Origin of the sequence: Nonomuraea ceibae (assembly GCF_019396325.1) — a bacterium.
GTDB classification, from domain to species: Bacteria; Actinomycetota; Actinomycetes; order Streptosporangiales; family Streptosporangiaceae; genus Nonomuraea; species Nonomuraea ceibae.
Genome location: NZ_JAHKRO010000062.1, coordinates 1 through 55,421, shown reverse-complemented (window position 1 = coordinate 55,421; position 55,421 = coordinate 1). Strand labels below are relative to the sequence as shown.

The following is a 55,421-nucleotide window of genomic DNA, read 5'->3' as shown; positions in this document are numbered from 1 at the left end:
GCCGGTGGGCCCCCCGGCGCCCCCCACGCCGGGGACGCCGGTGGCCTGGCGGCCGTCGACGGCGAGGACGGGGCTGCCGTCGGCGTCGTGCCGGGTGGCGCAGCCGAGCTGGACGCCCAGGTCGATCTGGGGGGTGAAGCCGTAGCCGGTGGCCAGCGTGTCGCAGGCGACGCTGCGGGCGGACAGCACGTTCCAGTCGCGGCCGAGCCGGGCCACGGTCACGGCTTCGAGCCGGTCCCGGCCGTGCGCGGCGATCACGGCGGTGCGGGGCCGGTACGGGACGCGGTGCCGGGCGAGCGTGAGCGCGTACGAGGCGGCCTCCCCGGCCTTGCCCAGGGCGAGCACGGGGTGGCGGGCCAGCCCGAGCCCGGCGCTCGCCTCGTGCACGCCGAGCACGCGCGCCCCGGCCCCGGCCAGCCCGGCGGCGACCGGCAGCAGGAACGGGCCGGTCCCGGCGACGACGACGCGCTGCCCGGCGACCACGCCGTTGCCCTTGAGCAGCGCCTGCGCGCCGCCCGCGGTGAGCACGCCGGGCAGGTCCCAGCCGGGGAACGGCAGCGGCCGGTCGTGCGCGCCGGTGGCGATGAGCAGGCGCCTGCCGCGCACGTCCACCGGCCGCTCGGCGCCGTCCGAGGTGGTGACGCAGTGGGCGGTCAGGTCGCCGTCCGGCTCGCGGGTGACGCTCCACACCTGGTGGCCGAGCAGCACGTCGGCGCGTTCGGCCAGCGCCCGCGCCCGGCGGGCGAACCCGTCGAAGCCGGGCGTGCCGGGGTTCGGCGGGGCGGCGGGGTGGCGGAAGTACTGGCCGCCCAGCCGCGCCCCGGAGTCGAGCAGGGCCACGCGCAGCCCGTGCTGGGCGGCCGACAGCGCGCCCGCGACCCCGGCGGCGCCTCCCCCGACCACCACCAGGTCGTACGGGTTGCCGGTCATGAGGTGGTCACCTCGTCGCCGGGCCGCGCCTCCAGCAGGCAGGCGCGCTCGGGCGGCCGGCCGTTGACGGTGACCAGGCAGTCGAAGCAGACGCCGATCCCGCAGAACAGCCCGCGCGGCCGCCCGCCGAACCGGGTGGTGCGCCAGGAGCGCACGCCCGCCGCGTGCAGGGCCGCGCCGATCGTCTGGCCCGGCGTCACCGGCACGGGCCGGCCGTCGATCGTGATCTGGAAGGTCAACGCGGCTCCTCCGGGAATCGGTCGGGGCGGAACGGGTGCGGGTCGAGGGCGGGCTCGCGGCCGGTGAGGAGCTGGGCGAGCAGGTGGCCGGTGGCGGGAGCCAGGCCGATGCCGGCGCCCTCGTGCCCGCACGCGTGATACAGGCCGGGCGCGCGCGGGTCGGCGCCGATCACGGGCAGGTGGTCGGGGCAGTAGGGCCGGAAGCCGCAGTAGGACCTGATGACCCGCACGCCGCGCAGCGCGGGGAAGAGGGCGACGGCCTGCTCGGCCAGGCGCGCGAGCACGGGCACCGAGGTGGTGCGGTCGAAGCCGACGCGTTCGCGGCTGGCGCCGATGAGCACGGTGCCCGCCTGGGTGCCCTCGACGACGGCGGACGTCTCCAGCGCCGCCGAGTCGCTGGCCACGTTGGTGACGTAGGCGGCGGTGTAGACCTTGTGCCGGATCAGCGGCTCGGCCAGCGGTTCCGTGACCAGGATGAACCCGCGCCTGGGCAGCACCGGCAGGCTCACCCCGGCCAGCGCGGCGAGCTCGCCGCCCCAGGTGCCGGCCGCGTTGACGACGGCGCCGCCGAGGATGTCGCCCCGGTCGGTGCGCACGCCGGTGACGCGGTCGCCGGAGCGGACGAAGCCGGTGACGGTGACGCCGAGACGCAGCCGGACGGCGCCGTGCCCGTAGCTGTCGGCGCCGTGCCGCAGCAGCCTGGCGGCGGCCAGCATGGGCTGCACCTGGGCGTCCTGCGGGTAGAACACGCCGCCCGCGAGCCCGTCGGCCAGGTGCGGCTCCAGGTCGCGCAGCGCGCCTGCGGCGACGCTCTCGTGCTCGACGCCCTGCTTGCGGGCCAGCTCGGTGAGCCGGTCCTGGACCTCGGCGGTCTCGGCGACGACGAGCCCGCCCTTGGGCTCGAACTCGAAGCCGCCGCGGGTCTCGGCCAGCTCGCGCCAGAGCCCGTTGGACAGCAGCGCGAGCTCGAGCTCCGGTCCTGGTTCCTTGTCGGAGACGAGCACGTTGCCCTCGCCCGCCCCGGTCGTGCCGCCCGCGACGGGGCCCCGGTCGACGACGGTCACGTCCAGCCCGGCGCGCGCGGCGTAGTAGGCGCAGGCGGCGCCCACGACGCCGGCCCCGACGACGATCACGTCGGACATCGGCTCACCTCCACCTCAGTAATATGTCACATGTCCAGCGGAGGGAAAAGCCGGTGTCGGGACCGCCACACCCGCCACCTACCATCGATGACGTGAAGCTACCCGGGCGCTACGCCGACTCCTTCGTGTCATCCTTCTGGTCGCCGACCACGGCGACGTTGCGCGGATGGGCGCTGGCCGCCGTCGTGGCCAACGCGGGCATCACGGTGAGCGGCGCGGTCGTGCGGGTGACGAACTCCGGGCTCGGCTGCCCGACCTGGCCGCGCTGCACGCCCGACAGCTTCGTCCCGGTCGCGCACCCCGAGGTGGCGCCGATCAACATGGCCATCGAGTTCGGCAACCGGCTGGTCACGTTCCTCGTGCTGGTCATCGGGGTGGCCTGCTGGGTGGCCGCCCACCGGCTCCAGCCGCGGCGCGCCTCGCTGGTCAAGCTGGCCTGGCTGCAGCCGATCGGCATCATCGCGCAGGCGCTGTGGGGCGGCGTGGTGGTCAGCACCCTGCTCAACCCGTTCACGGTCGGCATGCACTACCTGCTGTCGATCGGGCTGACCGCCGCCTGCTGGGCCCTGTACGCGCGCGCCGGCGAGGGCGACGCGCCCGCGCGGCGGCTGGTCCACCGCGACGTACGGCGGCTCGGCCACGCGCTGCTGGCCGCGGTGTTCACGCTGCTGGTCGCGGGCGTGCTGGTGACCGGTACGGGCCCGCACTCGGGCGACGAGCTGGCCAGCCGCTTCGACCTCGACATCGAGAGCGTGGCCCGGCTGCACGCCGACGTCGCCTACCTGGTCGTCGGGCTGACCTTCGCGCTGCTGTTCGCCCTGCACGTGACCCGCGCGCCCCGGCGGGCCCGGCGCGCGGCGCTCGCGCTGCTGGTGGTCGAGCTGCTGCAGGGCGTGATCGGCTACACGCAGTACTTCCTCGGCGTCCCGGCCGCGCTGGTCGCCCTGCACGTGGTCGGCTCCACGCTGGTGTGGATCTTCACGCTGCGCGTCGTCTCGGCGCTGCGCACCCACGACCCCGCCGGCGAGACGGCCGGCGAAGAGGCCGGTGAGGCGGGCAGCCCCTCCCCCACCGAAGTCCCCGCCAAGTCCTGACGGGGTATGCCAGGGTATGGGGTGAGATGTCGGCCACTCCCCCACCAAGGTGAGGTGCCCTTTTGCGGGGATTCGTCCGCCCCACTCGTCAGACGATGCGGCGCGCGTACCAGGGACTCGTGCTCGCCAGCGTGCTCGCGCTGGCGCCCATGACGTGGGCCTGGTTCGGCAGCGACGGCCACCGCGAGGTGGCCGGCACGGCGGGCTGGCAGGCGCGGGTGCCCGCCTCGCAGGCCGCGCTCGTCCTCGGCGCCGGGCTGTACGGCGGGCGGCCCTCCCCCATGCTGGCCCGCAGGCTCGACATCGCCGCCGAGCTCTACCACGCGGGCAAGGTCAGGGCGCTGCTGCTGTCGGGCGACAACAGCCGGGCCGCCTACGACGAGCCGACCGCGATGCGCGACTACCTGCTGGCCAGGGGCGTGCCGGAGCGGGTGATGGTGCTCGACTACGCCGGGTTCGACACCTGGGACTCGTGCGTGCGGGCCCGCCGGGTGTTCGGCGCCGAACGGCTGACCGTGGTGACGCAGGTCTTCCACCTGCCCCGGGCCGTCACGCTCTGCCGGACGGCCGGGCTGGAGACGTTCGGCGTCGGCGACGACTCCACCGCGCACTGGCCGGGCCCCACCTACGCCTACGCCACGCGCGAGCTGGTGGCCACCGGCAAGGCGTTCGCCGACGCGCTGCTGCTGCGCTCCGACCCGGTCTTCCCCGGCCCCGTGGAGACCTCGCTGCGGCGCATCGTCGACGCGCCCGCCTGACCGGGCTCAGCCAGGCATGTAGCCGTGGCTGCCGGCCGGCGTGGGCGGCATCGGGAAGTCGGCCCTGGCCGTGCTCATGCACTCCAGCAGCGCCCGCTGCTCCTCGTGGAAGGTCTGGTCGTCGACCATCCGCCGGGCCGCCCGCTCGTGCAGCAGCCCCAGCTCCGTCGCGGCGAGCTGGTAGTCGCTCATCGCCCGCAGCCCGCGCTTGCCGCCGTACATCCTGGCCCACTGCCGGGCCCGGCGGCGCCTGGGCAGCGCCGACAGCATGATGATGTCGTCCTTGCTGACGAGCTTGGTCGGCTCGTACGGCGGCAGGTAGCGCTGGATGAGCTCGACGATGCGGCGCCGGTCGCGGAAGACGACCACGATGAGCGCCACCAGCACCATCATCAGCGTCACGTACGCGACCACGAGCCCCGGGAAGCCGCCGTAGGAGACCAGGCCGTTCCACAGGCCGTGCAGCACCATCGCGCCCGACCAGCCCGCCATGATGGAGAAGACCCGCTCCGACCCCTCGCGGGTGGCCGCGTGCGCCACCGCCACCCCGATCATCGAGGTGAACAGCGGATGGGCGAACGGCGACAGGATGCCGCGCAGCACCACGGTCACGGCCAGGCTCACGCCGCCCGCCTCGGAGTTGAGCGCCTGGAGGTAGTAGCTGACGTTCTCGCTCATGGCGAAGCCCAGGCCGACCATGCTCGCGTAGATGATGCCGTCGGTCAGCCCGTCGAGCTCGGCCCGGCGGAAGCGCAGCAGGCCGAGCAGCACCAGGCCCTTCATCGTCTCCTCGACCACCGGGGCGCCGAAGGTGGCGGCGATGTTGCGGGCGGTGTCCTCCGACAGCTTGACGGTGTCCATGATGTAGTGCAGGTTCAGCGAGTTGACCACGCCCGCCACGAGCACGGCGACGCCCGCGCCCCACGCGAAGGCGAAGACCAGGTTGCTGCGCGGCTCCGGCTCCATCCGGTCGAGCGCGAGCACGGCGGCCAGCAGCAGCGGCACCGGGGCCAGGGCCAGGCCGAGCGAGATGAAGAACTGGACCGGCTCCCCGTTGATCACGTCGATGGCGAACGAGGCCAGGGCGCAGATCCCGGTCAGCACCAGCCCGGTGATCAACGCGAACGACGGGCGGTCCTTCAGCACCCAGCGTGGATCACGGGACGGCATACGGTGACTGTAACGGATCAGGAATGCGCTGTCCTTCCAAGGCGGCACGGCAGGCCCGGATGGTGATGTGCCCGCTTTCCCGGCGGTCATGCGGCGCCGGGGTCAGGACAGCAGCGGGTCGATGGCGACCGCGAGGAACAGCAGCGCCAGGTAGGCGTTGGACCAGTGGAAGAAGCGCATCGGCCGCAGCGCCACGCCGGTCTTGCCGGAGTTGAGGCGGCTCAGCAGGCGGTGCACCTCCCACAGGCACGCCACGCCGAGGACGGCGGCGACGGCCGGGTAGAACAGGGTCGTGCCGGCCACCGGCCACAGCGCCAGCGAGCAGAGCACGGTGGCCCACGTGTAGGCGATCGACTCCAGGATGACCCGGCGCTCGGTGGCGACCACGGGCAGCATCGGCACCTTGGCCGCCGCGTAGTCCTCCTTGTAGCGCATGGCCAGGGTCCAGGTGTGCGGCGGCGTCCAGAAGAACACCACGCCGAACAGCACCAGCGGTGCCCAGTCGAGACGCTCGGTGATGCCCGCCCAGCCGATCATGACCGGCATGCAGCCCGCGATGCCGCCCCACACGATGTTCTGGGCGGTGCGCCGCTTGAGGATCATCGAGTAGACGAGCACGTAGAACAGGATCGCGCCGGTCGACAGCGCCGCGGCCAGCCAGTTGGTCGTCAGCCACAGCCCGGCCGTGGACAGCGCGCCCAGCACGATGCCGAAGATCAGCGCGCCGCGCGGCGACACCTGGTGCCTGGCCAGCGGGCGGCGCCGGGTGCGGCGCATCTTCTGGTCGATGTCGCGGTCGACGTAGCAGTTGAGCGCGTTGGCGCTGCCTGCCGACAGCGTGCCGAACACCATGACGGACACGGCCGTCCACAGCGGCGGCAGGCCGCCCGCTGCCAGGAACATCACCGGCAGCGTCGTGATCAGCAGCAGCTCGATGATCCGCGGCTTGGTCAGCGCGATGTAGGCCTTGACGACCGACCCGATCGAGCGCGGGCCGGCCGGGAGCGGCTCCCCGGCCTCGGGGGCCGGCGCCGTCGTCTGCCTGTTCGTCAGCACCGTCAAGGCGCTTCCAGCACGTGCGGAGTCAACGCGTAACCTCTGATTGGAGCTGATTCGTGAGTGGCCGCCGCGGCGACCAGGGAACAACCAAACTGTAGTCGCCGGGTCGGCCGGTCCGGCCAATGGGGGGCTCGCACCGCGAACGGACACGCTCCGGGGTGGGATGGGAATCGATCTCCAGTCCCACTCGGTTAGGGTCCGGTGTGGGCGGGATACGCCAACCGGCACCACCAAGGACAACTAGATTCCGGAGACCGAGCACTTGAGCACCGAACTCGTGCCAGCCCTTGAATGGACCGACCTGGACAAGCAGGCGGTCGACGTCGTTCGAGCCCTGGCGATGGACGCTGTGGAGAAGGCGGGTTCGGGTCACCCCGGCACCGCGATGAGCCTGGCCCCCGCCGCCTACCTGCTGTTCCAGCGCACGATGCGGCACGACCCGACCGATCCCACGTGGCTCGGCCGTGACCGCTTCGTGCTGTCGGCCGGGCACACCAGCCTGACCCTCTACATCCAGCTCTACCTGTCCGGCTACGGCCTGACGCTCGACGACCTGCGGCGGCTGCGCCAGTGGGACAGCCTGACGCCCGGCCACCCGGAGCACGGGCACACCGCCGGCGTGGAGACCACGACCGGGCCGCTCGGCCAGGGCCTGGGCAACGCGGTCGGCATGGCGATGGCGGCACGCCGCGAGCGCGGCCTGTTCGACCCCGACGCCGAGCCGGGCCGCTCGCCGTTCGACCACCACATCTGGTGCATCGTCAGCGACGGCGACATCGAGGAGGGCATCAGCCACGAGGCGAGCTCCCTGGCCGGTCACCAGAAGCTGGGCAACCTCGTCGTCATCTACGACGACAACCAGATCTCCATCGAGGACGACACGCTCATCGCCAAGTCCGAGGACGTGGTCAAGCGTTACGAGGCCTACGGCTGGCACACGCTGAGCGTCGACTGGACCCAGTCGGGCGACTACGTGGAGGACGTGCAGGCGCTGCACGAGGCGCTGGAGGCGGCCAAGGCCGAGACCGACCGGCCGTCGTTCATCCGGCTGCGCACGATCATCGGCTGGCCCGCGCCCAACAAGCAGAACACCGGCAAGATCCACGGCTCGGCGCTGGGCGAGTCCGAGGTGGCCGCCACCAAGCAGGTCATGGGCATGGACCCGGCCAAGACGTTCGACGTGCCGGCCGCGGTGCTGGAGCACGCCCGCGAGGTGGCGCGGCGCGGCCGCGAGGCGCACGCCGAGTGGCAGCGCGGCTACGCCGCCTGGCGCGAGGCCAACCCGGAGCGGGCCGCCGAGCTCGACCGCATCTCCCGCCACGAGCTGCCCGCCGGCTGGGCCACGGCGCTGCCGGAGTTCGAGACCGGCGGCTCGATGGCCACCCGCAAGGCGTCGGGCGAGGTGCTGAGCGCGCTCGCGCCGGTGCTGCCGGAGCTGTGGGGCGGCTCGGCCGACCTGGCCGAGTCCAACAACACCACGATGAAGGGCGAGCCGTCCTTCATCCCGGAGGAATACCAGACCAAGGACTTCCCCGGTAACCGCTACGGCCGCACGCTGCACTTCGGCATCCGCGAGCACGCCATGGGCGCGATCCTCAACGGCATCGCGCTGCACGGCGGCACCCGCCCGTACGGCGGCACCTTCCTGGTGTTCTCCGACTACATGCGGCCCTCGGTGCGCCTGGCGGCGCTGATGAAGCTGCCGGTCACGTACGTGTGGACGCACGACTCCATCGGCCTGGGCGAGGACGGCCCGACCCACCAGCCGATCGAGCACCTGTGGTCGCTGCGCGCGATCCCCGGCCTCGACGTGGTGCGGCCCGCCGACGCCAACGAGACCGCCTACGCGTGGAAGACCGTGCTGGAGCACACCGACCGGCCCGCCGCGCTCGCGCTCACCCGGCAGAACCTGCCGGTGTACGAGGGCACCAGCGCCGACGGCGTGGCCCGGGGCGGCTACGTCCTGCGCGACGCCTCCGACGGCCAGCCGAAGGTCATCATCATCGCCACCGGCAGCGAGGTGCAGCAGGCCGTCGACGGCCGTGAGCTGCTGGAGGCCCAGGGCATCCCGACGCGCGTCGTGTCGATGCCGTGTGTCGAGTGGTTCAAGGGGCAGGACTCCGCATACAGGCAGACCGTCCTGCCCTCGTCGATCAGGGCCCGGGTCGCGGTCGAGGCGGGCATCGCCCTCGGCTGGCACGAGTTCGTCGGCGAGTGCGGCGAGGTCGTCAGCCTGGAGCACTTCGGTGCGTCCGCGCCGTACAAGACGCTGTACGAGCAGTTCGGGCTGACGGCGGAGCGCGTGGCTGCGGCGGCCAAGGCGAGCCTGGCCAAGCTGGGCCAGGACAAGGGCGAGACGACGGGAAACTGAGGACATGAGCGAGATCCTGAACAAGCTGTCCGGCCAGGGCGTGTCCATCTGGCTCGACGACATCAGCCGTGAGCGCCTGCGCAGCGGCAACCTGGAGGAGCTGATCCGGGACAAGAACGTGGTCGGCGTCACGTCCAACCCGACCATCTTCGCCGGCGCGCTCAGCAAGGGCGACGCCTACAACGCCCAGCTGCACGACCTGGCCGTGCGCGGCGTGGACGTGGGCGAGGCCGTGCGCGCGATCACCACCTACGACATCCGCTGGGCCGCCGACGTGCTGCGCCCGGTCTACGACGCCACGCAGGGCGTCGACGGGCGGGTGTCGCTGGAGGTCGACCCGCGCCTGGCCCGCGACACCGAGAAGACCGTCGCCGAGGCGCGCGCGCTGTGGTGGATGGTGGACCGGCCCAACCTGTTCATCAAGATCCCGGCCACGATGGAGGGCCTGCCCGCGATCACGCAGGCGATCGGCGAGGGCATCAGCGTCAACGTCACGCTGATCTTCTCGCTGCAGCGCTACCGCGCGGTCATGGACGCCTGGCTGGCGGGCCTGGAGGCGGCCCAGGCCAAGGGCCTCAACCTGGCCACGATCGAGTCGGTCGCCTCGTTCTTCGTCAGCCGCGTCGACACCGAGATCGACAACCGGCTCGACAAGCTCGGCAAGCCCGAGCTGAAGGGCAAGGCCGGCGTCGCCAACGCGCGCCTGGCCTACGCCGCCTTCGAGGAGGTCATGAACTCCGAGCGCTGGCAGCGCCTGCGCGCCGCCGGCGCCCGCCCGCAGCGCCCGCTGTGGGCCTCCACCGGGGTGAAGAACCCCGACTACTCCCCCACGATGTACGTCGACGAGCTGGTCGCGCCGGGCACCGTCAACACGATGCCGGAGAAGACGCTCGACGCGACCGCCGCGGGCGGCAACGTCACCGGCGACACCGTGCGCCCCTTCTACGAGCAGGCGTGGAACACCATGGCCGCGCTGAAGGAGGCGGGCGTCGACTACGACGACGTGGTGCGGGTGCTGGAGGAGGAGGGCGTGCAGAAGTTCGAGGCGTCCTGGAACGAGCTGCTCGAGAGTGTCAGCAAGAACCTGGTTCCGTGACGAAGGCGTCCCGCCGCGGGGAGGGCGGGCCCTCCCCGCGCGGCGCCTCACTGGAGGTTTGAGATGAGTGACCCGGCAGGGCCCCCGGAGGAGGCCGTCGCCGTGGCGGCGGCCGTGGCCGGCACGTCCACGACGCTGGAGGTGGCCGCCGCCAACCCGCTGCGGGACCCGCGTGACAAGCGGCTGCCGCGGGTGGCGGGGCCGTGCGTGATGGTGTTGTTCGGCGTGACCGGCGACCTGGCCAAACGCAAGCTGCTGCCGGCGATCTACGACCTGGGCAACCGGGGGCTGCTGCCGCCGGGCTTCTCCCTGGTCGGTTTCGCCCGGCGCGACTGGCAGGACCAGGATTTCGCCAAACTGACGCACGACGCCGTGAAGACCCATGCCCGCACGCCCTTCCGCGAGGAGGTCTGGAAGCAGATCCGCGAGGGGATCCACTTCGTGCCGGGCGAGTTCTCCGACGACGGCGCGTTCGACGCGCTGGCGATGGCGTTGAAGGAGATCGACGAGCTGCGGGGCACGGGCGGCAACTACGCCTTCTATCTGTCGGTGCCGCCGAAGTTCTTCCCCGTGGTCGTGGAGCAGCTCAAGCGCACCGGGCTGGCCGAGGCGCCCGACGGCTCGTGGCGGCGGGTGGTCATCGAGAAGCCGTTCGGCCACGACCTGCGCTCGGCGCACGAGCTGAACGAGATCACCACCTCCGCGTTCCCGGAGAGCTCGATCTTCCGGATCGACCACTACCTGGGCAAGGAGACGGTCCAGAACATCATGGCGCTGAGGTTCGCCAACAACCTCTACGAGCCGATCTGGAACCGCAGCTTCGTCGACCACGTGCAGATCACCATGGCCGAGGACATCGGCATCGGCGGCCGGGCCGGCTACTACGACGGCATCGGCGCCGCCCGCGACGTGATCCAGAACCACCTGCTCCAGCTTCTGGCCCTGGTGGCGATGGAGGACCCGACCTCGTTCGAGGCGTCCTCGCTGCGCCGCGAGAAGGAGAAGGTGCTCAAGGCCGTGCGGCTGCCCGCCGACCTGGCCGCCAACACCGCGCGCGGCCAGTACGCGGCGGGCTGGCAGGGCGGCGAGAAGGTCGTCGGCTACCTGGAGGAGGAGGGCATCTCCAAGAGGTCCACCACCGAGACGTACGCGGCGGTCAAGCTGGAGATCGCCAACCGGCGGTGGGCGGGCGTGCCGTTCTACCTGCGCACCGGCAAGCGGCTGGGCCGCCGGGTCACCGAGGTGGCCGTGGTGTTCCAGAAGGCGCCGCACCTGCCGTTCAGCGCCGACGACACCGAGATCCTCGGCCACAACGCGCTGGTCGTGCGGGTGCAGCCGGACGAGGGCATCACGGTCAGGTTCGGCTCCAAGGTGCCGGGCACGGCGATGGAGGTGCGCGACGTGTCCATGGACTTCGCCTACGGCGAGTCGTTCCTGGAGTCGTCGCCCGAGGCGTACGAGCGGCTGCTGCTCGACGTGATGATCGGCGACCCGCCACTCTTCCCGCACCAGCGGGAGGTCGAGCTGTCGTGGAAGATCCTCGACCCGATCGAGGAGTTCTGGGCCACCCAGGGCCAGCCGGAGCCGTACCCGTCGGGATCGTGGGGGCCGCCCGCGGCCGACGCGATGATGGCCCGTGACGGGCGCGTCTGGAGGAGACTCTAGTGACCACGTTCATGCTGGCCGACACGACGGCGGGCAAGATCTCGGCGCAGCTCACGCAGCTGCGCCACCAGATGGGCGCGCCCGCGATCGGCATGGTGCTGACGCTGGTCGTGGTGTGCGAGGAGCGCGACCAGTACGACTCGCTGCGGGCCGCCACCGAGGCCGCCCGCGAGCACCCGTCGCGCATCCTCGTGGTGATCAACCGGGAGACCGACGAGGCCAACCGGCTGGACGCCGAGCTGCGCATCGGCGAGTCGGCGCCGGGCGAGACCGTGGTGCTGCGCCTGTACGGCGAGCTGACCGAGCACGCCGACTCGGTCGTCAGCCCGCTGCTGCTGCCCGACACGCCCGTGGTGGCGTGGTGGCCGAGCCGCGCCCCTGACGTGCCGTCGGCCGACTCGATCGGCGTGCTGGCCCAGCGGCGGCTGACCGACGCCAAGAACGCCGACGACGGCGTCGCGTCCCTGGTGACGCGGGCCAAGGGCTACGCGCCGGGCGACACCGACCTGTCGTGGGCGCGGCTGACGCCGTGGCGCAGCCTGCTGGCCGCCGCGTTCGACCAGCCCGTGGGCCGGGTGCACGGCGGCGTCGTGGAGGCGTCGGCGGGCAACCCGAGCGCGCCGCTGCTGGCGTCGTGGCTGTCGGAGCGGCTGGGCGCCGAGATGGACGTGGCCGACTCGGGCGGGCCCGGCCTGACCGCCGTACGGCTCGCCACCGACGAGGGCGAGCTGTCGGTGGTGCGCACCGACGCCCGCCTGGCCACGCTGTCGCGTCCCGGCCAGCCCGACCGCAACGTGGCGCTGGCCCGCAGGCACCTGTCGGAGCTGCTGGCCGAGGAACTGCGCCGGCTCGACACCGACGAGATCTACGGGGCCGCCGTCAAGCGCCTGGCCCGCCTCCGCTAGACCGCACGACTCCCCGTGCCCGGGCGCCCCCGAGGTGCCCGGGCACGGCCGTATCCATGAAAGGGTGGCGCTCGTGAGCGTTCCCACTGTTGTTGTGCACCGCGACGCCGACGTGCTGGCCAAGGCCGTGGCGGCGCGGATCATCACCCGGCTCGTCGACGCCCAGTCCGCCAAGGGCTCGGCCTCGCTGGTGCTGACCGGCGGCACCGTCGGCATCGCCACGCTGGCGGCGATCCGTGACACGCCGGCGCGTGACGCCGTCGACTGGCGCCGCCTGGACATCTGGTGGGGCGACGAGCGCTTCCTGCCGGCCGGCGACCCGGAGCGCAACGAGACCGGCGCCCGGCAGGCGCTGCTCGACCACGTCGACCTCGACCCCGCGCGGGTGCACGTCATGCTGGGTCCCGACTCGGGGCTGTCGGCGGAGGAGTCGGCCGACGCCTACGCCACGGAGCTGGCCAAGGCCGCCCGGCCGGAGGACCACGGCGCGGCGCCCGCCTTCGACGTGCTGCTGCTCGGCATGGGGCCCGACGCGCACGTGGCGTCGCTGTTCCCGGGCATGCCGGCGCTCTACGACACCCGCGCGGCGGTCGCGGTGCACGGCGCGCCCAAGCCGCCGCCCACGCGCATCTCGCTGACGCTCCCGGTCATCCAGGGGGCGCGTGAGGTGTGGGTGGTCGCGGCCGGCGAGGAGAAGTCGGGCGCGGTCCGGCTGGCGCTGTCGGAGTCGGGGCCCGTCCAGGTCCCGGCGGCCGGGGCGCGCGGCCGGGGCGGCACGCTGTTCCTGCTGGACCGGGCGGCCGCGGGCAAGATCCCGCCGGGCCTGGGCCGCATCGCCTCGCCCTAACGGGCCACCAGGGCGTCGATCTCGCCGAGGAGCGCCTGCTTGCGCTCCTGCGGCAGGTAGCTGGCCCGCACGCCGTTGCGGGCCAGCTCGGCGAGGTCCGCCTCCGCCAGGCCGAAGACGCGGGCCGCGACGCGATACTCGTCGGCCAGCGTGGTGGCGAACATGGGCGGGTCGTCGCTGTTGAGCGTGACGAACAGGCCCTCCTCCAGCATGCGCGGCAGCGGGTGGTCCTCGATGCGGGCGACCTGGCCGGTGCACACGTTCGAGGTGGGGCAGACGTCCAGCGGGAGCTGCGTCTCGCGCAGGTGGTCCACCAGGCGCGGATCGGCGAGGCAGGCGATGCCGTGGCCGATCCGCTCGGCGCCGAGCCCCTCGATGACCTCCCACACGGTCTCCGGGCCGGTCATCTCGCCGCCGTGCGGCACGCTGTGCAACCCGGCCGCCCTGGCCGCGGCGAACGCGTCACGGTAGGCGTCGCGGTGGGGCGCACGGCTCTGCTCGATCCCGCCCAGCCCGAAACCTACCAAAGCAGCGGGAGGTTCCTGGAGCGCGTGGTCGAGGGTGACCTTGGCCGCCTCCTCCCCGAACTCGCCCGGGATGTCGAAGATGTAGGCCATCTCCACCCCGTGCTCGACGGGAGCCCGCCGGGCGGCGAGGTCCAGCGCCTCGGTGACCTCGCGGGCCGGCATGCCGACGACATGATGGGCGTACGGGGTGACCTGCAGCTCTGCGTAGCGCCCGCCCTGCGCCGCCAGGTCGCGGGCCAGGCCGAGCACGAGTGTGGCGATGTCCTCCGGCTCCCGCACCAGCGCGTTGACCGCGCCGTACACCTGGGCGAAGTGCGGGAAGTCGCGGAAGGTGTAGAAGGCGCGCAGCTCCTCCTCGCTGGTCGGCACCGGGCTGCCGGGGTGGCGGCGCGACAGCTCCAGCACCGTGTCGACGGAGGCCGAGCCGATCAGGTGGACGTGCAGTTCGACCTTGGGCAGTGCGTCGATGAACGCGTCAGGACTCATGCGGACGACCCTAGGCCGCGCCCCGGCCTCGCCTCCAGGCTTACGGGGCGAATATCACATGGATGTGTAAAGTTTTGGCGTTATGCTGTCCGGGGTGACCGATCCCGAAGCTTACGAGCGCGGATTCGCCCGGCTCAGCGCCCACACCGTCGGCCCGCTCCTCGACCGGGCGGGCGTCCCCACCGGCCCGGCCGAGCGGCGGGCCGGGGTGCGGGTGCTCGACGCGGGGTGCGGGAGCGGCGTCGTGACGGCCGGGGCGCTGGGGCGCGGGGCCCGCGTGACCGCCTTCGACGCCGACGCCGCGATGGCGGGGCTGGCCGCGCGCCGCCATCCGGAGGCGGAGGTGGTGGTGGCGGCGCTGCCGTCGCTGCCCTTCCGGGACGGGACATTCGACGCCGTAGCCGGAAATTTCATCATCAACCACGCGCCCGACACCGCCGCCGCGCTCCTGGAGCTGCGCCGCGTCGCCCGGCCCGGCGCGGGCGTGGCGCTGACCTGGTGGGAGCCGTCCGAGATGACCGCCACCGGCGTCATCGCCGCCGCCGTCGAAGCCGCCGGCCACCCCTTCGCGTTCCCGCCCCGGCCCCTCGCCGCCGCCGCCGACCCCGGCCGCTTCGCCACGCTCATGCGCCGGGCGGGCTTCACCGGCGTCGCCGTCGACACCCTCCGCTGGCGCCACCCGTTCGACCCGGACGCCTGGCTCGCCGACGTCGTCGCCGCCGGCGGCCCCCGCTTTGGCCCCATCGCCGCCCAGCCCGCCGCCGTCCAGGCCCGCATCCGCGCCGCCTACCACCACCTGGCCACCCCGTACGCCCCGGACGGCTTCCCCGTAACCGCCCACCTGGCCCACGCCACCACCCCCTGACCCGACCGCCACCCTCTGCGCCCCTCCCTGGGCCCACGCCCCCGGCCCCCACCCGCCACCCTTGTGCACTGCACCCTGCACCCTGCACCCTGCACCCTGCACCCTGCACCCTGCGCCCGGCACCCGGCACCCGGCACCCGGCACCCGGCACCCGGCACCCGAGGATCGCGCGGCCCGCCGGGACGGTCCTCTTCGGAGGATGGCGGCCTGCCCTGCCTCCATGCCCCCCTCCGAAGACCCGCCGAACGCACGCGAGCTACCTCGCCCCGCCCCCGCGGCCACCTCCCGCGGACCTCACGGCAGGCACGCAACCGCCCCCTCCGGAGGTTCGCGAGGCCTCCCCCGCCTCCCCCTGCGGCCACCCTTGGTGTTTCGCCAGGGACGGGGGCGGCGCCGTAGGACGGGGCCGTTGGGCAAGGGCGCTCGGGCGGCCGTGGGTGGCGGCCGTGAGGCCGCTGCGGGCGGGGGTCGTGGGGGCCGCTGCGGGCGGGAGGTGCGGTCAGGTGCGGTCGGGGAGGCGTTGGCGGGCGTGGCGTTCTTCGCGGCGGGTGACTTCGAGGCGCTGGGCCGTCTCGGCGAGGCGTTTGCGGGCCTTGGCGAGCTTCGCCTCCAGGCGGGCGACCTTGTCGGCCCGTTCGGCGTGGTCGCGTTCGGCCTCCTCCAGGGCCTGGCTCCACTCGCGGTGGGCCGCCTCGGCCTCCTCGCGCTCCTTGGCCTTCCTGGCCTCGGTCTCGGCGCGGCGGCGCGCCGCGTCGGCCTCGGCCGTCTCGTCCGCCTGGGTGCCGGGTTTGCGGCGGCGGCCAGGGGGGCGGCCGGCGGGGGCGGGCGCCGGGGCGAAGCCGCTGTAGCGCAGCGGCTTGGCGAGCCGGCCGCGCCGCACCTCGTCGGCGGCTCCGGCGTCCACGACGGCGGCGTCGAGCGTCTGGTCCACCTCGGTGGCGGCGGCGGGCGACAGCTCGTCGCGGACCAGCCCGGCGACCCGCCCGGTGACCTCGCCGCGGCGCCGGGTCAGTTCGGCGAGCGCGTCGGCGTCGTGCGCCTGCCAGGCGTCGCGCAGCTCCTGGCCGAGCTCCAGCAGCTCCTCCAGGGCGTCGGGGTGCTCGCGGGAGATCCGGTTGACGGCCCACGCCGACACCGTGGGCTTGCGCAGCTTGCCGATCTCCCGGGCCAGCGCGGCGTCGCCCGCGTCCTTGGCCGCGCGGGCCTCGGCGGTGCGGGCGGCGGTGAAGTCGGCGGGCGCGAGCCCGTACAGCCTGCCGGTGACCTCCTCGAGATCCACACAAGGGGGATACCCCGCCCGGGCTGGTTCGTAGCGCATAGTGGAGGCAGCCCACTCGAACGGAGGCCCCCGTGTTCGAGCGCTTCACCGAGAGCAGCCGCCAGGTCGTCGTCCTCGCCCGGGAGGAGGCGCGGGCGATGCGTCACGGCGCCATCGGCACCGGGCATCTCCTGCTGGGGCTCGTCCGGGAGGGCGAGGGTCCGGCGGCGCGGGTGCTGGCCGAGTGCGGCGTGTCGCTGGAGGGCGTACGGGCCTGTGTGGAGGCCGAGGAGCCGCGCCGGGACCCGGCCGGGCACGCGCCGTTCACGGCCCGGGCGAAGAGGGTGCTGGAGCTGTCGCTGCGTGAGGCGCTGGAGCGGCGGCACGACTTCATCGGCACCGGGCACGTCCTGCTCGGGCTGCTGCGCGACGGCGACGCGCCGGTGCTCCGCGCGCTGGCCGCCGCGGGCGCCGACCCGGACGAGGTACGGCAGCGCGTGCTGGAAGAGGTGGGGCGCCGGGAGCCGCCCGGCGACGCGTCGCCGGTGAGCGCCCCGGAGCTGGCCGGGCGGCTGGCCCGCATCGAGGAGAGCCTGGAGCGCATCGAACGCCATCTCGGCATCCGGCGGACCGGCTCAGACTGACGCCAGCGCCCCCACGGCCAGCCTGGCCTCCACCACGGCGGGGTCCTCGGTGCGGGAAAGCGTGGCGCCGAGTCCGAGCATCAGCCGGCGCATGCGCGCGTTGTCGGCCAGCATGCCGGCCCTGACCTCGGCGTAGCCCAGGTCGCGCGCGGCGCACACCAGCGCCCTGGCCAGGGCCGTGCCCAGGCCGCGCCCCTGCCAGCGGTCCTCGACGAGCAGCGCGAGCTCGGCGATGCCGGGGTCGGCGGTGAACATCAGGCTGGCCAGCGCGACCACCTGCCCGTCGTCGGCCGCCACCACGGAGTGGCCGCGGGCGCGGTCGCAGAGCCGGTCGAACACGCGCGGCGGCAGCTCGGGCATCGAGGTGAAGTAGCGGAACCTGCGCGTTTCGGGCGAGCACCTGTCGTGCAGGTCGCGTACGGCCTCGCGGTAGAGGGAGGTGAGCGGGCGGACGGCGATCTCGGCGCCGTCGGCGAGCCTGACGGGGCGCTCGGCCGGCTTGCCGTCGGGGCCGGCCGGCGGCTGGACGAGCCGGGCGAACGCGGCGGCCCTGGCGGCCTCGGTCAGCGTGAAGGGCAGCCCGGCGCGGCGCAGCCGGACCGACCGCCGGGCGGCGACGGGCACCACGAGCCGGGTCGGGTCGGGCAGGTCGTTCGCGGGTTCGCCGTAGATCCACCGGGCGTCGTCGGCGCGCAGCAGCTCGGCGAGCAGCTCGGGCAGCCGCCAGGGCGCGGCCCGCAGCCGGGAGGCCAGCAGCAGCGCCCGGGTGGGCTCGTCGGTCAGCTCGTGGGCGGTGGCGGCGACGACCCGGACGCGGCGCCCGCCCGCCGCCTCCAGGGCCTCGCGCACGTTCTCGGGGGTGGCCGGGATGTCGGCGACGAACTCGTCGACGGTGCCGTCGACGTCGGGTTGTACGCTCAGGCCGAGGATGTTGCCGCCCCGGGCGGCCAGGGCGGCGGCGAGCGAGGCGAGCCGTCCCGGGCGTTCGTCGACCGTGGTGCGGATGCGCAGGAGTCCCATACGAAGAAGGATGCGGGGTCGCTGTTACGTTGCCGCTAACGTCGTGTTTCCATCACGGAATTCGTGGCGAGATGCGACACCTTCTCCGGATATAGCAGGATATGGCCCCATGAGCGTGCATGTTCCCCTGTCGTCCGGGTTCGTCAATGGCGACGTGTCCTTCTGGTACCGCTCCTCGGGCGTTCCCGCCCCCGGTCCCAGGCTCGACGGCGACCGCGAGGCGGACGTCGTCATCGTCGGCGCCGGCTACACGGGGCTGTGGACGGCCTACTACCTCAAGCGGGCCCGCCCGTCGCTCGACGTGGTGGTGCTGGAGCAGGAGTTCGCCGGGTTCGGCGCCTCGGGCCGCAACGGCGGCTGGCTGACGGGCGACCTGGCGGGCTCGCACGCGCGCTACGCCCGCACCCACGGCCGCGACGCCGCCCGGCGGCTGCAGCGGGAGATGTTCTCCTCGGTCGACGAGGTCATCGCGGTGTGCGAGAAGGAGGGCATCGACGCCGACATCGTCAAGGGCGGCGTCGTCAACGTGGCCCGCTCCACCGCGCAGGCCGCCCGGCTGCGCGCCTCGGTGGCCGAGTCCCGCGCCTGGGGCATCACCGAGGAGGACCTGCGCCTGGTCGACCCGGACGCCCACCTCAGGGTGGCGGGGGCCGTGAGCGCCACCTGGAGCCCGCACTGCGCGCGCATCCAGCCCGCCAAGCTGGCCCAGGGCCTGGCCCGGGTGGTGCGCGACCTCGGCGTGACGATCTACGAGCGCACGCCCGTCACCCGCATCGCGCCGCACCGGGCGGAGACGCCGTACGGGACCGTGCGGGCCGGGCACGTGCTCCGCGCCACCGAGGGCTTCACGGCGCGGATGGAGGGGCTGCGGCGGCAGTGGCTGCCGATGAACAGCTCGATGATCGTCACCGAGCCGCTGCCGGCCTCGTTCTGGGAGTCGGTCGGCTGGGAGGGCGCGGAGCTGCTCGGCGACCTGGCCCACTACTACATGTACGCCCAGCGCACCGCCGACGACCGCATCGCGTTCGGCGGGCGCGGCCGGCCCTACCTGTACGGCTCGCGCGTCGACGCCCGCGGCCACACGCACGAGTGGACCGTCGAGGCGCTGTGGGACCTGCTGGTCGACTTCTTCCCGGCGGCCCGCTCGTCCTCCGTCGCCCACGCCTGGTCGGGCGTGCTGGCGGTGCCGCGCGACTGGTGCTCGACCGTCCACGTGGACCCGGCGACCGGGCTCGGCTGGGCGGGCGGCTACACCGGCCACGGCGTCACCACCACGAACCTGGCCGGCCGGACCCTGCGCGACCTGGTGCTGGGCGAGGAGACCGAGCTGACGGCGCTGCCGTGGGTGGGGCGCAAGGTGCGCGCGTGGGAACCCGAGCCGCTGCGCTGGCTGGGCGTGCACAGCATGTACCGCCTCTACCGGATGGCCGACCAGCGGGAGCGGTCGATGCCGCGCACCTCGGTCCTGGCCCGCTTCGCCGACCTGATCACCGGTCACTGACCATCCCTGCCAGATAGGAGATCTTCCATGAGCGTGCTGTTCCGGGGCGGGCGCGTGTTCACCGCGACGGGCGCCTTCGCCGAGGCGGTGCTGGTGCGCGACGGCGTCGTGGCGGCCGTGGGCGCCGAACGGGAGCTGGCCCGGCTGGCGCCCTCCCACGAGACGGTGGACCTCGGCGGCGGCCTGCTGGTGCCGGGCTTCACCGACGCCCACCTGCACCCGGTGCAGGCGGGCCTGGAACGCGCCAGGTGCGACCTGGCCGAGGTGTTCGGGCTGGACGCCTATCTCGCGGCAGTCCGTACGTATGCCGCCGCCAATCCCGGCAAGGAGTGGATCGACGGCGGCGGCTGGGACATGTCGGCGTTCCCGGGCGGGCTGCCCCGCAGGGAGCAGCTCGACTTCCTGGACCGGCCCGCCTACCTGATCCAGCGCGACCACCACGCCGCCTGGGTCAACAGCCGGGCGCTGGAGCTGGCCGGGATCACCCGCGACACGCCCGACCCGGCCGACGGGCGGATCGAACGCGACCCCGACGGCACCCCGACGGGCGTGCTGCACGAGGGCGCGATGGACCTGGTGGGCCTGCTCACGCCCCGCCCGACGGCCGCCGACCTGGACGCCGCGCTGGCCGAGGCGGAGGCGCACCTGTTCTCGCTGGGCATCACCGGCTGGCAGGACGCCATCGTGGGCTCGTACGCGGGCTCCGACGACCAGTTGCCCACCTACCTGTCGGCGGCCCGCTCAGGGCGGCTACGGGCCCGCGTGGTGGGCGCCCTGTGGTGGGACAGGACCCGCGGCCTGGACCAGATCGAGAGCCTGGTGGAGCGCCGGGCGTCGGCCGAGGGCCTGGACCGGTTCGCGGCCGGCTCGGTCAAGATCATGCAGGACGGCATCACGGAGAACTTCACCGCCGCCACCCTGGAGCCCTACTGCCGCTGCGGCGGCACGGGGCTGTCGTACGTGGACCCGGTCAAACTGAAGGAGTACGTGGCCGAGCTGGACCGGCTGGGCTTCCAGGTCCACTTCCACGCGATCGGCGAGCGGGCGGTGCGCGAGGCGCTCGACAGCTTCGAGGGCACCGATCCGGCCAACCGTCACCACATCGCGCACCTGCAGATCATCGAGCCGTCGGACGTGCCGCGCTTCGCCGCGCTGGGCGTCACGGCCAACCTGCAGCCGCTGTGGGCCACCCACCACGCGCAGATGGACGAGCTGACGCTGCCGTTCCTGGGCGAGCCGCGCTCGTCGTGGCAGTACCCGTTCGCGGACCTGCTGGCGCACGGCACCCGGTTCTGCGCGGGCAGCGACTGGCCGGTGTCGGACGCCGACCCGCTGCAGGGCATGCACGTGGCCGTCAACCGGACCGAGCCGGGCGGTTCGGTGCACGCGGGCTACCCGACGGCGCAGACGCCGTTCCTGCCCGCCCAGCGCATCGACCTGGCGACCGCGCTGACCGCGTACACGGCGGGCTCGGCGTGGATCAACCGCTCGCCCGCCGGGGTGATCGAGCCGGGCCGCCCGGCCGACCTGGTGGTGCTCGACCGCGACCCGTTCACGTTGCCGGAGAAGGACATCTGGACGACGCGGGTGCGGATGACGTTCGTCGACGGCGTCGCCGTCCACGAACGGGCCTGAACGACGAAAGGGCCCCGGCGGGAGAACCGCCGGGGCCCTTTCACGTCAGCCCGCTACCAAGGGGACTTGTTGTTGCGCAGGCGCTCCAGCGCTTCCTCGAGGATCGCCTTGCCGTCCTTGTCGCTCCGGCGCTCCTTCACGTAGGCCAGATGCGTCTTGTACGGCTCGTTCTTCGGCGGAGCAGGCGGGGCCTCCTCGTCCTGGCCGGCCGGGAGGCCGCAACGCGGGCAGTCCCACAGCTCGGGGACCGCCGCGTCACTGGCGAAGCTGGGGCGCGTCTCATGCATGTTGGCGCACCAGAACGAGACCCGCACTCTCGGAGCTGCCTCGCCGCGCTCGGCCTCCCCCATAGGGCCGGCGCCGACACGGCTGCCACGGATCGCGTTGCCACTACCCACGGATGAACTCCTCGCTCGATCGCCCCGTGTGACACGGGGGGAGAATCACTGTCACGCGTTGTCGCTTGTCTCAGGGCCTGACGAGCAGGCCCAGAGCGATGATGCAGACGAACCAGACGACGCCCGTGATGACGGTGAGCCGGTCGAGGTTGCGCTCCACCACCGAGGAACCACCGAAGTTCGACGAGAAACCGCCGCCGAACATGTCAGACAGGCCGCCACCCTTGCCCTTGTGGAGCAGGACGAGCAAGATCATGAGCAGGCTCGTCAGGATGAGGGCGATGGAGATTCCGAGTTCCACGGTATGCCTGTTCCTTCAATGGTCTGGTACGCGTGACGATTCAAACTTGCCTCTTGAGGGTACGGCCTCGTGTCAAGTCGCACCCCCAGAACGGCTGAGTTAGCCGGGCATATCGGTGAAACGGCAGATCTTCACGAACTCCGCGGCGTCGATGCTGGCCCCTCCCACGAGGGCGCCGTCGACATCCGGCTGAGCCATGATCCCTGCGATGTTTCCCGACTTGACCGAGCCACCGTAAAGGATACGGACCGCCGAGGCCACTTCGGGGTTGTAGAGCTCCGCGAGTCGCACCCGCAGCGCCCCGCAGACCTCCTGGGCGTCCTCGGGGGTGGCCACCTCGCCGGTGCCGATCGCCCACACCGGCTCGTAGGCCACCACCATCGATTGTGCCTGCTCGGCGGAGACCTTGCGCAGGGCTCCGTCGAGCTGGGCCAGCGTGTGCGCGATGTGACCGCCCGCCTGGCGCACCTCCAGGCCCTCGCCCACGCACAGGATCGGCGTCAGCGAGTGGCGCAGCGCGGCCAGCACCTTGGCGTTGACCAGGTCGTCGTCCTCGTGGTGGTACTGCCGCCGCTCGGAGTGGCCGACGGCGACGAACGTGCACCCCAGCTTGGCGAGCATCACGCCCGACACCTCACCGGTGTAGGCGCCCGCGTCGTGCGGGGACAGGTCCTGGCCGCCGTGCACGATGCGCAGCTTGTCGCCGTCGATGAGCGTCTGCACGCTGCGCAGGTCGGTGAACGGGGGCAGGACGGCCACCTCGACGCGGTCGAAGTCCTTGTCGCCGAGCGCGAAGGCCAGCTTCTGGACCAGCGCGATCGCCTCGAGGTGGTTGAGGTTCATCTTCCAGTTGCCGGCGATGAGCGGCTTTCTCAAGTCAGTCCTCCAGGGCGGCGAGTCCGGGGAGCGTCTTGCCCTCCAGATATTCAAGGCTGGCCCCGCCCCCGGTGGAGATGTGGGAGAAGCCGTCCTCGGGCAGGCCCAGCTTACGCACCGCGGCCGCCGAGTCGCCGCCGCCGACCACGGTGAAGGCGTCGGCTCCGATCAGCGCCTCGGCCACCGCCCGGGTGCCGCCGGAGAACGCGTCGAACTCGAACACGCCCATCGGGCCGTTCCAGAAGACGGTCTTGGCGTCGGCCAGCTTGGCGGCGAACAGCTCGCGGGTCTCGGGCCCGATGTCGAGGCCCTCGCGGTCGGCCGGGATGGCCGTGGCCGCGACCGCCTCGTGCGGGGCGTCGGCGGCGAAGTGCGTGGCCGCCAGCACGTCGACGGGCAGCACCAGGTCGACGCCGCGCCGGCCGGCCTCGTCGAGGAAGCCGCGCACCTGGTCGAGCTGGTCCTCCTGCAGCAGCGACCCGCCGACCTCGTGGCCCTGGGCCTTGAGGAAGGTGTAGGCCATGCCGCCGCCGATGAGCAGCCGGTCGACCTTGGTCAGCAGGTTGGCGATGACGCCGAGCTTGTCGCTGACCTTGGCGCCGCCGAGCACGACCACGTAGGGGCGCTCGGTGTCCTCGGTGAGCCGTCTCAGCACGTCCACCTCGGCCACGACCAGCCCGCCCGCGGCGTGCGGCAGCAGCGCCGGCACGTCGTAGACGCTGGCGTGCTTGCGGTGCACGGCGCCGAAGCCGTCACCGACGTAGAGGTCGGCGAGCGCGGCCAGCCTCTCGGCGAACGCGCGGCGGGCCGCGTCGTCCTTGGACTCCTCGCCCGGCTCGTAGCGCAGGTTCTCCAGCAGGGCCACCTGGCCCTCCTGGAGGCCCTGCACGGTGGCCTGGGCGCTGTCGCCGACCACGTCGGAGGCGAAGGCCACCTCCTGGCCGAGCAGCTCGCCCAGGCGGGCCGCGACGGGCCGCAGGGAGTATTTCGGGTTGGCCTCGCCCTTGGGCCGCCCCAGGTGGGCGCAGACGACGACCTTCGCGCCGCGTCCGGCCAGCTCCTGGATGGTGGGCAACGACGCGCGGATGCGCCCGTCGTCGGTGATCGTCTCGCCGTCGAGAGGCACGTTCAGGTCGGCGCGCACCAGCACGCGCCGTCCCTTCACATCGAGATCGTCGATCGTCCGCAACTGTGCTCCTTCTGCGGAGGCGCGCGGGCCGCCCGGGCGGACGGCCCCGCTTCGCTCCGGAATCGGTCAGATGTCCGCGCCCACCAGCTGGATGAGGTCGACGAGGCGGTTGGAGTAGCCCCACTCGTTGTCGTACCAGCCGACGACCTTGACCTGGTTGCCGATCACCTTGGTGAGGCCGGCGTCGAAGATGCAGGAGGCCGGGTCGGTGACGATGTCGGAGGAGACGATCTCGTCCTCGGTGTAGGTCAGGACGCCCTTGAGCGGGCCCTCGGCGGCGGCCTTGAGCGCGGCGTTGACCTCTTCGACGGTGACGTCGCGGCCGACCTCGACGGTCAGGTCGGTGGCCGAGCCCGTGGGGATCGGCACGCGCATCGCGAAGCCGTCGAGCTTGCCCTTGAGCTCCGGCAGCACCAGGCCGATCGCCTTGGCGGCGCCGGTGGAGGTGGGCACCACGTTGAGCGCGGCGGCGCGGGCGCGGCGCAGGTCCTTGTGCGGGCCGTCCTGCAGGTTCTGGTCCTGCGTGTAGGCGTGGATGGTGGTCATCAGACCCTTCTCGATGGTGAAGGTGTCGTGGATGACCTTGGCCATCGGGGCCAGGCAGTTGGTGGTGCAGGAGGCGTTGGAGATGATCGTGTGCTGGGCCGGGTCATAGGAGTCGTGGTTGACGCCCATGACGATGGTGACGTCCTCGTTCTTCGCCGGGGCGGAGATGATGACCTTCTTGGCGCCGTTCTCGGCGTGCACCCGGGCCTTGTTGGCGTCGGTGAACAGGCCGGTCGACTCGACCACCACGTCGACCCCGAGGTCGCCCCACGGCAGCTTGCCCGGGTCGCGCTCCTCGAACACCTTGATGGCCTTGCCGTCGACGGTGATCTCGTCGCTGGAGGCCTTCACCTCGTACGGCAGGCGGCCCAGGATGCTGTCGTACTTGAGCAGGTGGGCCAGCGTCGCGTTGTCGGTCAGGTCGTTGACCGCGACGATCTCGATGTCCTTGCCACTGGCGGCGACCGCGCGCCAGAAGTTGCGACCGATGCGGCCGAAGCCGTTGACGCCTACGCGGATGCTCACGGAACCGATCTCCTCGTACGTGATGACGGGCTGATACCTCAACTCTCGAACCCTATCGGAAGCAAATTGGTTTAGACCACTGCCACCCCCGCCTGGAGAATCGAGGTTCGGTAAGCACAATTTGTGAGGTTCGAGTAAAGTGCCCGACTCGTCGGAGTAAATTCAGGCATTCTCTGGGGGCTGAGATGTCACAACACCGATCCGGCCTGCTGTCCGGCCTGATCATCGGCTTCATCGCGATGCTGCTGTGCGCGGCCGGCGTCGCGGCGGCCTTCCTCTACGACGGCGACCTCGTTCCCGAGGCCGTGCGCGCCTTCGGCGACGGCGTCCCGCTGTCCGCCGGGATCGCCCTGGTCGCCGGTCTCCTGGTCGGCGCGGCGATCTGCCTGATCCGCCCGCGCGCCCTCGTGCTCCCGCTCGTGGCGGCCCTGTACGGGGGCGGGGCCGTCGTGGCCGGCGCGATCGCGAACACGGCGGCGGTCCCCGGGTATTTCGCCTACACGCCGGCCTCGGAGCCGTGGAAGCCGCCGCTTCGCACGCTCGAGGAGTTCCTGGCCGCCCTGCCCGACGCCGCCGCCCTCGTCTGGCCGCAGCTGTATCGGTCGTGGCAGATCCCCGCGGTGGTGGCCGCCGCGGCCCTGCCCGCCTTCCTGCTCGTCCTCGTACGCGTCCTGCGCCTGCGCAGGAAGGCCAGGGCGGCTGCCGCCGCCGAGAAGCCCGAGAAGCCCGAGGAGGGGGAGGAGCCCGAGTACCGGGCTCCCTTCGAGCCCCTGCAGGCGGCCAAGCCGGCCACCACCCCGCCCAGCCTCTTCACGCCGCCCGACCGCGACGCGACGTGACCCGGCGGTCCCATACGGGGGACGTCAGGAGGAGAGCATCTCAACCGTGAGATTTGCCTCGGTGTTGGGGATGCCGAGGTCGGAGGCGCGCTTGTCGGCCATGGCGAGCAGCCGCCGGATGCGGCCCGCGATCGCGTCCTTGGTCAGCGGCGGGTCGGCGATCTGGCCGAGCTCCTCCAGGGACGCCTGCTTGTGCTCCACCCGCAGCCGCCCGGCCACCACGAGGTGGTCCGGCGCCTCGTCGCCGAGGATCTCCAGGGCGCGCTGCACGCGGGCGCCGGCGGCGACGGCGGCGCGGGCCGAGCGGCGCAGGTTGGCGTCGTCGAAGTTGGCCAGCCGGTTGGCGGTGGCCCGGACCTCGCGGCGCATCCGCCGCTCCTCCCAGGCGAGCACGCTGTCGTGGGCGCCGAGACGGGTGAGCAGGGCGCTGATGGCGTCGCCGTCGCGGACCACGACCCGGTCGACGCCGCGCACCTCGCGCGCCTTGGCGTGGATCTTCAGCCGCCGGGCCGAGCCGACCAGGGCCAGCGCCGCCTCCGGGCCGGGGCAGGTGACCTCCAGCGACATCGACCGGCCCGGCTCGGTGAGCGAGCCGTGGGCCAGGAACGCGCCGCGCCAGGCCGCCTCGGCGTCGCAGGCCGCCCCCGCGACCACCTGCCGGGGCAGGCCGCGCACGGGCCGTCCGTGGTTGTCGATCAGCCCGGTCTGGCGGGCCAGCGCCTCGCCGTCGCGGTAGACGCGGACCACGTAACGTGATCCCTTGCGCAGCCCGGCCGGCGCGAGCACCAGCACCTCCGCCTTGTGGCCGAACACCTCTCCGATGTCCTTGATGAGCCGCCGCGCGGTCGCGTTGGTGTCGAGCTCGGCCTCGATCACGATGCGCCCGCCCACGAGGTGCAGGCCGCTGGCGAAGCGCAGCAGCGTGGACACCTCCGCCTTGCGGCAGCAGGGCTTGAGCACCGGCAGCCGGCTCAGCTCGTCCTTGACCACACCCGTCATTGCCATAAGCGTTTAGTCCTCCCCCATCAGACCGGTCCTAGCAGTCTCTCGCACCTTCTCGCCACGCCGACCAGGATCAACGCTTCTGGAGGAAAATCTCGTCCAGGACGGAGGCAAGACGTCGTGCATCGTGCCTCGGCGAGCCGTCGCGGGCGGCGACGTCGGCCAGGACCAGCCGGGCGCCGAACGCGGCGGCGGCCTTCTCCAGCGCGGCGGGGTCGTCGACCACGCCGGTGTCGGCGAGGACGACGTCGAGGGAGAGCTCGGGGGCGTGCCGCCGCAGGACCTCCAGGTGCTGCTGGGGGGAGAAGTCGTCGGTCTCGCCCGGCTGCGGCGCGAGGTTGAGCGTGACCAGCCTGCAAGCCTCGGTGCGGTGCAGCGCGCGGGCCAGCTCGGGCACCTTGAGGTGCGGCAGCACGCTGGTGAACCACGAGCCGGGCCCGAACACCACCCAGTCGGCCTCCAGCACCGCCTCGACGGCCTCGGGCCGCGCGGGCGGGTCCTCGGGCACCAGGGAGATGGCCCGCACGCGGCCGGGCGTGAGCGCGCACGCCACCTGGCCGCGCACGGTGGAGACGACGCCGTCGAGCTCCACCTCGGCGACGATGTCGAGCGGCACCGAGGCCATCGGCAGCACCCGGCCGTGCGCGCCGAGCAGCCGGCCCACCCAGTCGAGCCCGGCGACGGGGTCGCCGAGGAGCTCCCACAGCGCGACGATGAGCAGGTTGCCGACGGCGTGACCGTGCAGCTCGCCCTCGCTGCGGAAGCGGTGCTGAACGACCTCGCTCCAGGTGCTGCCCCACTCGTCGTCGCCGCACAGGGCGGCCAGCGCCATGCGCAGGTCGCCGGGCGGCAGCACGCCCAGCTCGCGGCGCAGCCGGCCGCTGGAGCCGCCGTCGTCGGCGACGGTGACGATGGCGGTCAGCGCGTCGGTCACCGCGCGCAGCGCCGACAGCGCGGCGTAGAGGCCGTGGCCGCCGCCCAGCGCCACGACCCGCGGGCCCGTCTCTAAGTCGATGCCGCTCAGCGGATCGGCGAAGCCCTCATCCGTCACTCCCGGCCCACATCCCGGTGGCTGACCTGGACCTCCATGCCCCGGTCGCGCAGCCGGGAGGCGACCTGCTCGGCCATGGCGACGCTGCGGTGCTTGCCGCCGGTGCAGCCCACGGCGAGCGTGGCGTAGCTCTTGCCCTCGCGCGAGTAACCGCCGGCGATGACGCGCAGCACCTCCTCGTAGGCGTCGAGGAACTCCTTGGCGCCGGGCTGGCCCAGCACGTAGTCGCGGACGGGCGCGTCGGTGCCGTTCATCGGCCGCAGTTCGGGCACCCAGTGCGGGTTGGGCAGGAACCGGCAGTCGACGACCAGGTCGGCGTCGACGGGCAGGCCGTACTTGTAGCCGAAGGAGACGACGTTGACCCGCAGGCCCGGCCGGTCCTCGCCGCCGAAGTAGGCCACGATCTTGTTGCGCAGCTCGTGCACGTTGTGGGCGCTGGTGTCGATGACGAGGTCGGCGTTGGCCCGCACCTCGCGCAGGATGCCGCGCTCGCGGGTGATGCCGTCGACCAGCCGGCCCTCGCCCTGCAGCGGGTGGGGGCGGCGCACGGCCTCGAAGCGGCGCACCAGCTCCTCGTCGCTGGCCTCCAGGAACACCACGCGCACCCGGACGCCGCGGCCGAGCAGCTCCTCGATGGCGGCGTTGAGGTCGGTGGTGAACGCCAGGCTGCGCACGTCGACGACGGCGGCCACCTTGTCGGCGGCCAGCTTGACCTTGCCCGCCTCCTCCGCCATGGCGAACAGCAGCCCCGGCGGCAGGTTGTCGATGACGAACCAGCCGAGGTCCTCCAGGGCCTTGGCGGCGGTGCTCCGCCCGGCCCCCGACATGCCGGTGACGATGACGAACGCCGGCTCGGTGGACTTCACTGACTCTCCCCCTTCAGGGTCGACACGATCACCTCGGCGGTGGCCGGGCCGATGCCCGGGACCTCGCGGATCTCGTCCGCGGTGGCCTCGCGCAGCTTCTTGACGGAGCCGAAGTGCCGGAGCAGGGCCTGGCGGCGAGCCGGGCCGAGACCGGGCACGCTGTCGAGCGCGCTCTCCTTCACCGTCTTGGACCTCTTGGCTCGATGGTAGGTGATGGCGAACCTGTGCGCCTCATCTCTGACCCGTTGCAGCAGGTAGAGGCCCTCGCTGGAACGCGGCATGATGACCGGCTGGTCGTCGCCCGGCAGCCACACCTCCTCCAGCCGCTTGGCCAGCCCGGCGACGGCCACGTCGTCGATGCCGAGCTCGTCGAGCGCCCGCTGGGCGGCGGCGGCCTGCGGCCCGGCGCCGTCGACGACGACGAGGTTGGGCGGATAGGCGAACTTGCGCGGCTTGCCCGTCTCGGGGTCGATGGGGCTGTGGGCGTCGTCGTCGGCCGCCAGCTCGCCCGTGGCCGAGCGCTCCTCCAGGTAGCGGCGGAAGCGGCGCAGGATCACCTCGTGGATGGAGGCGACGTCGCCTTCCTTGGTCTTGACGGCGAAGCGCCGGTATTCGGACTTGCGGGCCAGGCCGTCCTCGAACACCACCATGGACGCCACCACGTTCTCGCCCTGCAGGTGGGAGACGTCGTAGCACTCGATGCGCAGCGGCGCCTGGTCGAGGTCGAGCGCGTCGGCGATCTCCTGCAGGCCCTTGCTGCGCGTGGTGAGGTCGCCGGCGCGGCGGACCTTGTGCTGGGCGAGCGACTCCTTGGCGTTGCGCTCGACGGTCTCCATGAGCGAGCGCTTGTCGCCGCGCTGCGGGACGCGCACGTCGACGCGGGCGCGCCGCTGCTCCGACAGCAGCTCGACGACGGCCTCGGCGTCGGGCGGCAGCGCCGGGACGAGCACCTCGCGGGGCATCGACTCGGGGCTCGCCTCGGCGTACATCTGCAGCAGGAACTGCTCGACGAGCTCGCCCGGCGAGGTCTCCTCCACCTTGTCGACGACCCAGCCGCGCTGGCCCCTGATGCGCCCGCCGCGTACGTAGAAGACCTGGACGGCGGCCTCCAGCGGGTCCTCGGCGAGCGCCACGACGTCGGCGTCGGTGCCCTCGCCGAGCACGACCGCCTGCTTCTCCAGCGCCCGCTGGAGCGCCTGGATGTCGTCGCGCAGCCGGGCGGCGCGCTCGTACTCCTGCTCGGCGGCGGCCTCGCGCATGTCCTTCTCCAGGCGCTTGATGAAGCGCCCGGTGTTGCCCGCCATGAAGTCGCAGAAGTCCTCGGCGAGGTCGCGGTGCTCCTCGGGCGTGACGCGGCCCACGCACGGCGCCGAGCACTTGTCGATGTAGCCGAGCAGGCAGGGCCGGCCGATCTGCCCGGCCCGCTTGAACACCCCGGCGCTGCAGGTGCGCACCGGGAAGACGCGCAGCAGCAGGTCGACGGTCTCGCGGATGGCCCAGGCGTGGGAGTAGGGGCCGAAGTAGCGGGTGCCCTTGCGCTTGGCGCCGCGCATGACCTGCACGCGCGGGAAGTCCTCGCCCATGGTGACGGCGAGGTAGGGGTAGGACTTGTCGTCGCGGTACTTGACGTTGAAGCGCGGGTCGTACTCCTTGATCCAGGAGTATTCGAGCTGCAGCGCCTCGACCTCGGTGCCGACGACGGTCCAGTCGACGCCGGCGGCGGTGGTGAGCATGCTCTGGGTGCGCGGGTGCAGCGTGGAGAAGTCGGCGAAGTAGGAGTTGAGCCGCTGGCGCAGGCTCTTGGCCTTGCCGACGTAGATCACCCGGCCGTGGGGGTCGCGGAACCGGTAGACCCCGGGGGAATCGGGGATCGACCCTGACTTCGGCCGGAAACTCAAGGGGCTGCCCGCTGATCTCGCCACGTTTTCCAGCCTAGTGGCCGCCACCGACAAGCTCACCCGCCGTGCCCCCGGGCGGGTACGACGGGTAGGCACGGCGGGCAGGGGTGGGTCAGGCGAGGGAGATCTGGTCGCCTTCGACTTTGATCTGCCGGACGGGCAGCGCCTCGGTCGCGGGGCCCTGGGCCACGGAACCGTCCTCGATCTTGAACTTGCTGCCGTGGCACGGGCAGTCGATGGTGCCGTTCTCCACGCTCGCGACCGGGCAGCCCTTGTGGGTGCAGTCGGCGCTGAACGCCTTGAACTGGCCCTCCGCCGGCTGGGTGATGACGATCTTCTGCTCCTTGAAGATCGTCCCGCCGCCGACGGGGATGTCGGAGGTCTTGGCCAGCCCGCCCTGCGGCGCGCTCCCGGCGGACTCGGTGGGCGCGGCGGGCGCGCTGGTCGCGGTAGTGGCGGTGGTCGCGCCGGTCGTGCCGCTGTCGCCGCCGCACGCGGTCAGGGCCACGGCCAGGCCACTCGCGCCCACCCCGGCGATCACCGCTCTGCGGCTCTGAAGGTCTCGTCCCATGCCGGCCAGCCAACCGCATCCAGGTGAGAATTCGATGAAGAACCCCTTAGCCCAGCCTGATCTTGCCACCGGACACGGTGATCTTCTTCTCGGCGAGCGGCTCGGTGGCCGGGCCCTCCGCCACGGAACCGTCCTCGATCCTGAACTTGCTGCCGTGGCACGGGCAGTTGATCGTCCCGCCGACGACCTCGGCGACCGTGCAGCCCGCGTGGGTGCACGTCGCCGTGAACGCCTTGAACTCGCCCTCGACCGGCTGGGTGACGACGACCTTCTGCTTGTCGAAGATCACGCCCTCGCCGGCGGGGATATCGGCGGTCTCGGCCAGCGCCTTCGGCTCTTTCTTCCTCTTGGGCGCGGCCTGCGACTCCTCGGCGGGCGGCTCCTCGGCCGCGTCGACGGCGGCGTCGAAGGCCGCCTCCCCGGTGGGCTGCCCGTAGGCGGCGCAGGCGGTCAGGACCGCGGCCAGCCCGGCGCCTCCGGCTCCGAACACCACCGCCCGGCGCGTCGTATCGGTCATGATGCGTCCTTCCAGGTTTCGGGTCTCACTCGCAGGTACGGCCGGCGGCCGTGAGCCGGTTCAGCCTCCCGCGCCCCGATCCCGGGAACCACGCACAATTACCCGTTCACACCACCACGATGGCGTCGCCCTCGATCTTGACCGCGTAGGGCGTCAGCGGCCCCTGCGCCGGACCGCTCAGCACCGCGCCGGTGTCGGCGGCGAACTCGCTGCCGTGGCACGGGCACCGCATCACGTTGTCCTCGGGCGAGCCGACCGCGCATCCGCGGTGCGGGCAGCTCGCGCTGTACGCCTTGAAGACGCCCTCCGACGGCTGCGTCACCACGATCTTCCACTTGCCGATGACCTTGCCGCCGCCCACGGGCACGTCGGCGACCTTGGCGATGACGTGGCCCTTGACCCCGGGCGTCTGGCGTGTCTTGGCGTCACCGGTGCCGCACGCGCCGAGCGCCACCCCGCACGCCATCACCCCGGCAGCTCCCAGCGCCTCACGCCGGCCGACTCCAGGCATGGCGGAGCCCCCCTCCATGATCGATGACCCCCTGCAGGTCACGGTTCACCCTAGGGGCGGTGATGTCCGGTCCGGTAAGCGGGTGCGGGTGCGGGCTTTGTGACGGGTCACAGCGGCGGCCCGCCGACTTTGCCGCGCCGTCCAATTCACAGGATGCCGCCGACGGATCATCGTGTGCTGCGAACGCCCTCACGCACGCACGGGAGTCGCCATGCAGCGTCGCACGTTCCTCCGCACCGTCTCCGCCGGGCTGGGCGCCGTCGCCTTCTCGGGCGCCCTCTGGCACGAGGCGGCGAGCACGTCGGCGGTCGCCGCGGGCGCGAGCCCATACGGCCCGCTCGGCCCGCCGGACGCGAACGGCGTCGCGCTGCCCGCCGGGTTCACCAGCCGGGTGGTGGCCAGGACGGGCCACCCGATCGGCGGCACGCTGTGGCACCCGGCGCCCGACGGCGGCGCCTGCTTCGCCGCGGGGACGGGCTGGATCTACGTGTCCAACTCGGAGGTGCCGCTGGTCGGCGGCGCGACCGCGATCCGGTTCCGCCCGGACGGCTCGGTCGAGCGCGCCTACCGCATCCTCGACGGCACCAACGTCAACTGCGCGGGCGGCCGTACGCCGTGGAACACGTGGCTGTCCTGCGAGGAGATCTTCCGGGGCCGCGTGTACGAGACCGATCCGTACGGTGAGCGCGCGGCACGGTCGCGGCCCGCGATGGGCCGGTTCAAGCACGAGGCGGCGGCCTGCGACCCGGACCGGCGGGTCGTCTACCTGACCGAGGACGAGTCCGACGGCTGCTTCTACCGGTTCGTCCCGGACACGTGGGGCGACCTGTCCAGCGGGCGGCTGGAGGTGTTGTGCGGCGACGCGGCCGGCGGCCCGGTGGAGTGGCGTCCGGTGCCCGACCCGGCGCCCGGCGTGCTGGAGCGGCAGACGCGCCACCAGGTGAGCGCCGCCCGGCACTTCGACGGCGGCGAGGGCTGCCACTACGCGGCCGGGATCTGCTACTTCACGGCCAAGGGCGACCGCAGGGTGTGGGCGTACGACGCCGTGCGGCAGAGCCTGAGCTGGGTCTACGACGGCGGCGGCACGCTCGACGGCGTCGACAACATCACCGGCGCGCCCACCGGCGACCTGTACGTGGCCGAGGACGGCGGCAACATGGAGATCAACATCATCACGCCCGACGGCGTGGTGGCGCCGGTGCTGCGGCTCGACGGCCACGGCGGCTCGGAGATCACCGGTCCCGCGTTCTCCCCGGACGGCACCCGCCTCTACTTCTCCTCGCAGCGCGGCACCAGCGGCGAGCGCGCCGGCACCGGCGGCATCACCTACGAGGTGACGGGCCCGTTCCGTCACTGATCCCTCTTGCCCGGCCGCCGTCACCCCGCGGCGGACCCCCACCCCCCACCGAAGGATGCCCCCATGCTCCGACGAACGACGGTCGCGCTCGCCGCCGCCCTGCTGCTGGCCGGCCTGGCTCCTCCCGCCCACGCCCAGCAGGGCGAGTCCTACGTCGCGCTGGGCGACTCGGCCGCCGCCGGGCCGCTCGTGCCCGACCAGGTGCTGCCCGACCTGGGCTGCCTGCGTTCCGACCGGAACTACCCGCACCTGACCGCGCGGGCGCTCGGCGTGGCGTCCTTCCGCGACGTCACGTGCTCGGGGGCCAAGACGCGGCACATGTACCAGCCGCAGGAGACCGAGCTGGGCTCGGTGCCGCCCCAGCTCGACGCGCTGCGCCCGGACACCACGCTGGTCACCGTGCACATCGGCGCCAACGACGTCGGCCTGACCGGCTTCATCGAGGACTGCCTCAACCTGCTGCCGCCGCCCGTCGGCGACGCCTGCTACAACGACTACACCGACGAGAACGGCCAGGACACCTGGCGGGTCAAGACCGAGGCGCTGCGCCCGACGCTCGTCACGCTGGCCGGCGACATCCGGGCCCGCTCGCCGCAGGCGCGGATCTTCCTGGTCGGCTACGCCACCTACGCCCGGCCGGACGGCTGCTACCCGCGCGTACCGATCATCCGGCAGGACGCCAACTACATCCGGGCGACCCTGATGTACTTCAACCGGATGCTCGCCGAACAGGCCGCCGCCGCCGGGATCGGCTTCATCGACCTGCAGACGCCCAGCGCCGGCCACGACCCGTGCGCCTCCCCCGGGGTGCGCTGGATCGAGCCGTACATCCCGGCCTCGCCCGCCGCGCCGTTCCACCCGAACGCGCTGGGCATGCGCAACTTCGCCACCATCGTCACCGGCGCCGTCACCGCCGCGGCCCGCTGACCCGCCCGCCCCGCTCTCAGGCCGGGCACGCGCCCGGGACCGGCACCCTCCCAGACCGGGCGCGCTCCTCAGGCCCGGCGGCCGAGCTGCCGCCGGGCCGTCAGCGCGGCCCCGATCCGCTGGAGCTGGGCCGGGTCCATCGGGTCGAGCCCCGTCAGGCTCACCGCCCGGCGCAGCCGGTAGTCGACGGTGTTCGGGTGGACGTGCAGCAACTCGGCGGTCCGCCGCCGGTCCAGCCCCGTGTCCAGGTACGCGGTCAGCGTCCGCAGCAGGTCGGGATGGGCGCCCAGCGGGTCGAGCAGCCCGGCTAGCCCGGCCACGGCGGCGCTGGGCCGGGTCAGCTGATACTCCAGCAGCACGTCGGCCAGCCGGTGCGCCCCCGGCGGCAGCCCGGCCCCGCGCGCGACCTCCAGCACCTCCTCGGCCAGCTTGGCCGCCTCGGGCACGCCCGCCGGCTCCGCCCACTCCGCCGCCGCCCACACCGGCGCCCCGGCGGCCCGCGCGGCCTCCGCGACCATCTCGCCGACCTCGCACCAGGCCGGCTCCTCGGCGAGCGGCACGAGCACCAGCCCGCCGGTGGCGTCGAGCGCCGACAGCACCTGCTCGGCGGCGTGCCGCTGGACGGCCGTGCGCACCCGGTGCAGCTTGCGCCGCCCGGCGATGGCGCGGCTCACCCGGTCGCCCGCCTCGTCGGGGTGCGCGCCCAGCGCCGTGGCCACCACCAGGTAGCCGGGCGCCAGCCGCACCCCGGCCAGCGCCGCCCGGTCGCCCGCCAGCAGCGCCGAGACGGTGGCGTGCATGGCGTGCTGCTCCTGGCTGAGCATCGCCTCCCGCTCCCCCAGGTACGCGCCGCACACGGCGGACGTGACGGTGCCCGTGTAGGAGAGGATGAGGCGGTTGGCGGCCAGCACGTCGTCCAGGTCGCCGGGCCCGGCGAGCGCGAACAGGTGCTCCCACACCCGGGTCACCCCCAGGTGGTAGGCCGACAGCAGCGCGTCGAGCGGCACCCCCTCCTGCGCCCGCCGCGCCGCCGACGCCCGCAGCGGCGCCAGCTCGGCTCGGGTCGGCGGGCGCCGCTCCCGGAACATCCCGCAGATCATGCGCAGGTTGTGCACGGTGATGCCGGTGATGTCGCCGTCGAGCTCCTCGCGGGGCAGCCGCCGGTAGAGCGGGATCTCCTCGGCGAACGCGGCGACCAGCTCCCTGGCCAGCCGCACCGCCTGACGCTCCAGGAGCTCGTGCACCGGGCACCCGCCCAGCGTGAGCGCCCGGAGCGCATGATCCGCCACGGTCAGACCCTGTCAAATCCCCCGTCGGTAAACAAGGCACCCAACCGTGGCGCTATCGCATCCGCGTTCCCGCGTCGTCAGGACCCCAGGAGCTTGCGCAGGAAGCGGCCGGTGTGACTCTCGTCCACCTGGGCCACCTCCTCCGGCGTGCCGGCCGCGACCAGCGTGCCGCCGCGGGAGCCGCCCTCCGGGCCCATGTCGATGATCCAGTCGGCGGTCTTGATGACGTCGAGGTTGTGCTCGATGACGATGACCGTGTTGCCGCCGTCGACGAGCCTCCCCAGCACGCCCAGCAGCCGCCGGATGTCCTCGAAGTGCAGCCCGGTCGTCGGCTCGTCCAGGACGTAGACCGTCCGGCCCGTCTGCCTGCGCTGCAGCTCGGAGGCCAGCTTGACGCGCTGCGCCTCGCCGCCGGACAGCGTCGTGGCCGGCTGGCCGAGCCGCACGTAGCCGAGGCCCACGTCGTTGAGCGTCTGCAGGTGGCGCTTGATCGCCGGGATCGCGTCGAAGAAGGCGAGCGCCTCCTCGATCGGCATGTCGAGCACCTCGGAGATCGTCTTGCCCTTGTAGTGGACCTCCAGCGTCTCCCGGTTGTAGCGGGCGCCGTGGCAGACCTCGCACGGGACGTACACGTCGGGCAGGAAGTTCATCTCGATCTTGATGGTGCCGTCGCCCGCGCACGCCTCGCAGCGCCCGCCCTTGACGTTGAAGCTGAAGCGGCCCGGCTGGTAGCCGCGCACCTTGGCCTCGGTCGTGGCCGCGAACAGCTTGCGCACGTGGTCGAACACGCCGGTGTAGGTGGCCGGGTTGGAGCGCGGGGTGCGCCCGATCGGCGACTGGTCGACGTGCACGACCTTGTCGACCTGGTCCATGCCGTTGACTCGGGAGTGGCGGCCCGGCACCGTGCGGGCGCCGTTGAGCTCCTTGGCCAGCGCGTTGTAGAGGATGTCGTTGACCAGCGTCGACTTGCCGGACCCGGACACGCCGGTCACGGCGGTGAACAGCCCGAGCGGGAAGTCGATGTCGACGCCCTTGAGGTTGTGCTCGCGGGCGCCCTTGACGGTGATCTGCCGCTTCTTGTCGCGCTTGCGGCGCTTGGCGGGCACGTGGATGCTCCGGCGGCCCGACAGATACTGCCCGGTCAGCGACTCCTCGCTGTTGAGCAGGTCCTGGACGGTGCCGGAGACGACGACCTGGCCGCCGTGCTCGCCCGCGCCCGGGCCGATGTCGACCACCCAGTCGGCGGCGGCGATGGTGTCCTCGTCGTGCTCGACCACGATGAGCGTGTTGCCCATGTCGCGCAGCCGGATCAGGGTGTCGAGCAGCCGCATGTTGTCGCGCTGGTGCAGCCCGATGGACGGCTCGTCGAGCACGTACAGGACGCCGACGAGGCCGGAGCCGATCTGCGTGGCCAGCCGGATGCGCTGCGCCTCGCCGCCCGCCAGGGTGGCGGCGGCGCGGTCCATGCTCAGGTAGTCGAGGCCGACGTCGAGCAGGAAGCCCATCCGCGCGTTGATCTCCTTGACCACCCGCTCGGCGATGTGCATGTCGCGGTCGGACAGCTTGAGCGCGGCCAGGAACTTGGCGCACTCGCCGATCGACATGGACGCGACCTCGGCGATCGACTTGCCCGCGACCGTGACGGCCAGCGTGACCGGCTTGAGCCTGGCCCCCTTGCACGCCGGGCAGGGGATCTCGCGCATGTAGCCCTCGAAGCGCTCGCGCGTCGAGTCGCTCTCCGCCTCGGCGTGACGGCGCTGCACCCACGGGATGACGCCCTCGTAGGTGGTGTAGTAGGAGCGCTGGCGGCCGTAGCGGTTGGCGTAGCGGACGTGGACCTGCTCGTCGTGGCCGAACAGCAGCGACTTCTGCGCCTTCTTCGGGAGCTTGTCCCACGGCGTGTCGAGGGTGAAGCCCATGGTGTGGCCGAGCGCCTCGACGAGCCGGACGAAGTATTCGCTGGTGTGGCCGCCGGACCAGGGGTGCAGCGCGCCGTCGCGCAGCGTGCGCTCGGGGTCGGGCACGACGAGGTCGGGGTCGACCTCCATCTTGGTGCCGAGACCGGTGCACTCCGGACAGGCGCCGAAGGGCGAGTTGAAGGAGAACGAGCGCGGCTCCAGCTCCTCGAACGACAGGTCGTCGTAGGGGCAGTAGAGGTGCTCGGAGTAGAAGCGCTCGCGGCCCGGGTCGTCCTCGGGCAGGTCGACGAACTCCAGCGTGATCGTGCCGCCGGACAGCTGCAGCGCCGTCTCGACCGAGTCGTTGAGCCTGCGCCGCGACGACTCCTTGACCGAGAGCCGGTCGACGATGACCTCGATGTCGTGCTTCTCGTACTTCTTCAGCACCGGCGGCTCCTCCAGCCGCACGACGGTGCCGTCGACCCGGGCACGGGCGAAGCCCTTGGTCTGCAGCTCGCGGAACAGCTCGGCGTATTCGCCCTTGCGGCCCCTGATGACCGGGGCCAGCACCTGGAAGCGGGTGCCCTCCTCCAGGTCCATCACCCGGTCGACGATCTGCTCCGGCGTCTGCCTGGCGATCGGGCGCTCGCACACCGGGCAGTGCGGCTTGCCGATGCGCGCCCACAGCAGCCGCAGGTAGTCGTAGACCTCGGTGATCGTGCCGACCGTGGAGCGCGGGTTCTTGCTGGTGGCCTTCTGGTCGATCGACACCGCGGGCGACAGGCCCTCGATGAAGTCGACGTCGGGCTTGTCCATCTGCCCGAGGAACTGCCGGGCGTAGGCCGACAGGGACTCGACGTAACGCCGCTGCCCCTCGGCGAAGATCGTGTCGAAGGCCAGGCTCGACTTTCCGGAGCCGGACAGGCCGGTGAAGACGATCATCGCGTCTCGCGGCAGGTCGAGCGAGACGTCCTTGAGGTTGTGTTCACGTGCGCCACGCACGATCAGGCGGTCAGCCACGGCGATCCCGATGTCGAAAAGGCGGATAGGTCCACGGGGGATGGTAGACGGGGGCTCCGACAATTTCGGCAGGGCCGCATACCGCCCTGGCGAAAATCCGTCCCTCCCAGGTTACGGCCTGCGCCCACCCGGGCAGGAGGCCTTTCCCTGTCAACGCCATATCAACGCCGCGACCTGCGCCTTTATGCCCGTCCGCCGCCGGCACCCGGCCTCCAGATGATGAAATATCCCCTTATGACCGTCCTTCAGAGCTTGCGTGCCGAGCTGACCGAGGCGACGTCCGGGCTGCTCGCCACGGCCGCCTCCCTGTCCGACGCCGACGTCGCCTCCGCCTCCCGGCTGCCCGGCTGGTCGCGCGGCCACGTCCTCACGCACCTCGCCAGGAACGCCGACAGCCTCGTCAACCTCCTCACCTGGGCGCGGACCGGCGTCTCGACGCCGCAGTACCCGGACGCGCGGGCGCGCGAGGCGGGCATCGAGGCCGGCTGCCACCGGCCCGCCGCCGAGCAGCTCGCCGACCTGCGCGAGAGCGCCGGCCGCCTGGACGCCGCCGCCGACGCCGTCCCCGAGCCCGCCTGGGCCACCCCGGTCGGCGGCCTGCGCCCGCCGCACCACCCCGCCTGGTACGTCCTGGTACGCCGCCTTCGCGAGGTGGGGCTGCACCATGCCGACCTGGGCGCCGGCTACGGCCCGGCCGACTGGCCCGAGACGTTCGTCCGCCGCGAGCTGCACGACTGCCTGCGCACCTGGCCGCACGACCGCAGCACGGTGAGCGCGGTGCGGTTCGTCACCCCCGCGAACGGCCCGGTCGCCGCCGGGTGGGAGGGGCTCGGCGACGGGCCCGTGGTGGAGGGCGCGCCGGCCGACGTGCTGGCCTGGCTGACCGGCCGCTCGGCAGGTGAGGGAGTTAAAGTGGTGCCCGAGGGACGGCCGTGCCCGCCGCCACCGCCGTGGCTGACCACGACCGCGCCCGCTGACCTGCCCGCGACGCCCCCGAAGGACTACCCATGACCTACACCGGCGACGTCCAGGTAGGCGGCCCCGCCGACGTGCGGGAGCTGCCCGATCTGACGATCTGCAAGCTCGCCGTCGGCCCGTACGAGAACAACGCCTACCTGCTGCGCTGCACCGAGACGGGCGACGGCCTGCTCATCGACGCGGCGGCCGAGCCGGACCGGCTGCTGGCCCTGATCGCCGACCAGCCGATCAGCGCGATCGTCACCACCCACCAGCACGGCGACCACTGGCAGGCGCTGGAGCAGGTGCGCAAGGTGACGGGCGCCAAGGTGCTGGCCCATCCGCTGGACGCGCCCGGCCTGCCGGTCCCGGCCGACCGCCTGGTCGAGCACGGCGACCGCATCGCCGTCGGCGTCGTCACCCTGGAGGCGATCCACCTGCGCGGCCACACCCCGGGTTCGATCGCCCTGCTGTACGACGGCGGCGAGGGCAACAAGCACCTGTTCACCGGCGACTCGCTGTTCCCCGGCGGCGTGGGCAACACGTGGAAGGACCCCGAGCGCTTCGAGCAGCTCTACACCGACGTGGTGGAGCGCGTCTTCGACCGGCTGCCCGACGACACGTGGGTCTACCCGGGCCACGGCAAGGACACGACCCTGGGCGCCGAGCGCCCGTCCCTACCCGAGTGGAAGGCCCGGGGCTGGTAGCCGGCGGAAGGGGGTCAGCGGCGGGCCAGGACGCGCACGATGCGCTCGGCCGCCGGCCCCGGCTGGTCGGCCTGCCCGACCAGCTCGCCCCACGACCAGCGATAGAACCATCCGTCCTGGAGCGGCACGCAGTCGACGGTCTCGGCCAGCAGCGCGGTGCCGGGATCGCTGACCCGCAGCACGGGCGGGTCGGCTCTCAGCGTGGCGGTCAGCCCGCGCCGCTCCAGCTCGGCGGCGAGCTTGCCGAGGAAGTACGTGCGCGTGTGCTCGACCGGCATGGCTCCATCAAAGCCGAAGGCGCCGGAGAAGTCCCGCTTCTTCCGGCGCCGCTTGCTCGAATGGTCACTGCCCGATGCGGGAGGCCTCACGGCGCAGTTCGCGCTTGTAGAAGAGCATCCGCAGCGGGATGGCCGCGACGAGCGCGATCTGCATGGTGGCGCCGATCTTGATCGGCAGGTCACCGCCCTCGGGCCAGGCGACCCAGAAGGTGAGGAACGCGACGTTCACCATGATCCATCCGAGGACCACGGCGGCGAGCTGCCCCTTGGGCTTGGGGTACTCGATCCGGCTGACCATGAGCCAGGCCACGCCCAGCACGGCCAGCAGCGACCAGATCCCCGGCTCGAACAGCAGCACGATCGAGATCACGGTCATCGCGCCCATGGGGATCGGCAGTCCCATGAAGTCGCCGCTCTTGGTCTTGACGCAGGCGAACCGCGCCAGCCGTACGACACCGGCGACGAGCACGGCCGCGGCGGCGCCCACCACGGCGAAGAAGGGCACCTGGTGGGTGAACCCGCCCCAGATCACGACCATGAACGCGGGCGCGAACCCGAAGCTGATGACGTCGGCCAGGTTGTCGAGCTCGGCGCCCATCGCGGAGGCGCGGAAGCGCCGCGCGACGAGCCCGTCGAACAGGTCGCAGGTGGCGCCGATGAGCAGCAGCACCACGGCCGTGGCGAAGTAGCTGGGCGCCGGGGTGAAGCTCCCGTCGGTGCGCAGCGCCTCGATGGCCGAGGCGGCCAGCACGCACACGGCCAGGAAGCCGCACAGCGCGTTGCCCAGGGACAGGGAGTCGGCGGCGGACAGGCGGAACGCCTTGCCGACCGGGCCGCGAGGTTCTTCCTCTTCGGCCGGCCAGCCGCCGGCGTCAGCTGTGGTCAATTCTGGTCACCCCCGCAACCGTCTTCTCGCCCACGGACACCGCGGGTGAGATCCCTTCGGGAAGGTAGATGTCGACCCTGGATCCGAGCCTGATGAGCCCGATCCGCTCGCCCTGCGCGACCTTCGCCCCAGCGGTCAGGTACGGCACGATCCGGCGCGCGACCGCGCCCGCGATCTGCACCATCTCGATGTCGCCGAGCGTGGTCTCGAAATGCCACACCACGCGCTCGTTCTGGTCGCTGTCCTTGTTGAAAGCCGGCAGGAACCCACCTGGCACATGCTGCACGGAGGTGACATTTCCCGCAAGTGGCGCCCGATTGACGTGGACGTTCAGCGGGCTCATGAAGATCGCGACCCGGGTGCGGCCGTCCGGCCACGGGTCGACGCTCTGGACGACCCCATCGGCCGGTGACAGGATCCGCCCCTCGCCCGGCCTGCGGTCGGGGTCGCGGAAGAACCAGAGCATTCCACCGGTGAGGGCGCCCAGCGGCACGGCCGCGAGCGCCCAGCGACGGTCCCGTCGCGTCAGGAACGCGGTGGCGGCCGCCGCGGCCGCCGTCGGGAGGAGCCACGGGGAGACCCCGCGTGCGAGCCTGACACGGCCCGGCTTGGCAGAATCGACTGACACGTACAACCTTTGGATGGTGACTGGAACGGAAGCGCTTTGCCGTGATGCTACAGAACGCACAACTATGACACGACGCAACTACACCAGCAAAGCGCCTCGAAAGCCGTTTTTCTAGACCTGCTCCGAGTGGGTTTCCTCGCTCTTGCGGGTGTCCCTGCGGGCCTTGACCAGGCTCGCCACGGTGGTGATGACCATCGTGGCGCCGATGACCGACAGCGAAACCCAGATCGGGATCGCCGGGGCCCAGGAGAACCCGCTGTGGTGCAGAGCCTCCAAAATCAGCTTAACCCCGATGAAGCCCAGAATGAACGCCAAACCATAACTGAGGTAGACCAGGCGCTGCAGCAGCCCACCGAGCAGGAAGTAGAGCTGACGCAGTCCCATCAGGGCAAAGGCGTTGGCGGTGAAGACGATGAACGGGTCCGTGGTGAGCCCGAAGATCGCCGGAATCGAGTCGAGAGCGAACAGCAGGTCGGTGCTGCCGATGGCGATCATGACGATCAGCATCGGCGTGACCATGCGCTTGCCGTCGATCTTGACGGTGACCTTGGACCCGACGTAGCCGTCCGTGGTGGGGAAGGCCCGCCGCACCCAGCGGAGCAGGACGTTCTCGGGGACCTGCTCCTCTTCGCCCTTGACGTGCTGGCGGACGATGTTGATCGCGGTGTAGACGAGGAACGCGCCGAAGACGTAGAACAACCAGCCGAACCGCTCCAGCGCCGCGGCGCCGAGCGCGATGAAGATGCCCCGCATGACCAGGGCGAGCAGGATGCCGACGAGCAGCACCTTGTGCTGGTACGCCTTCGGCACGGCGAACCGGCTCATGATGATGAAGAAGACGAACAGGTTGTCGACGCTGAGGCTGTATTCGGTGATGTAGCCGGCGAAGAACTCGCCCGCCTTCTCCGGCCCCGTCGTCACCCAGAGGATCACCCCGAAGATCACGGCCAGCGTGATGTAGAAGGTGACCCAGAATCCCGCCTGGCGCATCGAGAACTCGCGGGCTTCACCGCGGTCGACGATCCACAGGTCGACGGCCAGGACGAGCAGGAGCCCGCCGATCACGACGATCCAGGCCCACAATGGTTCGCTCACGTTGTATTACCTCCGGCATACACGTCAGAACGCCGGAGGTCTCTCCCGCCCGCTGGGCATGGCGGACCGGCAGCCCCGGGGGCCCCATGGAGCGGGACTGCACCGTGATGACGAGGCTGCCGCGAAGGGATACTCCCCTCCCTTAACGCACGCAGTATACGAGAACGCGAAAGCCTCACCTAATCATCCGGATGATGTTGACGAACCGTAGGCGTCCAGCACCGCCCGCACGGCGTCGTCCTCGTCCGGCAGCTCGGCGCCACGCCGGGCCGCCGCCGCGGCCCGTCCGGCCGCCTTCTCAGGATCGGCGATCACTTCCTGTACGGCCGCGCGCAGGGCGGGCACGTCACCGTAGGGCACGAGCGCACCGGCGTCGCCGACGAGCTCGGGGATGCCGCCGACGGCCGTGGCGACCACCGGGCGGCCGGCCATGAGGGTCTCGCTGAGGCTGAGCGGCTGCCCCTCCCACCGGCTGGGCCACACGGCCACGGCGGCGGCGGCCAGCAGGTCGGGCACGTCGTCCCGGTTGCCCAGCAGCACCACGGGCAGCCCGTCGCGGTCGATCCGGCGCTGCAGCGTCTCGCGCAGCGGGCCCTCCCCGGCGATCGCGAACAGCGGCTCCGGCCCCGGCCACGGCCCGGCGGCGGCGTCGAGCAGGGTCTCCAGCCCCTTCTGCTGGGCGAGCCTGGCGATGGTGAGCACGACGGGCCGCTCCCCGGCCCCCAGCTCGGCGCGCACCTCGGCGGCGGGCCGCCCGGCGGGGCGTGGCACCGGCGCGGGCACCACCGCGGCCCGCACGTCACGCGCGCCCAGGGCCCACATCCGTTCCCCGAGGTCGGGCGAGACGACCAGCACGCGGTCGGCCAGCCGCGCCACGATCCGCTCCAGCACCCCGTACACCAGGCCGACCGTCCCGCCCGCGGTGAGCGCGTTGTGCAGCGTCACCACCAGCCGTGGCCGCGTCCGGCCCCGGGACGGGACGCGCCCGAGCCCGGCCAGGGTGAGCCCGAGCCCGGCCAGGGCCCCGGCGCGCAGGCCGTGGGCGTGCACGACGTCCGCGCCCCGGGTGAGCCGCCCGGCGGCGAGCACCGCCCGCGCGTCGGCGAGCGGCCTGGGCCGGTCGGTGACCTCCACCTCCGCGAGCCGCGCCCCCGCCTCCCGGAACGCGAACCCCTCCCCGACCTCGCGCGGCGCCACCACCAGCACCCGGTGCCCGCGCCGCACCAGGCCCCGGGCCAGCATCGCCACGTGCCGCCCGGTCCCGCCGGACGTGGTCCCCAGCACGAACGCCACCCGCACAGCCGCTCCTCCGCTCACTCGCCCGCCCACCTCATCCACCCGGACCATCCACCTCATCCACCCGCCGGCCCGCCTCGGCGGCGCAGCAGCGCGGCCACGGCGGCGGCGTCGGCGCGGTCCACGAGCGCCACGACGCCCACGCCCGCCGCCAGCGCCACCACGGCCGCCAGCAGCGTGCCCGCCAAGCTCCCCCACGTCCCGGCCCCGCTGAACAGCCCGGCGAGCCAGCCGCCCGCCACGAACCCGGCCCCGCCCCCGGCGAGCGCCGCCGCCCCGGCCCGGCCCAGCCCGGCGATCGCCGCGGCCCCCCGCGCCCGTACGACGGACGCCAGCAGCAGCACCCCACCGGCGGTCATGCCCGCGCTCATCCCCAGCGCCAGCCCCGCCACCTGCCACTCGCGCGGGAACGCCAGCGCGAACACGGTCTGGGCCGCGATCACCACGCCCCACCCGGCCACCGTCCCGGCCGCGACCGCCCGCCCGCGCCCGGCGGCGTACAGCACCCGGCTGAGGTGCGCGATCAGCCCGTAGCCGATCAGCCCCGGCGCGAACAGCGCGACGGCCCGCGCCAGCTCCACCGGCGACGACACGGTCGACTTGTCCCCCAGGAACACCACGGCCCCCGGCCCGGACGCCGCCGCGAGCACCCCGGCCGCCACCCCGGACACGAGCACGACGGCCCGGGTCGTGCGGGCGGCGAGCTCCGCGAACGCCGCCCGGTCCCCCTCCACGGCCGACAGCCGGGGGAAGGCGCTGGTGGCGATGGGCACGGCGAGCACCGCGTACGGCACCAGGTAGATCGCCCACGCGTAGTTGTAGACGGCCAGCGCCCCGCCGCCGATCACGTTGTTGGACAGCGCCAGCACCCCGGCCATGGCCGCCTGCTGGGCGAGCAGCGCCGCGATGCCCGCCAGCGCCAGCCGCCGCACCCGCACGGCCACCCCGCCGGGGAAGCGGAACGCGGGCCGCCACCGCAGCCCGAGCCCCGCCACCGGCCCGGCGACGGTGAGCACGAGCGCCAGCACACCGAGGCTGGTGCCGACGGACAGCGCGAGCTCCGCCGCGAGCGGCACCTCGGCGCTTCCGGCCCGGCCGTCGCTGAGCGGCACGAACAGCAGGTACGCCACGATGACCACGAGGCTCGACACGAGCGGCGCCACGGCGGGCCCGGTGAAGCGGTGGTGCGCCTGCAGCACGCCGTAGAGCACGACGACCACGCCGTAGAGCGGGATCTGCGGCGCGAAGACGACCAGCATCCGGGTGGCGACCGCGTGCATCTCGCAGTCGCCGCCGCCGAACAGCCCCATGATCGGCCCCGCCAGCAGCGCGGTCAGCACCGCCACGGGGACGAGCACGACCAGGGTCCACGTCAGCAGCGCCGAGCCGATCCGCCCGGCCCGCTCGCGGTCGCCCGTGGCGGCGGGTTCGGCGAGCACCGGCACGACCGCCCCGGCCAGGGCGCCGCCGACGACCACCTCGAAGACGATGTTGGGGATCTGGTTGGCGGTGAAGTAGGCGCTGGTCAGGCAGTTGGTGCCGACGGTCTGGGCCAGGGCGTACTGCTTGGCGAAGCCCGCGACGCGGGCCAGCACGGTGATCACCGCGATGAGCAGCGCGCCTCCGGCCACGCCGCGCGCCAGCCGTGGGGTCACGCCCTGCCCGCCTCTCCGGTCATTCCGGACATCATGGCAGGCCGTACGGACAGGCGCGTCACGCGGTCTCTCAGACGGCGTCGGCGGGGCGGCGGCCGAGCAGGTCGAGCCGGTTGAGCACCGGGTTGCCCGCGATGACCTTGGTGAAGCTGATCTTCTCGGAGGCGGCGGTGAGCGCGGCGACGGTGCCGAGCAGGGCGAGCCTGCCGGGGCGGCCGAGCCGGGTGACGGCGGCCAGGCCGAGCAGCGCGCCGAGCGCGTTGGCCCCGGCGTCGCCGAGCATGGCGCGCTCTCCGAGGTCGTCGGGCAGCAGCGCGGCGGCGGCGCCCAGCGGCACGGCGGCCAGCGCGGCGGTCGCCGGTGAGCCGCCCGCGACCGCGCTGACCAGGAGAGGGCCGCCGGTGAGCAGGCCGACCTTGATGGCGCGGCCGGGCCGCAGGTCGAACAGGTTGGCCAGGTTGGCGGCGCCCGCGATGGCGGCGCCGTTGACGAGCGTGTCGGCCGGGCCGCGGGAGACGAGCGCGGCGGCGCCGAGCCCGGTCGCGCCGATGCCGAGGATCTTGACGGCGCCGCTGGTGACCTCGCCGCGGGCCAGCGCGGTCAGGTGACCCTTGAAGCCCTTGGAGGAGGTGGTGCCGTAGAGGTCGTCGTAGGCGCCGAGCGCGCCGCTGCCCGCCCCGGCGAGCAGCGCGGCCGCCCGTACCCGCGGCGGCAGGCCGGGCGCGAGCGCGGCGGCCGCTCCCGCCCCGGCCACGAACGCGGGCCCTTCGAGCAGCGTGACGGCCTCGCCCCGGTGGTTCTTACGGGTCCAGCGGCTGCCCGGGTCGACTCCGCGCGCCCGGGTGAACGCGGTGTAGGCGGCGCGGGCGGCGGCGGCGCCGATCGCGGCGCCGGCGACGGCGTAGAGCAGGCTGCGGGCCATGTCAGCTCCCTGAGTCGGAGGACGACGGGGTCGGCTGGGGCGTGGTCGGCGCCGGGCTCGGCACCACCGGCTGGAACGCGGTGATCCCGGTGCCGATGCCGTACTGCCCGGCGGCCCCGGCCAGTTGCTCCCGCAGAGCGTAGACGATCACGACGCGGCCCGCCGGGATATCGGCGCTGTCGACGGTGGAGACGCGCTTGGCCACCTCGGTGCTGTCGCGCACGGCGGTGACCGCGCCGCCGGGCCCGGTGGCGGGGACGGTGCCCGCCACGACCAGGCCGCGGCCGCCCGCGTCGAGCCCGGAGGCCAGCGCCACGAACGCGGCGGCCTGCGTCTCGGCGTTCTCGCCCTCGTACGGGACGTCCGGGGCGAACATGACGACGAGCGTGGCCCGCTTGGCCGGGTCGCCGTCGAGGTTGACGAACCCGCCGGTCTCCAGCCCGCCGAGCACCGAGGCGGTGGCCGCGTTGGGGGTGCCCGCGACGGCCGGGTCGGTGGTGGTCACGGTGGCGGCCAGCAGGGTGGCGGCCTTGTCGTAGGCGGTGGCGGGCGTGGGGAAGGTCATCTCGGCCGGCTTGAGCTGCCCGGCCAGGCCGTCGAGGACGCCGCCGCTCTTGGGGTCGAAGAACTTCTCCGTCAGCGAGAGCCTGCCGGTGATGGTCGCGCCCGCGTCGGTCAGCACCTCCTGGGTGGCCTCGCGCTGCGCCGCGCCCGCTCCGGGCGCCTCCACGAGCAGCACCTCCTCGCCGGTGAGCTCACCGGCGACGAGCTTGGGCGTGAGCGTGGTAACGAACGCGTCGCCCGCCTGCTCCCGGCTGCGCAGGTCGTCGATCTGGCCGCGCTGCTCCTGCTTGTCGGCGGTGAGCTGGCGGGTGAGCTCCTCGGCCGATCTGATCGCGGGGTCCTGGAGCAGCGTGGTGCCCATGACGATGCCCACGGCCAGCGCCAGGAAGATGGCGACGATGGAGACGAGGTGATAACGGAAATCGATCACGAGAAGAGCCCGACCAACCAGAAGATGAACGCGTTCCAGAAGTCTTGCAGCCCGTTCAGCCAGGTCTGGCCGAGCGGGGAGAACGACAGGGCGACACCCATCGTGATCAGCGCGGTGATCGCCAGCAGCAGCAGCTGCGGGGTGGAGATGCGGCTGCGGTAGAGGCGGCTGACGCCCTTGGCGTCGACGAGCTTGCTGCCGACGCGCAACCGGGTGAGGAAGGTGCTGGCCATGCCGGAGCGCCCCTTGTCGAGGAACTCCTCCAGCGTGCCGTGGGTTCCGACAGCGACGATGAGCGAGGCGCCCTTGTCGTCGGCCATGAGCATGGCGATGTCCTCGCTGGTGCCCGTCGACGGGAAGATCACCGCGTCGCGGCCGAGCTGGCGGACCCGTTCCAGGCCGGGCGCGCGGCCGTCGCGGTAGGCGTGCACGACGAGCTCGGCGCCGCAGGTGAGGGCCTTGGCCGAGACGGAGTCGAAGTCGCCCACGATGATGTCGGGCAGGTAGCCGGCCTCCAGCAGCGCGTCGGCGCCGCCGTCGACGCCGATCAGCACCGGGCGGTATTCGCGCAGGTAGGGGCGCAGGGTGGCGATGTCTTCCTTGTAGTGGTAGCCGCGCACCACGATGAGGGCGTGCCTGCCCTCGATGGGGGTGCGGATCTCGGGCACGCCGACGCCCTCGATGAGCAGCTTGCCCTCGCCGCGCACGTACTCCATCGTGTTGACGGCGAACGCCTCGATCTGCACGGCCAGCCCGGCGCGGGCCTCGGCCATGGCCGCCTCGACGGCCTCCATGTGCTGCTCGTCGCCCTTGCCGACGACCTCGTCGTCGAGGTGGATGACGCCCTCGTGCAGCCGGACGACGTCGCCGTCCTTGACGCGCTCGAACAGCTCGTGGCTGGCGTTGTCGACGAACGGGATGCCGGCCTCAAGGATGATCTTCGGTCCGAGGTTGGGGTAGCGCCCGCTGATGCCCGCGGCCACGTTGACCACGGCCGCGGCTTCGCACGCCACCAGTGCCTCCGCGCTGACCCGGTCCACGTCGACATGGTCGATGATGGCGATCTCGCCTGGCTTGAGGCGCTTGGTGAGCCTCTTGGTCCGCCGGTCGATCCTCGCCACACCCGTGACACCGGGAAGGTCGTTGACCTTCCTTCCGCGGAGGCCCGGCATCTTGTTCCCCGGAACCTTCATCAGTGACCATCCTGCCAGAGGGAAACACGTGGGAGGTCACGCACTGCGGGGCGTGTCCGCTATGTCACCCAGGATCACCTGTCGGCGGCGGCCAGTCCCAGCAGCTCCTCCGCGTGTGCCCTGCCCAGCTCGGAATCCTCCAGTCCGGCGAGCATCCGCGACAGCTCGCGCACCCTGCCCTCGTGGTTGAGGGTGACCACGCCGCTGCGCACGACACTGCCGTCGCTGGCCTTCTCGACCACCAGATGCTGGTCGGCGAAGGCCGCGACCTGGGGCAGATGTGTGACCACAATCACCTGCGCGGTGCGCGCCAGCCGGGCCAGGCGGCGGCCGATCTCGACGGCGGCCTTGCCGCCCACGCCCGCGTCGACCTCGTCGAAGACGAACGTCGGCACCGGGTCGGCGCCGGCGAACACCACCTCGATGGCGAGCATGACCCGGCTCAGCTCACCGCCGGAGGCGCCCTTGTTGAGCGGCAGCGGCGGCGCGGCCGGGTGGGCGGCCATGCGCAGCTCGACCTCGTCGACGCCCTCGGGGCCGAACTCGGCGGCCCGGGAGAGCTGGACGACGACCCGGGCGTGCGGCATGGCCAGCGCGGTCAGCTCCTCGGTGACGGCCGCGCCGAACCGCTCGGCGGCGGCCTGGCGCACCTTGGTCAGCTCGGCGGCCAGGTCGGTGAGGCGCGCGGTGAGCTCCTCCAGCTCGCGGGTGAGCTCCCCGATGCGCTCGTCGTCGCCTTCCAGCTCGGCCAGCCGGGCGGCCGAGCGCTGCGCCCAGGCCAGCACGCCGGCGCTGTCCTCGCCGTACTTGCGGATCAGCCCGGTCAGCGCGGAGCGCCGCTCCTGGACGGCCGCCAGCCGGGCCGGGTCGGCCTCGATCGACTCGGCGTAGGCGGCCAGGTCGGTGGCCACGTCGGAGATCAGGTAGCCCGCCTCGGCCAGCCGGTCGGCCATCCCGGCGAGCTGGCTGTCGAAGTCGCGCACCGCGTCGACGGCCGCCCGCGCCTCGCCCAGCAGCGAGATCACGTCACGCGCGCCGCCCGCGGCCTCCATCGGGTCGCCGAGCAGCGCCGAGTGCGCGGTGGTCGCCGCGCCGCGCAGCGCGTCGGCGTGCGACAGCCGCTCCTCCTCGCCGCGCAGGTCGGCGTCCTCGCCGGCCTTCGGGTCGACCTTCTCGATCTCCTCCAGCCCGAACCGGAGCAGGTCGGCCTCCTGCGCCCGCTCCCGGGCGCGCGTGGTCAGCTCCTCCAGCAGCGCCGCCACCTGCTTGTGCCTCTTGTACGCCTGCGCGTACGCGCGCAGCGGCTTGACCAGGTCGTTGCCGGCATAGCGGTCGAGCGCGGCGCGCTGCCTGGCGGGCTGCAGCAGCCGCTGCTGGTCCATCTGACCGTGCACCGCCACCAGGTCGTCGGCCAGGTAGGTCAGGGTGCCGACGGGCACCGTGCGGCCGCCGAGCCAGGCGCGCGACCTGCCCTCGGCCGAGACGGTGCGGGAGATGATCAGCTCGCCGTCGTCGACCTGGCCGCCGATGTCCTCGACCTGCTGGGCGACCCGGCCGCCCGGGTCGATGACGAGCGTGCCCTCGACGCTGGCCTTGTCGGCGCCGGGGCGGATCCGGGAGGGGTCGGCCCGGCCGCCGAACAGCAGCCCGAGACCCGTGACGACCATCGTCTTGCCCGCGCCGGTCTCGCCGGTGACCACGTTGAAGCCCGGCGAAAGCTCCAGCACGGCCTCGTCGATGACGCCGAGCCCCTGGATGCGGACCTCCTCGACCCTTGGTCGCACTGCCCACTCCCGTCACTTACGTGCTTTCCGAACACTCGTGCGGATGCGATCCTACGCGTTCGCGTCCCCATTCACTCAGGGTCGCACCCTTCCGCGCCACCCCTGGACGGGTAGTTCGAACTTGGCGACCAGCCTGTCGGTGAACGGCGCCCCGGTGCTCTCCACACCGTGCAGCCGGGCCAGCCGTACCGGCTCGCTGCCGCGCCGCACCTCCACGCGGGTGCCGGCGGGAAGGTCGAAATGGCGGCGCCCGTCGCACCACAGGACCCCGACGGGTGTGTCGGGCAGGATCTCGACGGCGAGCGTCGAGCGCGGCGAGACCACCAGCGGGCGCGCGAACAGGGCGTGCGCGCTGATCGGCACCATGAGCAGCGCCTCCACCTCCGGCCACACCACCGGGCCGCCGGCGGAGAAGGCGTAGGCGGTGGAGCCGGTCGGCGTGGCGCAGATCACGCCGTCGCAGCCCCAGCGCGACAGCGGCCGCCCGTCGATCTCGGCGACCACCTCCAGCATCCGCTCCCGCTTCTCGACGGTGACCTCGTTGAGCGCCCACGTGTCGGCGATGACGCGACCGTTCTGCCGGGCCAGCACGTCGATCGTCATGCGCTCCTCGACGTCGTAGCGGCCCGCGACCACGCTGTCGACGGCGGCGGCCAGGTCGGCGACCTCGGCCTCCGCCAGGAAGCCGACGTGGCCCAGGTTGACGCCGAGCAGCGGGGTGCCGGCGGGCCTGGCCAGCTCGGCCGAGCGCAGCAGCGACCCGTCGCCGCCGAGCACGATCATCACCTCGGCGTCCTTGGCCGCGCCCGGCTCGGCGGGCACGACGTCGACGCCGCCGCAGCCGATGTCGGCGGCCTCGCCGTCGAGCACGCGGACGCTCAGCCCGGCCGCCACCAGCCGCCCGATGACCAGCCTGGCGCTCTCCACGGCGGCCTCCCGCCCGGTGTGCGCGGTGACCAGGACGGTCCGGCTCGCTGCCCGGCTCATTGGGGCCCCTCCGCCACGGCACGCCGGATCTCGGACTCCAGGTCGGCGACCGGCGGCGCCCCTTCGCCCTTGCCCAGCCACAGCAGGTATTCGACGTTGCCCGACGGACCCGGCAGCGGGCTCGCGGTCACGCCGCGCACCGCCAGCCCCAGCTCACCGGCCTTCGCGGCGGCCTGCCGCACCGCTCCCGCCCGCAGCTCCGGGTCACGCACCACGCCACCGGCCCCCACGAGCTCCTTGCCCACCTCGAACTGCGGCTTGACCAGCATGACGAAGTCGGCGCGCGGCGCGGCGACCTCGGCCAGCGCGGGCAGCACGAGCCGCAGCGAGATGAACGACAGGTCGCCGACGACCAGCGTGGGCGCCTCGCCGACCATGCCCGGGGTGAGGTCGCGCACGTTGAGCCGCTCCATCACCGTGACCCGCTCGTCGCTGCGCAGCGACCAGGCGAGCTGCCCGTAGCCGACGTCGACGGCGACCACGTGCGCGGCGCCGCGGCGCAGCAGCACGTCGGTGAACCCGCCCGTGGACGCGCCCGCGTCCAGGCAGCGCCGCCCCGTCACGTCCAGCTCGGAGAACGCCTCCAGCGCCCCGAGCAGCTTGTGCGCGCCGCGCGAGACGTAATCAGGCCCGCCGGGCGACTCGGCGACGACGATGGCCGAGGCGGTGTCGACCTGGGTGGCGGGCTTGCCGGCCCGCTGGCCTCCGACGGCGACACGGCCCGCCTCGATCAGCTGGGCCGCCTGCTCCCGCGAACGCGCCAGCCCGCGCCGCACCAGCTCGGTGTCGAGCCGGACCCTGCGGCTCACCGCGCCTCCACGGCGCCGAGGGCGGCCTCCAGCCCGGAGAACGCCTCCTCGAACACCGCCACGTGCTCGCCCACCGGCAGCCCGGCCAGGCGGCCCAGATCCGCGAGGACCGCGTCGACCCGCTCGTCGCCGGTTGCCTCTGGCAGCTCACTCATGACTCGACGGTAACGCCTCGGGCGAGCGCCCGGCACCTTGGCGGGCGTGTCACACGTTGGAGGGTCATACGGGGTGCTCCGATGTGGAACGCTACGGACCCTGAAGACAAGGAAAGGAAGGCGGATCATGGCAAGCGTCGAGGAGTGCCGGGAGGCGCTGGTCAAGCTCGTCGCCCAGTTCGACGAGATCGACGAGCAGGACCGGGCCAAGCACGTGGTCGAGCGCACGGTCAGCTGCCGGGTGTCCGACCTCGACGTCACCTTCCACGGCCGGCTCCACCACGGCGGCCTCGACCCGTTCACCGAGGAGCCGCCCGCGAACGGCAAACCGGCCGAGGTCAAGCTGACGATCGTGTCCGACGACCTCATCGCGCTGGTCGACGGGGAGCTCGACCTGGCCCGCGCGCTGCTGGGCGGCCGCGTCAAGATCGACGCCAGCTTCGGCGACCTCCTGCGCCTCCGCCGCCTCCTCTGACCCCGCCACCCCCACTTGCCCCGCACCTCGACCCGCAGGTCCTGTCCCGCAGGACCTGACCCGTCGGCCCAGACCCGCAGGTCCCGCAGGACCTGGCCCTCGCCCCGCCCCGCAGGACCCGTCCTGCAGGACCTGGCCCGGCCTGCGCCGACCCGGTCCTGCGCCGACGCGCGCGCTCAGACCCACCCGCCCTGGTAGGCCCGCCCTGGTAGGCCCGCTCTGAGTCCCGCCCTGGTGGGCCGCTCTGAGCACCCTCTGGTGAGCCGGCTCAGAGCGCCCACGCTGGTTGACCCGCCCTGGCGGGCCCGCGGTTGGTGTGCCCCTGCGTCAGCCGATGCGGTCGAGAGCCTCCTTGACCGCATCCTCCTCGGCGCGGCCGTCGCCGACGGCCGCCCACACGGCGTCGCACGCCGCCCGCAGCCCGTCGATCCGGCTCCCGCCACCGTCGAGCCGCAGCGCCCCTCCGGCCCATCGCGCCCGCCACCCGCCGCACTCCCCGTCGCGCACCGGCGGATACGGCTCCAGCAACGCCCCCAGGTCCTCGCCCACGTAGGTCGGCCGATGCCGCGGCGCTGCCGTGAGCAGGTCGACCGGCCTTGCCACCCCCGTCAGCACCAGCAGCCCATCCACGCCCGCGTTCACCGCGCCCTCGATGTCGGTGTCGAGCCGGTCCCCCACGACCAGCGGCCGCCGCGCCCCCGTACGGATCACCGACTCCCGATGCAACGGCGGATCAGGCTTACCCGCATAGACCGGCTCAACCCCGGTCGCATGCGCGATCACCCGTACCATCGCCCCGTTCCCCGGCTGCTCCCCCCGCCCGGTCGGCATGGTCGCGTCCCCGTTGGACGCCACGAACAACGCCCCCCGCCGCACCGCCAGCGCCCCCTCCGACAGCAGCTCGTACGACAGCCCGGGCGCGATCCCCTGCACCACCGCCGCAGGCTCCGACGCCGCCGTGGTCACCGGCCTCAGCCCCCGATCCCGTATGGCCAGCCGCAGCCCCGACCCACCCACCACGAGCACGTTCGACCCGGCGGGCACCCGCTCGGCCACCACCCGCGCCGCCGCCTGCGCCGACGTGACGACGTCCACCGCCTCGGCCGGCACCCCCAGCTCCCGCAGATGCGTCGCGATGGCGGCGGGCGTCCGCGAGGCGTTGTTCGTCACGTACGCCAGCCGCGCCCCGCGCCGCCGAGCCCGCTCCAACGCCTCCGGCGCCCCGGGCACCGCGTACCGCCCCAGATAGACAACGCCGTCAAGGTCAAGCAGCAGGGTGTCATAGCCGTCGATCAGCACAATGCCTCATTCCCCTAGCCCACCCACATCCCGTGAGACTCTAACCGCGCCCCAACTCCCGCCCCGATGTCCCACCCCCGACCCCCACGCTGCCGAAGCCCCGAACCGCCCCGGTGCCCGACCTCCACGCTGCCGAAGCCCGGCCCTCCCCCATGCCCGATCGCCCCGTCTGCCCCAAGACCGCCCCCGGGCCCCACCGACTACCACTGCCCGACCGGCTGGCCCATCCCCGCCTGACCGCCCCATCCGCCCGACTCTCCCCCATCGCCCGGTCCACCCGGGTCCACCCGATCCGCTCGACTCGCCCCATCGCCCGGTCCGCCCGGGTCCACCCGATCCGCTCGACTCGCTCCATCGCCCGGCCCGCCCGGCCCGCCCGGCCCGCCCGGCCCGCTCGCGGTCGCCCGTGGCGGGGGGTTCGGCGAGCACCGGCACGACCGCCCCGGCCAGGGCGCCGCCGACGACCACCTCGAAGACGATGTTGGGGATCTGGTTGGCGGTGAAGTAG

The 55,421-nt window shown here is 72.9% G+C and carries 53 protein-coding genes; 17 read left to right on the top strand and 36 right to left on the bottom strand.

Going from position 1 to position 55,421, the window contains the following annotated elements; genetic code table 11:
• The 3 genes from KME80_RS30845 to KME80_RS30835 form a co-directional block, all read right to left on the bottom strand.
• A partial coding sequence (locus KME80_RS30845) for an NAD(P)/FAD-dependent oxidoreductase (RefSeq protein ID WP_219509947.1) occupies positions 1 to 930 on the bottom strand: 930 nt, incomplete at its 3' end.
• Positions 927 to 1,169 carry a (2Fe-2S)-binding protein gene (locus tag KME80_RS30840; RefSeq protein ID WP_231618791.1) on the bottom strand — a complete coding sequence of 81 codons (243 nt, stop codon included), beginning with the start codon at positions 1,167 to 1,169 and terminating at the stop codon, positions 927 to 929. The genes KME80_RS30840 and KME80_RS30845, both read right to left, overlap by 4 nt.
• Entirely contained in the window at positions 1,166 to 2,311 is a 1,146-nt protein-coding gene (locus tag KME80_RS30835; protein ID WP_219509946.1) for an NAD(P)/FAD-dependent oxidoreductase, read from the bottom strand. The genes KME80_RS30840 and KME80_RS30835 overlap by 4 nt, the downstream gene beginning before the upstream one ends.
• A 92-nt stretch (positions 2,312 to 2,403) precedes the next feature.
• Here KME80_RS30835 and KME80_RS30830 point away from each other — a divergent pair, with 92 nt between their 5' ends.
• Positions 2,404 to 3,405 carry a COX15/CtaA family protein gene (locus KME80_RS30830; protein ID WP_308125992.1) on the top strand — a complete coding sequence of 334 codons (1,002 nt, stop codon included), beginning with the start codon at positions 2,404 to 2,406 and terminating at the stop codon, positions 3,403 to 3,405.
• A gap of 62 nt (positions 3,406 to 3,467) precedes the next feature.
• Positions 3,468 to 4,163, top strand: a complete 696-nt coding sequence (locus tag KME80_RS30825) for a SanA/YdcF family protein (RefSeq protein WP_246646030.1) — start codon at positions 3,468 to 3,470, stop codon at positions 4,161 to 4,163.
• Between the two features lie 6 nt (positions 4,164 to 4,169).
• Here the strand turns inward: KME80_RS30825 and KME80_RS30820 are convergent, their stop codons facing one another.
• Both KME80_RS30820 and KME80_RS30815 read right to left on the bottom strand, forming a co-directional pair.
• Entirely contained in the window at positions 4,170 to 5,333 is a 1,164-nt protein-coding gene (locus KME80_RS30820; RefSeq protein WP_219509944.1) for a PrsW family intramembrane metalloprotease, read from the bottom strand.
• A 102-nt stretch (positions 5,334 to 5,435) separates the two neighbouring features.
• Positions 5,436 to 6,395 carry a heme o synthase gene (locus tag KME80_RS30815; RefSeq protein WP_219509943.1) on the bottom strand — a complete coding sequence of 320 codons (960 nt, stop codon included), beginning with the start codon at positions 6,393 to 6,395 and terminating at the stop codon, positions 5,436 to 5,438.
• 337 nt (positions 6,396 to 6,732) lie between these two features.
• Between KME80_RS30815 and tkt the strand changes: the two genes are divergently transcribed.
• The 5 genes from tkt to pgl all read left to right on the top strand — a co-directional run bounded on the left by tkt (position 6,733) and on the right by pgl (position 13,276).
• Positions 6,733 to 8,763, top strand: a complete 2,031-nt coding sequence (tkt, locus tag KME80_RS30810) for a transketolase (RefSeq protein WP_246646046.1) — start codon at positions 6,733 to 6,735, stop codon at positions 8,761 to 8,763.
• A gap of 4 nt (positions 8,764 to 8,767) precedes the next feature.
• The gene (tal, locus tag KME80_RS30805; protein WP_219509941.1) at positions 8,768 to 9,859 is read left to right on the top strand and encodes a transaldolase; all 1,092 of its coding nucleotides are present in this window, start codon (positions 8,768 to 8,770) and stop codon (positions 9,857 to 9,859) included.
• A 63-nt stretch (positions 9,860 to 9,922) separates the two neighbouring features.
• Positions 9,923 to 11,524: a glucose-6-phosphate dehydrogenase gene (gene zwf / locus KME80_RS30800; protein WP_246646029.1), complete on the top strand. Its 1,602-nt coding sequence runs from the start codon at positions 9,923 to 9,925 to the stop codon at positions 11,522 to 11,524.
• Positions 11,524 to 12,429, top strand: coding sequence for a glucose-6-phosphate dehydrogenase assembly protein OpcA (locus KME80_RS30795; RefSeq protein WP_219509939.1), 906 nt, complete (start codon positions 11,524 to 11,526; stop codon positions 12,427 to 12,429). The genes zwf and KME80_RS30795 overlap by 1 nt, the downstream gene beginning before the upstream one ends.
• 73 nt (positions 12,430 to 12,502) lie before the next feature.
• On the top strand, positions 12,503 to 13,276 hold the full coding sequence (gene pgl, locus KME80_RS30790) for a 6-phosphogluconolactonase (protein WP_219509938.1): 774 nt from the start codon (positions 12,503 to 12,505) through the stop codon (positions 13,274 to 13,276).
• Here the strand turns inward: pgl and add are convergent.
• The gene (gene add, locus KME80_RS30785; protein WP_219509937.1) at positions 13,273 to 14,289 is read right to left on the bottom strand and encodes an adenosine deaminase; all 1,017 of its coding nucleotides are present in this window, start codon (positions 14,287 to 14,289) and stop codon (positions 13,273 to 13,275) included. The genes pgl and add overlap by 4 nt on opposite strands.
• A 94-nt stretch (positions 14,290 to 14,383) precedes the next feature.
• Here add and KME80_RS30780 point away from each other — a divergent pair, with 94 nt between their 5' ends.
• Positions 14,384 to 15,154, top strand: a complete 771-nt coding sequence (locus KME80_RS30780) for a class I SAM-dependent methyltransferase (RefSeq protein WP_219509936.1) — start codon at positions 14,384 to 14,386, stop codon at positions 15,152 to 15,154.
• A 499-nt stretch (positions 15,155 to 15,653) separates the two neighbouring features.
• Here the strand turns inward: KME80_RS30780 and KME80_RS30775 are convergent, their stop codons facing one another.
• On the bottom strand, positions 15,654 to 16,433 hold the full coding sequence (locus tag KME80_RS30775; RefSeq protein ID WP_219509935.1) for a hypothetical protein: 780 nt from the start codon (positions 16,431 to 16,433) through the stop codon (positions 15,654 to 15,656).
• 71 nt (positions 16,434 to 16,504) lie between these two features.
• On the opposite strand from KME80_RS30775, the gene KME80_RS50850 reads away from it, so the two are divergent.
• On the top strand, positions 16,505 to 17,056 hold the full coding sequence (locus KME80_RS50850; RefSeq protein ID WP_219509934.1) for a Clp protease N-terminal domain-containing protein: 552 nt from the start codon (positions 16,505 to 16,507) through the stop codon (positions 17,054 to 17,056).
• Here the strand turns inward: KME80_RS50850 and KME80_RS30765 are convergent.
• Positions 17,048 to 18,076, bottom strand: a complete 1,029-nt coding sequence (locus KME80_RS30765) for a GNAT family N-acetyltransferase (protein ID WP_219509933.1) — start codon at positions 18,074 to 18,076, stop codon at positions 17,048 to 17,050. The genes KME80_RS50850 and KME80_RS30765 overlap by 9 nt on opposite strands.
• A gap of 109 nt (positions 18,077 to 18,185) precedes the next feature.
• Here KME80_RS30765 and KME80_RS30760 point away from each other — a divergent pair, with 109 nt between their 5' ends.
• Both KME80_RS30760 and KME80_RS30755 read left to right on the top strand, forming a co-directional pair.
• Positions 18,186 to 19,577 (top strand): NAD(P)/FAD-dependent oxidoreductase, encoded by a 1,392-nt coding sequence (locus KME80_RS30760; RefSeq protein WP_219509931.1) that lies wholly within the window; start codon positions 18,186 to 18,188, stop codon positions 19,575 to 19,577.
• A 27-nt stretch (positions 19,578 to 19,604) separates the two neighbouring features.
• Entirely contained in the window at positions 19,605 to 21,212 is a 1,608-nt protein-coding gene (locus tag KME80_RS30755; protein ID WP_219509929.1) for an amidohydrolase, read from the top strand.
• A 53-nt stretch (positions 21,213 to 21,265) separates the two neighbouring features.
• Here KME80_RS30755 and KME80_RS30750 read toward each other — a convergent pair whose 3' ends face one another.
• The 5 genes from KME80_RS30750 to gap all read right to left on the bottom strand — a co-directional run bounded on the left by KME80_RS30750 (position 21,266) and on the right by gap (position 25,047).
• The gene (locus KME80_RS30750) at positions 21,266 to 21,610 is read right to left on the bottom strand and encodes an RNA polymerase-binding protein RbpA (RefSeq protein WP_090942943.1); all 345 of its coding nucleotides are present in this window, start codon (positions 21,608 to 21,610) and stop codon (positions 21,266 to 21,268) included.
• A 70-nt stretch (positions 21,611 to 21,680) separates the two neighbouring features.
• Complete coding sequence (gene secG, locus KME80_RS30745) at positions 21,681 to 21,911, bottom strand: preprotein translocase subunit SecG (protein ID WP_049564200.1); 231 nt, start codon at positions 21,909 to 21,911, stop codon at positions 21,681 to 21,683.
• Between the two features lie 99 nt (positions 21,912 to 22,010).
• A complete protein-coding gene (gene tpiA, locus KME80_RS30740) occupies positions 22,011 to 22,787 on the bottom strand; it encodes a triose-phosphate isomerase (protein ID WP_281427240.1) in 777 nt (258 codons plus the stop codon).
• A 1-nt stretch (position 22,788) separates the two neighbouring features.
• Positions 22,789 to 23,976, bottom strand: a complete 1,188-nt coding sequence (locus tag KME80_RS30735; RefSeq protein WP_219509927.1) for a phosphoglycerate kinase — start codon at positions 23,974 to 23,976, stop codon at positions 22,789 to 22,791.
• Between the two features lie 66 nt (positions 23,977 to 24,042).
• Positions 24,043 to 25,047 carry a type I glyceraldehyde-3-phosphate dehydrogenase gene (gene gap, locus KME80_RS30730; RefSeq protein ID WP_219509925.1) on the bottom strand — a complete coding sequence of 335 codons (1,005 nt, stop codon included), beginning with the start codon at positions 25,045 to 25,047 and terminating at the stop codon, positions 24,043 to 24,045.
• A gap of 185 nt (positions 25,048 to 25,232) precedes the next feature.
• Between gap and KME80_RS30725 the strand changes: the two genes are divergently transcribed.
• A complete protein-coding gene (locus tag KME80_RS30725; protein ID WP_219509923.1) occupies positions 25,233 to 25,886 on the top strand; it encodes a hypothetical protein in 654 nt (217 codons plus the stop codon).
• Between the two features lie 24 nt (positions 25,887 to 25,910).
• Here KME80_RS30725 and whiA read toward each other — a convergent pair whose 3' ends face one another.
• From whiA to KME80_RS30690, 7 genes are all read right to left on the bottom strand, one after another.
• A complete protein-coding gene (whiA, locus tag KME80_RS30720; protein ID WP_219509922.1) occupies positions 25,911 to 26,891 on the bottom strand; it encodes a DNA-binding protein WhiA in 981 nt (326 codons plus the stop codon).
• A 70-nt stretch (positions 26,892 to 26,961) separates the two neighbouring features.
• Entirely contained in the window at positions 26,962 to 27,939 is a 978-nt protein-coding gene (locus KME80_RS30715; protein WP_308125990.1) for a gluconeogenesis factor YvcK family protein, read from the bottom strand.
• Positions 27,936 to 28,805 carry an RNase adapter RapZ gene (gene rapZ / locus KME80_RS30710; protein ID WP_219509921.1) on the bottom strand — a complete coding sequence of 290 codons (870 nt, stop codon included), beginning with the start codon at positions 28,803 to 28,805 and terminating at the stop codon, positions 27,936 to 27,938. Before rapZ ends, KME80_RS30715 begins: the two co-directional genes overlap by 4 nt.
• Entirely contained in the window at positions 28,802 to 30,703 is a 1,902-nt protein-coding gene (uvrC, locus tag KME80_RS30705; RefSeq protein WP_372455402.1) for an excinuclease ABC subunit UvrC, read from the bottom strand. The genes rapZ and uvrC overlap by 4 nt, the downstream gene beginning before the upstream one ends.
• A gap of 112 nt (positions 30,704 to 30,815) precedes the next feature.
• Complete coding sequence (locus KME80_RS30700; protein ID WP_246646026.1) at positions 30,816 to 31,274, bottom strand: Rieske (2Fe-2S) protein; 459 nt, start codon at positions 31,272 to 31,274, stop codon at positions 30,816 to 30,818.
• 46 nt (positions 31,275 to 31,320) lie between these two features.
• A complete protein-coding gene (locus KME80_RS30695; protein WP_219509919.1) occupies positions 31,321 to 31,791 on the bottom strand; it encodes a Rieske (2Fe-2S) protein in 471 nt (156 codons plus the stop codon).
• A 106-nt stretch (positions 31,792 to 31,897) separates the two neighbouring features.
• The gene (locus KME80_RS30690; protein WP_246646025.1) at positions 31,898 to 32,302 is read right to left on the bottom strand and encodes a Rieske (2Fe-2S) protein; all 405 of its coding nucleotides are present in this window, start codon (positions 32,300 to 32,302) and stop codon (positions 31,898 to 31,900) included.
• Positions 32,303 to 32,513: 211 nt separating this feature from the next.
• Between KME80_RS30690 and KME80_RS30685 the strand changes: the two genes are divergently transcribed.
• Together KME80_RS30685 and KME80_RS30680 are read left to right on the top strand one after the other, a co-directional pair.
• Positions 32,514 to 33,659 carry an alkaline phosphatase PhoX gene (locus KME80_RS30685; RefSeq protein ID WP_219509917.1) on the top strand — a complete coding sequence of 382 codons (1,146 nt, stop codon included), beginning with the start codon at positions 32,514 to 32,516 and terminating at the stop codon, positions 33,657 to 33,659.
• 63 nt (positions 33,660 to 33,722) lie between these two features.
• Positions 33,723 to 34,586: an SGNH/GDSL hydrolase family protein gene (locus KME80_RS30680; protein WP_219509916.1), complete on the top strand. Its 864-nt coding sequence runs from the start codon at positions 33,723 to 33,725 to the stop codon at positions 34,584 to 34,586.
• Between the two features lie 68 nt (positions 34,587 to 34,654).
• On the opposite strand, the gene KME80_RS52910 is transcribed toward KME80_RS30680, so the two are convergent.
• Together KME80_RS52910 and uvrA are read right to left on the bottom strand one after the other, a co-directional pair.
• Positions 34,655 to 35,875 (bottom strand): PucR family transcriptional regulator, encoded by a 1,221-nt coding sequence (locus tag KME80_RS52910; RefSeq protein ID WP_219509914.1) that lies wholly within the window; start codon positions 35,873 to 35,875, stop codon positions 34,655 to 34,657.
• 77 nt (positions 35,876 to 35,952) lie between these two features.
• On the bottom strand, positions 35,953 to 38,793 hold the full coding sequence (gene uvrA, locus KME80_RS30670) for an excinuclease ABC subunit UvrA (RefSeq protein WP_219509912.1): 2,841 nt from the start codon (positions 38,791 to 38,793) through the stop codon (positions 35,953 to 35,955).
• A gap of 234 nt (positions 38,794 to 39,027) precedes the next feature.
• On the opposite strand from uvrA, the gene KME80_RS30665 reads away from it, so the two are divergent.
• Together KME80_RS30665 and KME80_RS30660 are read left to right on the top strand one after the other, a co-directional pair.
• Positions 39,028 to 39,804 (top strand): maleylpyruvate isomerase family mycothiol-dependent enzyme, encoded by a 777-nt coding sequence (locus KME80_RS30665; RefSeq protein WP_219509911.1) that lies wholly within the window; start codon positions 39,028 to 39,030, stop codon positions 39,802 to 39,804.
• Positions 39,801 to 40,457, top strand: coding sequence for an MBL fold metallo-hydrolase (locus tag KME80_RS30660; protein ID WP_219509910.1), 657 nt, complete (start codon positions 39,801 to 39,803; stop codon positions 40,455 to 40,457). Before KME80_RS30665 ends, KME80_RS30660 begins: the two co-directional genes overlap by 4 nt.
• 14 nt (positions 40,458 to 40,471) lie before the next feature.
• On the opposite strand, the gene KME80_RS30655 is transcribed toward KME80_RS30660, so the two are convergent.
• The 13 genes from KME80_RS30655 to KME80_RS30595 form a co-directional block, all read right to left on the bottom strand.
• Complete coding sequence (locus KME80_RS30655; protein WP_219509909.1) at positions 40,472 to 40,735, bottom strand: hypothetical protein; 264 nt, start codon at positions 40,733 to 40,735, stop codon at positions 40,472 to 40,474.
• Between the two features lie 64 nt (positions 40,736 to 40,799).
• Entirely contained in the window at positions 40,800 to 41,621 is an 822-nt protein-coding gene (gene pssA, locus KME80_RS30650) for a CDP-diacylglycerol--serine O-phosphatidyltransferase (protein WP_219509908.1), read from the bottom strand.
• Entirely contained in the window at positions 41,608 to 42,249 is a 642-nt protein-coding gene (locus tag KME80_RS30645; protein ID WP_219509907.1) for a phosphatidylserine decarboxylase, read from the bottom strand. Before KME80_RS30645 ends, pssA begins: the two co-directional genes overlap by 14 nt.
• A gap of 111 nt (positions 42,250 to 42,360) precedes the next feature.
• Positions 42,361 to 43,344: a TerC family protein gene (locus KME80_RS30640; RefSeq protein ID WP_219509906.1), complete on the bottom strand. Its 984-nt coding sequence runs from the start codon at positions 43,342 to 43,344 to the stop codon at positions 42,361 to 42,363.
• A gap of 183 nt (positions 43,345 to 43,527) precedes the next feature.
• On the bottom strand, positions 43,528 to 44,643 hold the full coding sequence (locus KME80_RS30635; RefSeq protein WP_308125989.1) for a glycosyltransferase family 4 protein: 1,116 nt from the start codon (positions 44,641 to 44,643) through the stop codon (positions 43,528 to 43,530).
• A gap of 53 nt (positions 44,644 to 44,696) precedes the next feature.
• Positions 44,697 to 46,295, bottom strand: a complete 1,599-nt coding sequence (gene murJ, locus KME80_RS30630) for a murein biosynthesis integral membrane protein MurJ (protein WP_219509903.1) — start codon at positions 46,293 to 46,295, stop codon at positions 44,697 to 44,699.
• A 70-nt stretch (positions 46,296 to 46,365) separates the two neighbouring features.
• Positions 46,366 to 47,217 (bottom strand): hypothetical protein, encoded by an 852-nt coding sequence (locus KME80_RS30625; protein WP_219509902.1) that lies wholly within the window; start codon positions 47,215 to 47,217, stop codon positions 46,366 to 46,368.
• Position 47,218: 1 nt separating this feature from the next.
• The gene (locus KME80_RS30620) at positions 47,219 to 48,211 is read right to left on the bottom strand and encodes a copper transporter (protein ID WP_219509901.1); all 993 of its coding nucleotides are present in this window, start codon (positions 48,209 to 48,211) and stop codon (positions 47,219 to 47,221) included.
• Complete coding sequence (gene steA / locus KME80_RS30615) at positions 48,208 to 49,404, bottom strand: putative cytokinetic ring protein SteA (RefSeq protein ID WP_219509900.1); 1,197 nt, start codon at positions 49,402 to 49,404, stop codon at positions 48,208 to 48,210. The genes KME80_RS30620 and steA overlap by 4 nt, the downstream gene beginning before the upstream one ends.
• Before the next feature lie 74 nt (positions 49,405 to 49,478).
• Entirely contained in the window at positions 49,479 to 51,188 is a 1,710-nt protein-coding gene (gene recN / locus KME80_RS30610) for a DNA repair protein RecN (protein ID WP_219509899.1), read from the bottom strand.
• A 75-nt stretch (positions 51,189 to 51,263) separates the two neighbouring features.
• On the bottom strand, positions 51,264 to 52,175 hold the full coding sequence (locus KME80_RS30605; protein WP_219509898.1) for an NAD kinase: 912 nt from the start codon (positions 52,173 to 52,175) through the stop codon (positions 51,264 to 51,266).
• Complete coding sequence (locus tag KME80_RS30600; protein WP_219509897.1) at positions 52,172 to 52,984, bottom strand: TlyA family RNA methyltransferase; 813 nt, start codon at positions 52,982 to 52,984, stop codon at positions 52,172 to 52,174. The genes KME80_RS30605 and KME80_RS30600 overlap by 4 nt, the downstream gene beginning before the upstream one ends.
• Positions 52,981 to 53,139, bottom strand: coding sequence for a hypothetical protein (locus KME80_RS30595; protein ID WP_219509896.1), 159 nt, complete (start codon positions 53,137 to 53,139; stop codon positions 52,981 to 52,983). Before KME80_RS30595 ends, KME80_RS30600 begins: the two co-directional genes overlap by 4 nt.
• A 127-nt stretch (positions 53,140 to 53,266) precedes the next feature.
• Here KME80_RS30595 and KME80_RS30590 point away from each other — a divergent pair, with 127 nt between their 5' ends.
• Positions 53,267 to 53,614, top strand: coding sequence for an SCP2 sterol-binding domain-containing protein (locus KME80_RS30590; RefSeq protein WP_219509895.1), 348 nt, complete (start codon positions 53,267 to 53,269; stop codon positions 53,612 to 53,614).
• Between the two features lie 327 nt (positions 53,615 to 53,941).
• Here KME80_RS30590 and KME80_RS30585 read toward each other — a convergent pair whose 3' ends face one another.
• Positions 53,942 to 54,913 (bottom strand): HAD-IIA family hydrolase, encoded by a 972-nt coding sequence (locus KME80_RS30585; protein ID WP_219509894.1) that lies wholly within the window; start codon positions 54,911 to 54,913, stop codon positions 53,942 to 53,944.
• Positions 54,914 to 55,421: the final 508 nt, after the last annotated feature.

What these genes read in the sequence shown, in the direction of transcription:
- KME80_RS30680 (WP_219509916.1), top strand. Translation starts at nt 33,723, where the DNA reads ATGCTCCGACGAACGACGGTCGCGCTCGCCGCCGCCCTGCTGCTGGCC.
- KME80_RS30685 (WP_219509917.1), top strand. Translation starts at nt 32,514, where the DNA reads ATGCAGCGTCGCACGTTCCTCCGCACCGTCTCCGCCGGGCTGGGCGCC.
- tal (WP_219509941.1), top strand. Translation starts at nt 8,768, where the DNA reads ATGAGCGAGATCCTGAACAAGCTGTCCGGCCAGGGCGTGTCCATCTGG.
- KME80_RS30655 (WP_219509909.1), bottom strand. Translation starts at nt 40,735, where the DNA reads ATGCCGGTCGAGCACACGCGCACGTACTTCCTCGGCAAGCTCGCCGCC.
- KME80_RS30765 (WP_219509933.1), bottom strand. Translation starts at nt 18,076, where the DNA reads ATGGGACTCCTGCGCATCCGCACCACGGTCGACGAACGCCCGGGACGG.
- KME80_RS30590 (WP_219509895.1), top strand. Translation starts at nt 53,267, where the DNA reads ATGGCAAGCGTCGAGGAGTGCCGGGAGGCGCTGGTCAAGCTCGTCGCC.
- whiA (WP_219509922.1), bottom strand. Translation starts at nt 26,891, where the DNA reads ATGGCAATGACGGGTGTGGTCAAGGACGAGCTGAGCCGGCTGCCGGTG.
- KME80_RS30690 (WP_246646025.1), bottom strand. Translation starts at nt 32,302, where the DNA reads ATGCCTGGAGTCGGCCGGCGTGAGGCGCTGGGAGCTGCCGGGGTGATG.
- KME80_RS30820 (WP_219509944.1), bottom strand. Translation starts at nt 5,333, where the DNA reads ATGCCGTCCCGTGATCCACGCTGGGTGCTGAAGGACCGCCCGTCGTTC.
- KME80_RS30755 (WP_219509929.1), top strand. Translation starts at nt 19,605, where the DNA reads ATGAGCGTGCTGTTCCGGGGCGGGCGCGTGTTCACCGCGACGGGCGCC.
- KME80_RS30595 (WP_219509896.1), bottom strand. Translation starts at nt 53,139, where the DNA reads ATGAGTGAGCTGCCAGAGGCAACCGGCGACGAGCGGGTCGACGCGGTC.
- KME80_RS30760 (WP_219509931.1), top strand. Translation starts at nt 18,186, where the DNA reads ATGAGCGTGCATGTTCCCCTGTCGTCCGGGTTCGTCAATGGCGACGTG.
- KME80_RS30665 (WP_219509911.1), top strand. Translation starts at nt 39,028, where the DNA reads ATGACCGTCCTTCAGAGCTTGCGTGCCGAGCTGACCGAGGCGACGTCC.
- KME80_RS30660 (WP_219509910.1), top strand. Translation starts at nt 39,801, where the DNA reads ATGACCTACACCGGCGACGTCCAGGTAGGCGGCCCCGCCGACGTGCGG.
- add (WP_219509937.1), bottom strand. Translation starts at nt 14,289, where the DNA reads ATGAGTCCTGACGCGTTCATCGACGCACTGCCCAAGGTCGAACTGCAC.
- KME80_RS30835 (WP_219509946.1), bottom strand. Translation starts at nt 2,311, where the DNA reads ATGTCCGACGTGATCGTCGTCGGGGCCGGCGTCGTGGGCGCCGCCTGC.
- KME80_RS30700 (WP_246646026.1), bottom strand. Translation starts at nt 31,274, where the DNA reads ATGGGACGAGACCTTCAGAGCCGCAGAGCGGTGATCGCCGGGGTGGGC.
- KME80_RS30605 (WP_219509898.1), bottom strand. Translation starts at nt 52,175, where the DNA reads ATGAGCCGGGCAGCGAGCCGGACCGTCCTGGTCACCGCGCACACCGGG.
- zwf (WP_246646029.1), top strand. Translation starts at nt 9,923, where the DNA reads ATGAGTGACCCGGCAGGGCCCCCGGAGGAGGCCGTCGCCGTGGCGGCG.
- tkt (WP_246646046.1), top strand. Translation starts at nt 6,733, where the DNA reads ATGGACGCTGTGGAGAAGGCGGGTTCGGGTCACCCCGGCACCGCGATG.
- KME80_RS30695 (WP_219509919.1), bottom strand. Translation starts at nt 31,791, where the DNA reads ATGACCGATACGACGCGCCGGGCGGTGGTGTTCGGAGCCGGAGGCGCC.
- KME80_RS30725 (WP_219509923.1), top strand. Translation starts at nt 25,233, where the DNA reads ATGTCACAACACCGATCCGGCCTGCTGTCCGGCCTGATCATCGGCTTC.
- KME80_RS30625 (WP_219509902.1), bottom strand. Translation starts at nt 47,217, where the DNA reads ATGGCCCGCAGCCTGCTCTACGCCGTCGCCGGCGCCGCGATCGGCGCC.
- steA (WP_219509900.1), bottom strand. Translation starts at nt 49,404, where the DNA reads ATGAAGGTTCCGGGGAACAAGATGCCGGGCCTCCGCGGAAGGAAGGTC.